At 69.6% G+C, this 56876-nt stretch carries 48 protein-coding genes and 3 pseudogenes (2 of these 51 only partly in view); 33 read left to right on the forward strand and 18 right to left on the reverse strand.

All coding sequences use genetic code 11. The features are described from left to right. Nucleotides 1-370: pseudogene (gene metG / locus ACPWT1_RS09505) on the reverse strand (methionine--tRNA ligase) (it extends 1704 nt beyond the left edge of the window). A gap of 76 nt (nt 371-446) precedes the next feature. Between metG and apbC the strand changes: the two are divergent. From apbC to ACPWT1_RS09565, 12 genes are all read left to right on the forward strand, one after another. Then, entirely contained in the window at nt 447-1535 is a 1089-nt protein-coding gene (gene apbC / locus ACPWT1_RS09510) for an iron-sulfur cluster carrier protein ApbC (protein ID WP_427915127.1), read from the forward strand. A 9-nt stretch (nt 1536-1544) separates the two neighbouring features. Next, a complete protein-coding gene (locus tag ACPWT1_RS09515) occupies nt 1545-2108 on the forward strand; it encodes a DUF3305 domain-containing protein (protein WP_427915128.1) in 564 nt (187 codons plus the stop codon). Nucleotides 2109-2267: 159 nt separating this feature from the next. Then, nucleotides 2268-2762, forward strand: coding sequence for a DUF3306 domain-containing protein (locus tag ACPWT1_RS09520; protein WP_427915532.1), 495 nt, complete (start codon nt 2268-2270; stop codon nt 2760-2762). Further along, nucleotides 2689-4761 carry a 4Fe-4S binding protein gene (locus ACPWT1_RS09525; RefSeq protein WP_427915129.1) on the forward strand — a complete coding sequence of 691 codons (2073 nt, stop codon included), beginning with the start codon at nt 2689-2691 and terminating at the stop codon, nt 4759-4761. Before ACPWT1_RS09520 ends, ACPWT1_RS09525 begins: the two co-directional genes overlap by 74 nt. Beyond that, nucleotides 4754-5371 (forward strand): TorD/DmsD family molecular chaperone, encoded by a 618-nt coding sequence (locus ACPWT1_RS09530; RefSeq protein ID WP_427915130.1) that lies wholly within the window; start codon nt 4754-4756, stop codon nt 5369-5371. Before ACPWT1_RS09525 ends, ACPWT1_RS09530 begins: the two co-directional genes overlap by 8 nt. A 147-nt stretch (nt 5372-5518) precedes the next feature. Continuing rightward, nucleotides 5519-5770 carry a formate dehydrogenase gene (locus ACPWT1_RS09535; protein WP_427915131.1) on the forward strand — a complete coding sequence of 84 codons (252 nt, stop codon included), beginning with the start codon at nt 5519-5521 and terminating at the stop codon, nt 5768-5770. A 21-nt stretch (nt 5771-5791) separates the two neighbouring features. Beyond that, nucleotides 5792-8776, forward strand: a complete 2985-nt coding sequence (locus tag ACPWT1_RS09540) for a formate dehydrogenase subunit alpha (protein ID WP_427915132.1) — start codon at nt 5792-5794, stop codon at nt 8774-8776. Between the two features lie 10 nt (nt 8777-8786). Then, the gene (gene fdh3B, locus ACPWT1_RS09545; protein WP_427915133.1) at nt 8787-9404 is read left to right on the forward strand and encodes a formate dehydrogenase FDH3 subunit beta; all 618 of its coding nucleotides are present in this window, start codon (nt 8787-8789) and stop codon (nt 9402-9404) included. Beyond that, nucleotides 9401-9622: a hypothetical protein gene (locus ACPWT1_RS09550; RefSeq protein WP_427915134.1), complete on the forward strand. Its 222-nt coding sequence runs from the start codon at nt 9401-9403 to the stop codon at nt 9620-9622. Before fdh3B ends, ACPWT1_RS09550 begins: the two co-directional genes overlap by 4 nt. After that, entirely contained in the window at nt 9606-10850 is a 1245-nt protein-coding gene (locus ACPWT1_RS09555) for a formate dehydrogenase subunit gamma (protein WP_427915135.1), read from the forward strand. Before ACPWT1_RS09550 ends, ACPWT1_RS09555 begins: the two co-directional genes overlap by 17 nt. A gap of 16 nt (nt 10851-10866) precedes the next feature. Next, nucleotides 10867-11400: a hypothetical protein gene (locus ACPWT1_RS09560; protein WP_427915136.1), complete on the forward strand. Its 534-nt coding sequence runs from the start codon at nt 10867-10869 to the stop codon at nt 11398-11400. Between the two features lie 46 nt (nt 11401-11446). After that, complete coding sequence (locus tag ACPWT1_RS09565; protein WP_427915137.1) at nt 11447-12298, forward strand: formate dehydrogenase accessory sulfurtransferase FdhD; 852 nt, start codon at nt 11447-11449, stop codon at nt 12296-12298. A gap of 9 nt (nt 12299-12307) precedes the next feature. On the opposite strand, the gene ACPWT1_RS09570 is transcribed toward ACPWT1_RS09565, so the two are convergent. Beyond that, nucleotides 12308-13153: a polysaccharide deacetylase family protein gene (locus ACPWT1_RS09570; RefSeq protein ID WP_427915138.1), complete on the reverse strand. Its 846-nt coding sequence runs from the start codon at nt 13151-13153 to the stop codon at nt 12308-12310. Between the two features lie 156 nt (nt 13154-13309). Here ACPWT1_RS09570 and ACPWT1_RS09575 point away from each other — a divergent pair, with 156 nt between their 5' ends. The 6 genes from ACPWT1_RS09575 (at nt 13310) to ACPWT1_RS09600 (ending at nt 27964) form a co-directional block, all read left to right on the forward strand. Next, nucleotides 13310-14119, forward strand: a complete 810-nt coding sequence (locus ACPWT1_RS09575) for a 4'-phosphopantetheinyl transferase family protein (RefSeq protein ID WP_427915139.1) — start codon at nt 13310-13312, stop codon at nt 14117-14119. A gap of 8 nt (nt 14120-14127) precedes the next feature. Next, nucleotides 14128-15435, forward strand: coding sequence for a formyltransferase family protein (locus ACPWT1_RS09580; RefSeq protein ID WP_427915140.1), 1308 nt, complete (start codon nt 14128-14130; stop codon nt 15433-15435). 325 nt (nt 15436-15760) lie between these two features. Beyond that, on the forward strand, nt 15761-18667 hold the full coding sequence (locus ACPWT1_RS09585; RefSeq protein WP_427915533.1) for a MupA/Atu3671 family FMN-dependent luciferase-like monooxygenase: 2907 nt from the start codon (nt 15761-15763) through the stop codon (nt 18665-18667). Next, nucleotides 18664-25005 (forward strand): type I polyketide synthase, encoded by a 6342-nt coding sequence (locus ACPWT1_RS09590; RefSeq protein WP_427915141.1) that lies wholly within the window; start codon nt 18664-18666, stop codon nt 25003-25005. Before ACPWT1_RS09585 ends, ACPWT1_RS09590 begins: the two co-directional genes overlap by 4 nt. A gap of 34 nt (nt 25006-25039) precedes the next feature. Next, nucleotides 25040-27559, forward strand: coding sequence for an ABC transporter permease (locus tag ACPWT1_RS09595; RefSeq protein WP_427915142.1), 2520 nt, complete (start codon nt 25040-25042; stop codon nt 27557-27559). Nucleotides 27560-27655: 96 nt separating this feature from the next. Beyond that, nucleotides 27656-27964 (forward strand): hypothetical protein, encoded by a 309-nt coding sequence (locus ACPWT1_RS09600; protein WP_427915143.1) that lies wholly within the window; start codon nt 27656-27658, stop codon nt 27962-27964. A gap of 28 nt (nt 27965-27992) precedes the next feature. Here the strand turns inward: ACPWT1_RS09600 and ACPWT1_RS09605 are convergent, their stop codons facing one another. Further along, entirely contained in the window at nt 27993-28328 is a 336-nt protein-coding gene (locus ACPWT1_RS09605; protein ID WP_427915144.1) for a hypothetical protein, read from the reverse strand. Between the two features lie 18 nt (nt 28329-28346). Next, nucleotides 28347-28679: a hypothetical protein gene (locus ACPWT1_RS09610; RefSeq protein ID WP_427915145.1), complete on the reverse strand. Its 333-nt coding sequence runs from the start codon at nt 28677-28679 to the stop codon at nt 28347-28349. Nucleotides 28680-28735: 56 nt separating this feature from the next. On the opposite strand from ACPWT1_RS09610, the gene ACPWT1_RS09615 reads away from it, so the two are divergent. Then, nucleotides 28736-29140, forward strand: a complete 405-nt coding sequence (locus ACPWT1_RS09615; protein ID WP_427915146.1) for a group II truncated hemoglobin — start codon at nt 28736-28738, stop codon at nt 29138-29140. A gap of 16 nt (nt 29141-29156) precedes the next feature. Here the strand turns inward: ACPWT1_RS09615 and ACPWT1_RS09620 are convergent, their stop codons facing one another. Together ACPWT1_RS09620 and radC are read right to left on the reverse strand one after the other, a co-directional pair. Further along, on the reverse strand, nt 29157-29804 hold the full coding sequence (locus ACPWT1_RS09620) for a Smr/MutS family protein (RefSeq protein WP_427915147.1): 648 nt from the start codon (nt 29802-29804) through the stop codon (nt 29157-29159). A 92-nt stretch (nt 29805-29896) separates the two neighbouring features. Next, nucleotides 29897-30574: a RadC family protein gene (gene radC / locus ACPWT1_RS09625; RefSeq protein WP_427915148.1), complete on the reverse strand. Its 678-nt coding sequence runs from the start codon at nt 30572-30574 to the stop codon at nt 29897-29899. A 75-nt stretch (nt 30575-30649) separates the two neighbouring features. Between radC and ACPWT1_RS09630 the strand changes: the two genes are divergently transcribed. Genes ACPWT1_RS09630 through ACPWT1_RS09640 form a run of 3 tightly spaced genes read left to right on the forward strand, consistent with a single transcriptional unit; the run spans nt 30650 to nt 32993 of the window. Continuing rightward, nucleotides 30650-31117, forward strand: a complete 468-nt coding sequence (locus tag ACPWT1_RS09630; RefSeq protein WP_427915149.1) for an FKBP-type peptidyl-prolyl cis-trans isomerase — start codon at nt 30650-30652, stop codon at nt 31115-31117. Between the two features lie 5 nt (nt 31118-31122). Then, nucleotides 31123-32058: a 4-hydroxy-3-methylbut-2-enyl diphosphate reductase gene (gene ispH / locus ACPWT1_RS09635; protein ID WP_427915150.1), complete on the forward strand. Its 936-nt coding sequence runs from the start codon at nt 31123-31125 to the stop codon at nt 32056-32058. After that, nucleotides 32055-32993: a threonine/serine dehydratase gene (locus tag ACPWT1_RS09640; RefSeq protein ID WP_427915151.1), complete on the forward strand. Its 939-nt coding sequence runs from the start codon at nt 32055-32057 to the stop codon at nt 32991-32993. The genes ispH and ACPWT1_RS09640 overlap by 4 nt, the downstream gene beginning before the upstream one ends. Nucleotides 32994-33107: 114 nt before the next feature. On the opposite strand, the pseudogene trxB reads toward ACPWT1_RS09640, so the two are convergent. Then, a pseudogene (gene trxB / locus ACPWT1_RS09645) lies at nt 33108-34057 on the reverse strand (thioredoxin-disulfide reductase). A gap of 154 nt (nt 34058-34211) precedes the next feature. Between trxB and ACPWT1_RS09650 the strand changes: the two are divergent. The 8 genes from ACPWT1_RS09650 (at nt 34212) to ACPWT1_RS09685 (ending at nt 43236) form a co-directional block, all read left to right on the forward strand. After that, on the forward strand, nt 34212-34886 hold the full coding sequence (locus tag ACPWT1_RS09650; protein WP_427915152.1) for a Crp/Fnr family transcriptional regulator: 675 nt from the start codon (nt 34212-34214) through the stop codon (nt 34884-34886). A gap of 100 nt (nt 34887-34986) precedes the next feature. Then, on the forward strand, nt 34987-37311 hold the full coding sequence (locus ACPWT1_RS09655) for a DNA translocase FtsK (protein WP_427915153.1): 2325 nt from the start codon (nt 34987-34989) through the stop codon (nt 37309-37311). Nucleotides 37312-37376: 65 nt separating this feature from the next. Beyond that, nucleotides 37377-38006 carry an outer membrane lipoprotein chaperone LolA gene (gene lolA / locus ACPWT1_RS09660; RefSeq protein ID WP_427915154.1) on the forward strand — a complete coding sequence of 210 codons (630 nt, stop codon included), beginning with the start codon at nt 37377-37379 and terminating at the stop codon, nt 38004-38006. Nucleotides 38007-38201: 195 nt separating this feature from the next. Then, a complete protein-coding gene (locus tag ACPWT1_RS09665; protein WP_427915155.1) occupies nt 38202-39503 on the forward strand; it encodes a replication-associated recombination protein A in 1302 nt (433 codons plus the stop codon). Nucleotides 39504-39671: 168 nt separating this feature from the next. After that, nucleotides 39672-40601 (forward strand): branched-chain amino acid ABC transporter permease, encoded by a 930-nt coding sequence (locus ACPWT1_RS09670; protein WP_427915156.1) that lies wholly within the window; start codon nt 39672-39674, stop codon nt 40599-40601. Nucleotides 40602-40611: 10 nt separating this feature from the next. After that, on the forward strand, nt 40612-41742 hold the full coding sequence (locus ACPWT1_RS09675) for a branched-chain amino acid ABC transporter permease (protein ID WP_427915157.1): 1131 nt from the start codon (nt 40612-40614) through the stop codon (nt 41740-41742). Between the two features lie 4 nt (nt 41743-41746). Then, nucleotides 41747-42517, forward strand: coding sequence for an ABC transporter ATP-binding protein (locus tag ACPWT1_RS09680; RefSeq protein WP_427915158.1), 771 nt, complete (start codon nt 41747-41749; stop codon nt 42515-42517). 2 nt (nt 42518-42519) lie between these two features. Further along, a complete protein-coding gene (locus ACPWT1_RS09685) occupies nt 42520-43236 on the forward strand; it encodes an ABC transporter ATP-binding protein (RefSeq protein WP_427915159.1) in 717 nt (238 codons plus the stop codon). Between the two features lie 30 nt (nt 43237-43266). Here the strand turns inward: ACPWT1_RS09685 and ACPWT1_RS09690 are convergent, their stop codons facing one another. The 6 genes from ACPWT1_RS09690 to ACPWT1_RS09715 all read right to left on the reverse strand — a co-directional run bounded on the left by ACPWT1_RS09690 (nt 43267) and on the right by ACPWT1_RS09715 (nt 50648). Then, nucleotides 43267-43884: a hypothetical protein gene (locus ACPWT1_RS09690; RefSeq protein ID WP_427915160.1), complete on the reverse strand. Its 618-nt coding sequence runs from the start codon at nt 43882-43884 to the stop codon at nt 43267-43269. A gap of 229 nt (nt 43885-44113) precedes the next feature. Beyond that, nucleotides 44114-45076: a Bug family tripartite tricarboxylate transporter substrate binding protein gene (locus tag ACPWT1_RS09695; protein WP_427915161.1), complete on the reverse strand. Its 963-nt coding sequence runs from the start codon at nt 45074-45076 to the stop codon at nt 44114-44116. 19 nt (nt 45077-45095) lie between these two features. Next, nucleotides 45096-47975, reverse strand: coding sequence for a valine--tRNA ligase (locus ACPWT1_RS09700; RefSeq protein ID WP_427915162.1), 2880 nt, complete (start codon nt 47973-47975; stop codon nt 45096-45098). Between the two features lie 63 nt (nt 47976-48038). Further along, a complete protein-coding gene (locus tag ACPWT1_RS09705) occupies nt 48039-48251 on the reverse strand; it encodes a DUF2783 domain-containing protein (protein WP_427915163.1) in 213 nt (70 codons plus the stop codon). Then, nucleotides 48248-49972: an FAD-dependent monooxygenase gene (locus tag ACPWT1_RS09710; RefSeq protein ID WP_427915164.1), complete on the reverse strand. Its 1725-nt coding sequence runs from the start codon at nt 49970-49972 to the stop codon at nt 48248-48250. Before ACPWT1_RS09710 ends, ACPWT1_RS09705 begins: the two co-directional genes overlap by 4 nt. 58 nt (nt 49973-50030) lie before the next feature. Beyond that, nucleotides 50031-50648 (reverse strand): VOC family protein, encoded by a 618-nt coding sequence (locus ACPWT1_RS09715; protein WP_427915165.1) that lies wholly within the window; start codon nt 50646-50648, stop codon nt 50031-50033. Nucleotides 50649-50801: 153 nt separating this feature from the next. Here ACPWT1_RS09715 and ACPWT1_RS09720 point away from each other — a divergent pair, with 153 nt between their 5' ends. From ACPWT1_RS09720 to ACPWT1_RS09730, 3 genes and pseudogenes are all read left to right on the forward strand, one after another. Further along, on the forward strand, nt 50802-51224 hold the full coding sequence (locus tag ACPWT1_RS09720) for a rubrerythrin family protein (protein ID WP_427915166.1): 423 nt from the start codon (nt 50802-50804) through the stop codon (nt 51222-51224). A gap of 10 nt (nt 51225-51234) precedes the next feature. Further along, a pseudogene (locus tag ACPWT1_RS09725) lies at nt 51235-52580 on the forward strand ((Fe-S)-binding protein). Continuing rightward, nucleotides 52580-53170 carry a DUF3501 family protein gene (locus ACPWT1_RS09730; RefSeq protein WP_427915167.1) on the forward strand — a complete coding sequence of 197 codons (591 nt, stop codon included), beginning with the start codon at nt 52580-52582 and terminating at the stop codon, nt 53168-53170. Before ACPWT1_RS09725 ends, ACPWT1_RS09730 begins: the two are co-directional and overlap by 1 nt. A 6-nt stretch (nt 53171-53176) precedes the next feature. Here the strand turns inward: ACPWT1_RS09730 and ugpQ are convergent, their stop codons facing one another. From ugpQ to ugpB, 5 genes are all read right to left on the reverse strand, one after another. Then, complete coding sequence (gene ugpQ, locus ACPWT1_RS09735) at nt 53177-53911, reverse strand: glycerophosphodiester phosphodiesterase (protein ID WP_427915168.1); 735 nt, start codon at nt 53909-53911, stop codon at nt 53177-53179. 2 nt (nt 53912-53913) lie between these two features. Next, entirely contained in the window at nt 53914-54921 is a 1008-nt protein-coding gene (gene ugpC, locus ACPWT1_RS09740) for a sn-glycerol-3-phosphate ABC transporter ATP-binding protein UgpC (RefSeq protein ID WP_427915169.1), read from the reverse strand. 4 nt (nt 54922-54925) lie between these two features. Then, complete coding sequence (ugpE, locus tag ACPWT1_RS09745) at nt 54926-55780, reverse strand: sn-glycerol-3-phosphate ABC transporter permease UgpE (RefSeq protein ID WP_427915170.1); 855 nt, start codon at nt 55778-55780, stop codon at nt 54926-54928. Next, the gene (gene ugpA / locus ACPWT1_RS09750; protein ID WP_427915171.1) at nt 55780-56661 is read right to left on the reverse strand and encodes a sn-glycerol-3-phosphate ABC transporter permease UgpA; all 882 of its coding nucleotides are present in this window, start codon (nt 56659-56661) and stop codon (nt 55780-55782) included. Before ugpA ends, ugpE begins: the two co-directional genes overlap by 1 nt. Before the next feature lie 171 nt (nt 56662-56832). Continuing rightward, a protein-coding gene (ugpB, locus tag ACPWT1_RS09755; RefSeq protein WP_427915172.1) for a sn-glycerol-3-phosphate ABC transporter substrate-binding protein UgpB crosses the window boundary here: on the reverse strand, nt 56833-56876 show its end. Its footprint extends 1261 nt past the window's final position; only the last 44 of its 1305 coding nucleotides appear in the window; its start codon lies off the right edge, out of view; it ends in the stop codon at nt 56833-56835.

Genomic DNA, 56876 nt, shown 5'->3' on the forward strand with positions numbered 1-56876 from the left:
CGATGGTGCGCGTGGTCACCATCCCGTTGGCCTTGAGCACCTTGTAGATGCCTTGCGCGAGCTCGGTGTTCTCGCGGCTGTCGGTCGAATGCCAGTTGTCGAACCGGATGTGGAAGCCGTCGAGGTACTCCTTGCGGCCCGCCGCGATGCCGGCCACGAACTGCTGCGGCGTCACGCCGGCCTTCTCGGCCGCGATCATGATCGGCGCGCCGTGCGCGTCGTCGGCACCCACGAAGTGCACCATGTGCCCGCCCATGCGCTGGTGGCGCACCCAGATGTCGGCCTGGATGTATTCCATGATGTGGCCGATGTGGAACTTGCCGTTGGCGTACGGCAGCGCGGTGGTGACGAATAGCTTGCGCTGGGGCATGGGGGTATCCGGAGGGAACCGCGCATTTTAGGGGGCCGCTACACTGACCGGTTCCTCTCCCGAAGAAGTCGCCGCCATGGCCACCCAAGATCAGTTGCTCGCCGCGCTCGCGGCCGTGAAGGACCCGAACACCGGGTCCGACTTCGTGTCCACCAAGGCCGTGAAGAACCTGCAGGTGAACGGCGGCGACGTCGCGTTCGACGTCGAGCTCGGCTACCCGGCGAAGTCGCAGGTGCCCGCGCTGCGCCAGGCGCTCGTGGCCGCCGCGCGCTCCGTGCCGGGCGTCACCAACGTCTCGGTGAACGTCACCACCAGGGTCATCGCCCATGCCGTGCAGCGCGGCGTGCAGCTGATGCCCAACGTGAAGAACATCATTGCCGTCGCGTCGGGCAAGGGTGGCGTGGGCAAGAGCACCACCGCCGTGAACCTCGCGCTGGCGCTGGCCGCCGAGGGCGCGTCGGTCGGCCTGCTCGATGCCGACATCTATGGGCCGAGCCAGCCGATGATGATGGGCATCGAGGGCCGTCCCGAGAGCGAGGACGGCAAGACGATGGAGCCGCTGGAGAACTACGGCGTGCAGGTCATGTCGATCGGCTTCCTGGTCAATCCCGACGAGGCCATGATCTGGCGCGGCCCGATGGCGACGCAGGCGCTCGAGCAGCTGCTGCGCCAGACCAACTGGCGCGACCTCGATTACCTCGTGGTCGACCTGCCGCCGGGCACCGGCGACATCCAGCTCACGCTGTCGCAGCGCGTGCCGATGACGGGCGCCGTGATCGTCACCACGCCGCAGGACATCGCGCTGCTCGACGCGCGCAAGGCGGTGGCGATGTTCGAGAAGGTGGGCGTGCCCATCCTGGGCCTGGTCGAGAACATGGCCGTGCACGTGTGCAGCAACTGCGGCCATGTGGAACACATCTTCGGCCAGGGCGGCGGCAAGCGCTACGCCGAGGAGCGCGGGCTGCCCTACCTGGGCGCGCTGCCGCTGGACATCGCGATCCGCGAGCAGGCCGACGGCGGCAAGCCCACGGTGGTGGCCGATCCCGACGGCAAGCTGGCCGGCCTGTACAAGGACGTCGCGCGCCAGGTGGCCGTGAAGGTCGCGGCCAAGGCGCGCGACTTCACCGCGAAGTTCCCGACCATCACGGTGTCCAAGGACACCTGAGGAGCTGCGGTGGCGCCGCGTCCCAGCCTCGAGGTCGCCGTGGTGATGCGCCGCGAGCGCATCGACAACCGCTGGCAGCCCTGGCGTTGGGTGCTGCACGACGTCGTGCAGCAGCAGCCGGCGTTCGGCACCGAGCCGCGGCGCATCTTTGCCGACGAGCGCGTGGAGCACTGGCTCCATCCGGGCTTCACGGTCGAACTGTTTCGCGACGACGCCGAGGGCTACTACCTCAATGCCACCACCGAAACGCCGGGCTGGTTCGTGCTGTGGCGCATGGAGGAAGAAGCCGGCATCGGCGACGAGCCGATCGCGCGGCCGCAGACGGTCACGCTGAGCTATTACGACGCGGGCCGCTGGCTCGATGCGCAGGAGACGGTGGAACAGGTGCCCGCGCCGGCCGAAGTGGTCGAGTGGCTGCGAGCCTTCGTCGAAGCCCATTACGTCCCCGAGCCGAAGAAGCGCAAGCGGCCCGAGAGCTTCCGGCCGCTGCAGGATCGCTTCGGCAATCCGGTGGCGGTGTCGACGGAGAAGAAGTTCGGCGGTGGTGCAGGCAACGGAGGTGGCCATGGCTGATGGATTCCTCGGGCGCTGGTCGCGGCGGAAGATCGATGCGAAGGAAGGGAAGGCGCTGGAGGAGCCGCAGGCGGAGATGCGGGCACCGGGGGGTCCCCAGCCGTTCCTTCCCCTCCTCCTCTGGGCGAGGGTCAGGGTCATGGCGCTCCCGCAACCGGGCTGGCACAGCCGCCAGCACAGCCCCCCGATCCACCGCCGACGCTCGCCGACGTCGCCGATCTCACGCCCGCCTCCGACTTCCGCCGCTTCATCGCGCGCGACGTGACGTCGGAGGTGAAGAACGCCGCGATGAAGAAGCTGTTCGCCGATCCGCACTTCAACGTCATGGACGGCCTGGACACCTACATCGACGACTACACGAAGGCCGACCCCATCCCCGAGTCCATGCTCCGGCAACTGGCCAGCGCGCAGTTCCTCGGGCTCTTCCGTGAGGAAGAACGCAAAGACGCGTCGCCGGCAGGTGCAAGGGAAGGCACGGACGGGTTGCCTGCCGATTCCGTGGCACAGTCGGCCGCACCGGAGGCCCTCGCCGGCACCGGTCCCGAATCCGCTTCCGATTCCGTTCCCGATCCCGCGCCCGATGCCCACGCTGATCTGCGACTGCAACAAGACGATGCCGCTGAAGGCGGCGAGCCTGGGCACGGCGCTGGGTGAGCCGCTCGCGCTGCACAGCACGCTGTGCCGGCGCGAGATCGGCGACTACCAGCAGGCCATCCGCGGCAACGAGCCGGTCGTCGTCGCCTGCACGCAGGAGCAGAAGCTGTTCGCGCAGGTCGGCACGCAGACCGAGGGCGCGGTCGCTCCCGTGCACTTCGTCAACATCCGTGAAACCGGCGGCTGGAGCCGCGACGCGTCGCAGGCGATGCCCAAGATCGCGGCGCTGCTGGCCGCGGCGCACCTGCCCGAGCCCGAACCCGTCCCCACCGTCACGTACACGAGCGCCGGCCGCCTGCTGGTGATCGGCCCGCTGGACGAGGCGGAGCGCGCGGCGGCCATGCTGTCGGACGTGCTGGACGTGACGCTGTTCGCGCAAGGCGGCGCGGTGTCGCAGGAGCGCAGGTACCCCGTCCTCGCGGACCGCATCGATGCCCTCACCGGCTGGCTGGGCGCGTTCACGCTGACGTGGACCGCCGACAACCCGATCGACCTGGACCTGTGCACGCGCTGCAATGCCTGCATCGCGGCCTGTCCCGAGCACGCGATCGGTCTGGACTACCAGATCGACCTGGCCCGTTGCACCGGCCACCGCGCCTGTGTGAAGGTGTGCGAGGCCGCCGGTGCGATCGACTTCAACCGGCCGATGCAGACCGAATCGCAGGCCTTCGATTTGGTGCTCGACCTGCGCGCCCAACCCGCCTTCGCGCAGCACGCGCCGCCCCAGGGCTACTTCCAGTGGGACAGCCGCGACCTGCCCACGCTGCTGAAGCTGCGCGACATGGTGGGCGAGTTCGACAAGCCCCGGTTCTTTGCCTACAAGCAGAAGCTGTGCGCGCACAGCCGCAACGACCAGGTGGGCTGCAACGCGTGCGTCGAGATCTGCTCCGCCGAGGCGATCAGCAGCCATCCGAAGCGGCAGCAGGTCGAGGTCAATCCCAACCTGTGCGTCGGTTGCGGCGCGTGCACCACCGTGTGCCCGACCGGCGCGCTCACGTTCCAGTACCCGCGCGCTCCGGAGCAGGGGCTCAGGCTGCGCACCTTGCTCGCCACGTACGCACACGCGGGCGGTCGCGATGCGACGCTGCTGTTCCACAGCCAGGAGCGTGGGGCGCAATTGGTCGAAGGGCTCGGACGCGCAGCGCGCCTGCAGCAAGCGCAGGGCGTTCCGGCGAACGTCATTCCGGTGGCCCTGTGGCACACGGCCAGCACCGGCCTCGATCTGTGGCTGTCGGCCATCGCGTTCGGCGCTTCGCAAGTGGTCGTGCTGGTCACCGGTGAAGAGGCGCCGCAGTACATCGACGGCCTCAAGGCGCAGATGGCGGTGGCGCAGGCCATCCTGCACGGCCTGGGCTACAGCGGCACCCACTTCGAGCTGCTGCGCGCCGACAGCGTGCCTGCGCTCGATGCGGGATTGCGTTCGCTGGGCGCGACTCGGCAGTCGGTGCCACGCGAGGCCGCACGCTTTGCCGTCGCGGCCGAGAAGCGCGCGACGCTGGAACTTGCGCTGGACCACCTGGTGGCCCAGGCGCCGATGCGGCCGGAAGCGATCGCGCTGCCGCCGCAAGGCGCGCCCTTCGGGACCATCGTCGTCGACAAGGACCGCTGCACGCTGTGCATGAGCTGCGTCAGCGCGTGTCCGGCCAGTGCGCTGCAGGACAACCCGCAATCGCCGCAACTGAAGTTCCTCGAGAAGAACTGCGTGCAATGCGGCCTGTGCGCCACCACCTGTCCCGAGGACGCGATCGTGCTGCAGCCGCGGCTGCTGCTCACGCCGCAGCGTCGCGAGGCGCGCGTGCTCAACGAGACCAGGCCGTACGGCTGCATCCGCTGCGGCAAGCCGTTCGGCACGCTGAAGGTGATCGAGGCGATGCTGGGCAAGCTGTCCGGCCACCCGATGTTCCAGGGCGCAGCGCTCGAGCGCCTGAAGATGTGCGGCGACTGCCGCGTGGTCGACATCTACACCGCGCGCGACGAAGCGAAGATCACCGATGCGTGAGTCCGTTCCCACGTCGTCGGCGCTGGACGAGGAAACGGCGCGCGCCGAGATCTACGGGCTGCTGGCGCAGCTCTTTTATGCGCCTCCCCCTCCGGAGCTGCTCGATGCGCTGCGGGTCGCGGTCACCGAAGCGCCGGCCGCGGGCGCCTATCTCGAGGAACCGTGGCGCGTGCTGGTCGGCACCGCGCGCGAGATGCAGGCCGCCGAGATCCGGTCCGAGTACAACGCGCTGTTCGGTGGCGTCGGCAAGCCCGACGTCTACCTGTTCGGCTCGCATTACCTCAGCGGCTTCCTCAACGAGCAGCCGCTGGCCAGGCTGCGCGGCGACCTGCGCGAGCTGGGCCTCACGCGAGACGAGGCCATGCCGGAGACCGAGGACCACATCGCGTACCTCAGCGAGGTGATGCGCTACCTCATCGCCGGTGACGACGTGGCCGTCGCCAACCTCGCGCGCCAGCGCGAGTTCTTCGCGGTCCACCTGCAGCCCTGGGTCTCGGCGATGTGCGAGGCGATCGTGGCCCATCCGCGGGCCCGCTTCTACGCGGCCCTGGCGCGCTTCACGCAGGCATTCATGAGCGTGGAGCAGCAGGGCTTCGACCTGCTGGCTTGAGCGGTCGCGTTGCGCGCTGACTTCTCGCTGACGGCTAGGGATTTCCCACCCCTTCGCACGTAGTTGCTGCAACCCCCGTGCGAGTGTTCGGGGCTATGCTCGTCCGTGCATGGGCCAAGCACGCGCAGCCCCATTCAAGGAGAGACCATGAGCCGCACGGTTTCGACCGAGGCAGGCGCCGGCGATCGATCGCCCGCCGCCACGTCCAGCAAGTTGTCACGCCGCACGCTCTTCGCGGGCGCCGGCACTGTCGGTGCCCTCGCGGCCGCCGCGAGCCTGGTGCCCGCCGCAGGCGAGGTCGCTCCCGAGCCCGTCGTCGCCCAGGACCCGCCCGAGCGGGGCGGCGGCTACTCGCTCAGCGAGCACGTCAAGCGGTACTACCGCACGACCCGTCTCTAACCCTCGCTTCCCGGGGCCACCATGTTGCTCACCAAGAAACCGCAGACCGGCGCGGCGACTCCGCGCGTGCACGACGAAGCCGCGCGTTCGCCCTTCGTCCACAGCCTGCAGCGCGGCCTCTCGCGTGCGCTGCCCACGATGGACCGGCGCGCGTTCCTGCGCCGCTCCGGCCTCGGTGTCGGCGTCGGCCTCGCCGCTTCGAGCCTCACGCTGGTGAAGAAGGCCCATGCGATCGAGGGCCGCGAGGCGCCGGTCGGCAAGGGCAAGGTCGAAGTGCGGCGCACGGTGTGCAGCCACTGCTCCGTGGGCTGCGCGGTCGATGCCGTCGTCGAGAACGGCGTGTGGGTGCGCCAGGAGCCGGTGTTCGATTCGCCGATCAACCTGGGGGCGCACTGCGCCAAGGGCGCGGCGCTGCGCGAGCACGGCCACGGCGAGTACCGCCTGCGCTATCCGATGAAGCTGGTGAACGGCAAGTACGAGCGCATCAGCTGGGACCAGGCGCTGAACGAGGTCAGCGCGAAGCTGCTGGAGCTGCGCAAGGCCAGCGGTCCCGATTCGGTGTTCTGGGTCGGCTCGTCCAAGCACAACAACGAGCAGTCGTACCTGCTGCGCAAGTTCGTCAGCTTCTGGGGCAGCAACAACGCGGACCACCAGGCACGCATCTGCCACTCGACCACCGTCGCCGGCGTCGCCAACACGTGGGGCTACGGCGCGATGACGAATTCGTACAACGACATGCAGAACAGCAAGCTGGCGTTGTACATCGGCTCGAATGCCGCCGAGGCGCACCCGGTCTCGATGATGCACATGCTCCACGCCAAGGAGTCGGGCTGCAAGATGATCGTGGTCGACCCGCGCTTCACGCGCACGGCGGCCAAGGCCGACCAGTACGTGCGCATCCGCTCGGGCTCGGACATCCCGTTCCTGTTCGGCCTGCTGCACCACATCTTCAAGAACGGCTGGGAAGACAAGAAGTACATTAACGACCGCGTCTACGGGATGGACAAGGTCCGCGAGGACGTCATGGCCAAGTGGACGCCCGACAAGGTCCAGGAAGCCTGCGGCGTCGACGAACAGACCATGTTCGGCATCGCCAAGCAGATGGCCGAGAACCGTCCCGGCACCATCGTGTGGTGCATGGGCCAGACCCAGCACAGCATCGGCAACGCGATCGTGCGCGCGTCCTGCATCGTGCAGCTGGCGCTGGGCAACATCGGCGTGTCGGGCGGCGGCGCCAACATCTTCCGCGGCCACGACAACGTGCAGGGCGCGACCGACGTGGGCCCGAACCCGGATTCGCTGCCCGGCTACTACGGCCTCACCGAGGGATCCTGGCGCCACTTCGCCAAGGGCTGGGGGGTCGAGTACGACTGGATCAAGGCGCGCTATGCCAGCCCCGCCCTGATGACCAAGCCCGGGATGACCGTCTCGCGCTGGATCGACGGCGTGCTGGAGAAGAACGAGAACCTGGACCAGGACCCGAACCTGCGCGCGCTGGTGTTCTGGGGCCATGCGCCCAACTCGCAGACGCGCGGCGTCGAGATGAAGCGGGCGATGGACAAGCTCGACCTGCTGGTGGTGATCGACCCGTACCCGTCGGCCACGGCGGCGATGGCGGCCATGCCCGGCAAGCCCGAGGACCTGAACCCGAATCGCGCGGTGTACCTGCTGCCGGCGGCCACGCAGTTCGAGACCAGCGGCTCCGTCACCGCCTCGAACCGCTCGCTGCAGTGGCGCGAGATGGTGATCGAGCCGCTGTGGGAAAGCCGCAGCGACCACATGCTGATGTACCAGCTGGCCGACAAGCTCGGATTCGGCAGGGAGCTGGTTAAGAACTACAAAATGCAGAAGGTCAAGGGCATGGACGAACCCGTGCCCGAGGACATCCTGCGCGAGATCAACAAGACCTGCTGGAGCATCGGCTACACCGGCCAGAGTCCCGAGCGGCTGAAGGCGCACATGCGCAACATGGCCGCCTTCGACGTCAGGACACTGCGCGCCAAGGGCGGCAAGGATGCGGCCAGCGGCTACGACCTCACGGGCGACTACTTCGGCCTGCCGTGGCCCTGCTACGGCACGCCGGAGCTCAAGCACCCCGGCACGCACGTCCTGTACAACACCGGCCTGCACGTGATGGACGGCGGCGGCAACTTCCGCGCCAACTTCGGCGTCGAGAAGGACGGCGTCAACCTGCTGGCCGAGGACGGCTCGTTCTCCAAGGGCGCCGACATCACCACGGGCTACCCCGAGTTCGACCACGTGCTGATGAAGAAGCTGGGCTGGTGGGACGAGCTCACCGACGCCGAGAAGGTGCTGGCCGAAGGCAAGAACTGGAAGACCGACAACTCGGGCGGGATCATCCGCGTGGTCATGAAGAACCATGGCTGCCACCCGTTCGGCAACGCGAAGGCGCGTGCGGTGGTGTGGAACTTCCCGGACGGCGTGCCGCAGCACCGCGAGCCGATCTACAGCACGCGGCCGGACCTCGTGGCCAAGTACCCGACGCACGACGACAAGAAGGCGTTCTGGCGCCTGCCCACGCTCTACAAGACGCTGCAGGACAAGAACATCGCCGACAACGTCGCGCAGAAGTTCCCGCTGATCCTCAGCTCGGGGCGCCTCGTCGAGTACGAAGGTGGTGGCGAGGAGACCCGCTCCAACCCGTGGCTGGCCGAGCTGCAGCAGGAGGCCTTCGTCGAGATCAACCCGAAGGCGGCCGCGGACCGTAGCATCAAGCAGGGCGACTACGTGTGGCTGCTCAGCCCGACGGGCGCGCGCATCAAGGTGCAGGCGCTGGTCACCGAGCGCGTTGGCCCCGACACGGTGTGGATGCCGTTCCACTTCTCGGGCCGCTGGCAGGGCGCGGACCTGCTGGCGTACTACCCGAACGGCGCGCATCCGATCGTGCGCGGCGAGGCGGTCAACACGGCCACGACCTACGGCTACGACAGCGTGACCATGATGCAAGAGACCAAGACCACCGTCTGCAACATCGAGCGGGCCTGAGGAGACAGCGATGGCACGAATGAAATTCATCTGTGACTCGGAGCGCTGCATCGAGTGCAATAGCTGCGTCACGGCCTGCAAGAACGAGCACGACATTCCGTGGGGGGTCAATCGCCGCCGGGTGGTGACCCTCAATGACGGCGTGCCGGGCGAGAAGTCGATCTCGGTGGCCTGCATGCACTGCTCCGACGCGCCCTGCATGGCGGTGTGCCCGGTCAATTGCTTCTACCGCACCGACGAAGGCGTGGTGCTGCACAACAAGGACACCTGCATCGGCTGCGGCTACTGCAGCTACGCCTGCCCGTTCGGCGCGCCGCAGTTCCCCGCGTCCGGCACCTTCGGCGTGCGCGGCAAGATGGACAAGTGCACCTTCTGCGCTGGCGGCCCGGAGGCCAACGGCTCGGAGGCCGAGTACGAGAAGTACGGCCGCAACCGCCTGGCCGAAGGCAAGCTGCCCGCCTGCGCCGAGATGTGCTCCACCAAGGCGCTGCTCGCCGGCGACGGGGACGTGGTCGCCGACATCTTCCGCACCCGCGTGCTCAAGCGCGGCAAGGGCGCCGAGGTCTGGGGCTGGGGCACTGCCTACGGTTCGCAGCAGGCCGGCCAGCCGACGGGGAGCAAGTCATGACGCGTGCCATCCTCCTCGCGATGGCTGCGCTGGCGCTGGCCGCCTGCACGGAGAAGCCGCAGACGCTCGGCCAGAACAGCGGCCGTGACACGCCGGCCTGGAGCGGCACCGGCACGGCGTTCCAGGTCCAGGGCTGGAAGGCCGGCGATCGCGCGGCCTGGGAGCAGCAGCTCAAGAACCGTTCGCAGACGCAGAACGACTATGTCAAGGTCAACTGATTCCAGCCGCTGGCTCGCTGCCGTCACGCTGGCGCTGGCGTGCTGCACCGGTGCATTCGCGCAGGACAAGGCCGCGGCACCGCAGCCCGGCGCGCCCGTGACCAACGCCCCCACTGCGGCGCCCACCCCCGCGCCGGGCGCCGGCGGAGCTCCTCAAGGCATCCAGGGCCAGAACATCTTCACCGTCAAGCCGGACGCGGACGCCGATCCCAACTACCTGAAGCAGAACAACGGCGAGCGCAACCGGGTCCAGCCGGGCAACAACGCGCCGATGTGGCGCCAGGTCAGCTCGGGCACCCAGGGCTACACGAGCCTGCCGAAGTCGGAGGCGCCCGAAGCGGGCGTGCTGGTGCAGCGCTTCGTCACCTACCCCGGCTCGCAGCACACCAACGCCGGCGAGGCCTGGCGCCAGGTGCGCAACCAGTGGCTGATCCCGTACGGCGGCGCGCTGCTGCTGATCGTGCTGGGCGCGCTGGCGATCTTCTACTTCGCCAAGGGGCCGATCGGCGAGCACGAGGCCGGCGACGGCGGCCGCCGCATCGAGCGCTTCACGCCGTTCGAGCGCTCGGCGCACTGGGCCAACGCCATCGCGTTCTGCACGCTGGCGATCTCGGGCATGGTGATGGCCTTCGGCCGCGCGCTGCTGCTGCCGGTGATCGGCGGCACGCTGTTCGGCTGGCTGACGTATGGCCTGAAGACGCTGCACAACTTCGTCGGTCCGCTGTTCCTGGTGTCGCTGGTCATCGTCTTCGTCACCTTCCTGCGCGACAACTTCCCGCAGAAGGGCGATCTGCGCTGGCTGCTCACGCTGGGCGGCATGTTGTCGAAGGACCATCGCGAACTGCCTTCGCACCGCTTCAACGCGGGCGAGAAGGTCGTGTTCTGGGGCGGCGTGTTCCTGCTCGGCATCGTGGTCACGGCGTCCGGCCTGGTGATGGACAAGCTGCTGCCGGGCATCGACTACGTGCGCCAGACCATGCAGGTCGCGCACATGGTGCACAACGTCGCCACCGTGCTGATGATCGCCATGTTCCTGGGCCACATCTACATCGGCACCATCGGCATGCGCGGCGCTTACAGCGCGATGCGCGAGGGCTGGGTGGGCGATGCCTGGGCCCGCGAGCACCATGCGTACTGGTACGACGAGATCGCGGCCGGCCGGATTCCGGCCGAACGCAGCACGCCCGCCGGCAGGCCCGTTCACGGCGGGCCGGCCCGCACCGCCTGAGAGAGCATCCATGACCATGCAGCGACTTCTTCCGGTCCTCGCCCTTGCCACGGTGGCCGCCGCCGTGCAGGCCAAGCTCCCGCCGCCCGATCCCGCCGCGAAGGCCAAGACCGAGGAGGCCGCGGCCAAGACAGCGTGGCAGGCCAAGGTCGACAGCTACCAGCTGTGCAAGGTGCAGGACAAGATCGCGGCCAAGTTCGGCCACAAGGGCGCGGCGGCCAAGTCGCCTGCGCCGGCGGCGAGCGAAAGCAAGACCGCGACCTCGACACCCGCGGGGGGCGCCGCACCATCGCCCACCTCGGGCTCCAACGCCGCAGTGGCGGCGGAGGCGAAGGCTTCGGCACCCGCCCCGGCAGCCGCCGACAAGACCACCCCGGTGTCCACCGCCGGCGCGCCGCCCGCACCTTGCGCTGACCCCGGCCCGTTCGCCTACAACCCGCCGCAGCAGACTCCTCTGGAGACCTCGGAAGCCCATTCGCCGGCCGGCACCGCGACCAAGCCGCCGAGCGTGCGGCCCGAGTCGGGCACCATGGTCCCGGGCAAGAAGTAATGCCCCCACGGGCGGCCCCTCGGCGGCCGTGCCCCATCATCGGCCGATGCTTCCCCGCCTGACCCAGGCCCGCGCGCCGCTCACCCGCGAGATCGAGGCCGTCGACGAGCACGGCCAGCCGCAGGCCGTGTCCATCCCGGCGGAGCGCGACCTCACCGTCTACGTCGACAAGCGCGAGCTCGTCACGCTGATGACCCTGGGCGCGCATCCCGAGTGGCTCGTGCTGGGATACCTCCGCAACCAGCGGCTCGTTGCGGGGCCGCAGGAGGTTGAATCCGTCACCGTCGACTGGGAAGTGGCCAGCGCCGCGGTGAAGACGCGCAGCGGCATCGATCGCATCGAGGAGCGCACCGCCCGCCGCGTGGTCACCACCGGCTGCGGCCAGGGCAGCGTGTTCGGCGCGCTGATGGACGACGTCTCATCGATCCGGCTGCCCGACGCCATGCTCGACCAGGCCACGCTCTACGGGATCCTCGAGGCGATCCGGCGCCAGGAGAGCACCTACAAGTCCGCGGGGTCGGTGCATGGCTGTGCGCTGTTCCGCGGCAGCGAGCTGCTGCTGTTCGTCGAGGACGTCGGCCGGCACAACGCCATCGACACCATCGCCGGCTGGATGTGGATGCAGCCGCAGCCGGTGGACACCGGCGCGCAGCCGCTGGTGTTCTACACGACAGGCCGGCTCACGAGCGAGATGGTCATCAAGTCGGCGCAGATGGGCGTGGCCATCGTGGTCTCGCGCAGCGGCATGACCGAGATGGGCCACGCCATTGCCTCGCAGCTGGGCCTGTGCACCATCGGCAGGGCGCTGAACCGGCGCTTCCTCTGCTACACGGGCGCGCAGCGCCTGCGGTGGCGGCCCGAGCTGGCCAAGGCCCCGCCGGCCGCAAGCGCGGCCTGAGGTCCCCGATCAGGGCGCGGCGACGCCGCCGCCCATGGCCGCCGCGGATGCCGGCTGCTGCGCTTTCGCGCGGCGACGGATGCGGCGCTGCCGCCAGTCCTCGTAGCTGGTGGTCACCTGGGCGAGGACACGCGGCAGGCGGTCGTACAGGTGGACCGAGATGCGCGGCAGGCACAAGGGATCGTCGCCGAGCCTGGCCCGCGTGCTGACGATGGTGGTCGCCGTGGCATAGCCGGCCTGGCGCACCATCTCGACGTGTTCCGCGCGGTGCTCGCCGTACGGGTACGAGAAGCTGCGCACCTCGATGCCCAGCAGCTCTTCCAGCTCGCGCTTGCTTCCAGCGATCTCCTCGCGCGCTGTGGTCTCGCTGCACTTGGTCAGGTCGACGTGGTTGCGCGTGTGGGCGCCCAGCTCCATGCCGGCGTCCAGCCAGGCGCGCAGCTGCGACTCGTCCATCAGCTGCACCGGCTCGGCGCCGTGGCCGTGGTCCCAGACGTTGCTGCCGCCAACCTGGCCCGTGACGATGAACGCCGTCGCGGTGAAGCCGAGCCTGCGAAGGATGGGTAGCGCGTGCTCGAAGTTGTTGGTGTAACCGTCATCGAGGGTGATGCCGAACACCTTGCCGCTCCGCTCGCCACGCAGGTAAGGTTCGAGATCGCGCATCGACAGCCCGGTCCAACCGAGTGCCTTGAGCATCCGCAGCTGCAGCGCGAAGCGCCAGGGAGGCAGCACGAGCGTGCGCACCGGAACGCCACGCGGCGGCGGGCGCCGGGTCTGGTGGTACGACAGGATCGCGATCGGACGTGCGCGCGCGGCTGCCGACGTGCTGTCCGTCGTGGTGCGGTCCTGTGGCATGTTGTCTCCTCCAGCTGCGGCCGTGGGTGTCCTGCTGATCTTCCGCGCGTGCCTCAGCGGTTCTGTCGGACAAGGCCTCGTCGCCCTGTCGTCCGCAGGGCGAGTAGCCCGTCCGGGCCACGGGCGCGCACGGGATGTTTTCCGCGTGCACCATCCATGAGCAGCAAGCAACAAGGGATCGTGATGGAGCATGGCGGCATCGAGGTGTGGACGGCGCGGCCGGAGAAGGTCGGCGCAGCCGCATGCAGCGCGCTCGCCGGCCTGCTGGATGCGCACGAGCGCGAGCGCGCCGAGGCCTTCCGGTTCGACGCCGACCGGCAGGCGTTCGTCATCGCGCACGCGCTGCGTCGCCTGGCCCTGGCCTGCGCGCTGGGTGCCGATCCCGGCGAGCTGCAGTTCACCACCGGTGCGCACGGCAAGCCGCTGCTGCTCGGTGCCGATGCGGCCACGCCCGCCTTCAGCCTCACGCGCAGCCGCGGGCTCGTGGCCTGCGCGGTGGGCCACCAGCGATTCCTCGGCGTGGATGTCGAGCCCGTGCGGCCCGGCCTCTCGCCCTCGCTGCTCGAATCGTTCGTGACCCCGGCCCACGGCGCGGCGTTCCTGGACGACACGCCCGACCTGTTCATGCAATGGACCGCGCTGGAGGCGTTCTGGAAGGCGCGCGGCACCGGCCTCTCGACGACGCAACCGCGCATCGGCCTGCATGCGCTGGAAGGCGAGGACTGCTACGAGATCGTCGACGGCGAGTCGCGCCTGCCCACCGGGGTGGTGGTGATGCGCCTGCCCGCGCCGGCAGGCCACGTGCTGGCGCTGGCTTGCGAGCAGATCGCCAGCGTGCAGCTGGTGGAACTGGACCGCCTCGCGCCGCGTCCCGCGGGCGCGGACGACGTGATTTCGATGTGCAACGAGGGCCTGTGCGAGGAGGCTTCGGCCTTCGGCACGGGCGGTTCGTCAACCTTGGTGTGAAGAGCGACATGACAACGACAAGTGCGGTGTTCATCGGGGATGGAAGCCTGCTGGTGCAGTGCGCGGACGTGTTCCGCCGCGCGGGCCACCGGATCGAGGCGGTGGTGTCGGCCAGCCAGGCCAACCTGGACTGGGCCGAGGCGCAGGGCATCGCGGCCGTGCGCATGGAAGGCGAGTGGGCGGCGCGACTGGATGGCCTGCGCTTCGACTACCTGTTCAGCGTGGCCAACCTGCGGATGCTGCCGCAGGCGGTGCTGGATCGCGCCGGCAAGCTCGCGATCAACTTCCACGACGCGCTGCTGCCGCGCTATGCGGGCCTGAATGCGACCTGCTGGGCGCTGATGGCCGGGGAGACCGTGCACGGCATCACCTGGCACGAGATGACGGCGCGGGCCGATGCCGGCCGCATCGTCCGCCAGGTCTCGTTCGAGGTCTCGCCCGAGGAGACGGCGCTCAGCCTGAACGCCAAGTGCTACGAGGCCGGCCTGGCGGCGTTCGGCGGCATCGCCGACGACCTCGCGCGCGGTGACCTTGCGCTGCACGCGCAGCACGGCGAGCGCGAGTACTTCGGCCGGCACAAGCGCCCCGAGCTCCTGGGCACGCTGGACTTCTCGCGCCCCGCCACCGAGCTCGCCGCGCTGGTGCGGGCGCTCGACTTCGGCCAGTACGGCAATCCGCTCGGCCGCGCCAAGCTGTGGACCGGCGAGCAGTTGCTGCTCGTGCACACCGCCAGCGTCGTGCCCACGCAGGGGTCCGGCGCGCCCGGCACCGTGCTGCAGGCGGAAGGCGGCACGCTTCGCATCGCCGGGACCGCCGGAGACCTGCTGCTCGCCGGCTGCACCGACCTGCAGGGCCGGCCGTCGCTGGGCGGCATCGCCGTCGGCGCCGTGCTGCCCGCAGTGCCGCACGCCGTGCAGGCGCAGCTTGGCGAACGCAGCGAGGCGATCGCGCGCGGCGAGCAGCACTGGACCGAGGCGCTGCACCACGTCGCGCCCGTCGAACTGCCGTATCCGCGCAAGTCGGGGACTGCCGCGGGCACGGAACCACTGCGCTTCCCGCTCGGCGTTGCCGCGCATGGCGCCAGCACGGTCGCTGCGTTCCAGGACCTGGCTGGCCGCGCTCACCGGCCAGGAGCGCGTGTCCGTCCTCTACACCGATGCAGCGCTCGCCGAGCAGGCGCAAGGACTGGGGTCCTGGCTCGATGCCTGGGTGCCGCTGACCACCGTGACGCGTGCGCAGGACAGCACGCTGCAACTCGCCGGCGCGACCGAGACCGAGATCGGGAAGGCGCGCACCGCGGGCCCGCTCACGCGTGACCTGCCGCTGCGCCTGGGCGAGCGCCAGTCGCCGCTGCCGGCCGTGTCGCGTGTGGCGCTGGCGCTCACGCCGCAGTCGCTGCCCGCCGGTTGCGAGCTGCTGCTGACCGCGCAGGGCAACGGCCTCGAGCTGGTGCTCGATGGTGGCGTGTTCAGTGCCGACACCGGCCTGGCGATCGCCACCCAGCTCACCGCGTACCTGCAGGCGTTCGCCAGCACCGACGCCCGCGTGGCGGACGTCGGCCTGCTGCCCGCGGCCGAGCGCGAGTCGCTGGCGCGGATCAATGCCACCGACACGCCGTTCGACGCCGACAGCTGCGTGCACGTGGCCATCGGCGCACAGGCGGCGCGCACGCCCGACCAACAGGCGGTGACCACCGGCGCCGCGTCGCTCACCTACCGCGAACTCGACGAGCAGTCCACCGCCCTCGCGCAGCGGCTCGCCGCACGCGGCGTGCGTGCCGGGGACGTGGTGGGCCTGTGCCTGCCGCGCACGCCGGACCTGCTGGTGGCCGTGCTCGCCGTGATGAAGGCGGGCGCCGCCTACCTGCCGCTCGACCCGGAGTACCCGTCCGAGCGGCTGCAGTTCATGGTCGAGGATTCGCAGGCGCCTCTGGTGCTGGTGAGCGCGGCGACCGACGGCGCGCTGTCGCTGCAGCCCTCGCAGGTGCTGCGCATCGATGCGGCGGCCGAGCCCGTCGCGCCGCAATCGCTGCCCGCGCCCGATGCGAGCCGTCCCGCGTACGTGATCTACACGTCCGGCTCCACCGGCAAGCCCAAGGGCGTGGTGGTCACGCAGCGCAACGTGATGAACTTCTTCGCGGGCATGGACCAGCGCGTGCCGCGTGAAGCCGGCTCGCGCTGGCTGGCCGTCACCAGCCTGTCGTTCGACATCTCGGTGCTGGAGCTGTACTGGACGCTGGCACGCGGCGTCACCGTGGTGCTGCATTCGGATGCGGCCGTGCAGGCCGCCAAGGCGCCCGAGTTCAGCCTGTTCTATTTCGCCAGCGACGACTCCAAGGATCCGCGCCAGCACTACGAGCTGCTGATGGAAGGCGCGAAGTTCGCCGATCGCGAGGGCTTCACCGCGGTGTGGACGCCCGAGCGCCACTTCCACGCGTTCGGCGGCCTCTATCCCAACCCGGTGGTCACCAGCGCCGCCGTCGCCGGCATCACCTCGCGCGTGCAGATCCGCGCGGGCAGCTGCGTGCTGCCGCTGCACCACCCGGTGCGCGTGGCCGAGGACTGGGCGTTCGTCGACAACATCTCCAACGGCCGCATCGGCGTGTCGTTCGCCTCCGGCTGGCAGCCCAACGACTTCATCCTGATGCCCGACGCGTTCGCGAAGCGCCAGGACGAACTGATCTCGCGCATGGAGACCGTGCGGCGCCTGTGGCGCGGCGAGGCGCTGCCCTTCCCGGGTCCGAACGGCAACATGGTCGAGACCCGCACGCTGCCGCGGCCGGTGCAGAAGGAGCTGCCGGTGTGGATCACGGCAGCGGGCAACCCGAAGACCTTCGAGCAGGCCGGCACGCTGGGCTGCCGCCTTCTGACCCACCTCTTGGGCCAGAAGGTCGAGGACGTGGCCGAGAAGCTGCAGATCTACCGCGCCGCGTGGTCCAGGGCCGGCCATCCCGGCAAGGGCCACGTCACGCTGATGCTGCACACCTTCATCGGCGCCGACGAGGAAGCCACGCGCGAGACCGCGCGCGAGCCGATGAAGAAGTACCTGCGCAGCTCGGTCGACCTGATCAAGAAGGCCTCGTGGAGCTTCCCGACCTTCGTGCAGCGCGCCGCCGAGAGCGGCAAGAGCCCGCAGGAGATCATGGAATCGGCGCCGCTGTCCGAGCAGGAGATGGACGCGCTGCTGGACCACGCCTTCAACCGCTACTACGGCACCAGCGCGCTGATCGGCACGCCCGATCGCTGCCTGGAGCTGGTCGACAAGGTGCAGGCCGCGGGCGTCGACGAGATCGCCTGCCTGATCGACTTCGGCATCGCCCCGAAGATGGTGCTGGAACACCTGCATGACCTGAAGGGCCTGATGGAGGCGGCCAAGGCGCCGCGCGCCACCGCCCGTCGCGTCTCCGTCGCCGAGAACGTGCTGCAGCACGAGGTGACGCACCTGCAATGCACGCCGTCGATGGCGGCGATGCTGCTGGCCGATGCACCGGGCCGCGCTGCGCTGTCGAAGCTGCAGGCGATGATGGTCGGCGGCGAGGCGCTGCCGCTGGAGATGGCCACGCAACTGCGGGCGCTGGTGCCCGGCGCGCTGCTCAACATGTACGGCCCGACCGAGACCACGGTGTGGTCCACCACGGCCAACCTGGCGCATCTGGTGGGCTCCGTGCCTTTGGGCCAGCCCATCGCCAACACGCAGCTGTCCATCCGCAGCGCCTGGGGCGCCGAGTGCCCGGCGCTCGTTCCGGGCGAGCTGTGGATCGGCGGCGACGGGGTCACCAACGGCTACCTGCACCGGCCCGAGCTGAATGCCGAGCGCTTCGTGAGCGAGGGCGCGCAGCGCTGGTACCGCACCGGCGACCTGGTGCGACGGTTGCCCGACGGTGCGCTGGAGTTCCTGGGCCGCATCGACCACCAGGTCAAGCTGCGCGGCCATCGCATCGAGCTGGGCGAGATCGAGAGCGTGCTGCTGCGCCAGGACGGCGTGAAGCAGGCCGTGGTGGTGGCGCGCGAAGACGGCGCGGGCCAGAAGTTCCTGGCCGGCTACGTCACCGCCAAGCCGGGTGCGTCGCTGCAGCCCGCCGCGCTGCGAGGCGCGGTCGCCCAGGCGCTGCCCGAGATCATGGTGCCGCAGGCGGTGCTGGTGCTGCCCGCGATGCCGATGACACCCAACGGCAAGATCGACCGCAAGGCGCTGCCCGATCCGCGCATCGCCGCGGCGCCGCGCACCGCGGCCGCGCCCGAAGCCGGCCTGGAGACCACCATCGCGGGCATCTGGCAGGAAGTGCTGGGCCTCGAGACGGTGGGCACCACCGAGAACTTCTTCGACCTGGGCGGCCACTCGCTGCTGGTCGTGCAGGTGCAGCGCCGGCTGCGCGAGGCCACGGGCCAGGAAGTTGCCATCACCGACATGTTCCGCCTGCCGACGATCCGCGGCCTGGCTGCCCACCTCTCGGGCGGCGCGGCCTCCACCGCGGTGTCGCAGGGCCAGAGCCGGGCACAGGCGCGCCGCATGCTGCGCTCACGCCTGCAGACCACGCCCACCGCATGAGCACGACGCACATGACCGATCCGAACCTGCAGGGCATCGAGCCCGGATGCGTGGCCGTCGTCGGCATTGCGGGCCGCTTCCCCGCGGCCCGCACGCCGGCCGAGCTGTGGAAGCTGCTGGCCGCCGGCCGCGAGGCCACGCAGTGGCTCACCGACGAGGAGCTGCGCGCCGCCGGCGTGCCCGAGACCGACCTCGCCGATCCGAACTACGTGCGGGCCAGCCTGGTGCTGCCCGACATGGAGATGTTCGACGCCGAGTTCTTCGGCTTCTCCAAGCGCGACGCCGCGATCCTGGATCCGCAGCACCGCCACTTCCTCGAGTCGGCCTGGGAGGCGCTGGAGGATGCGGGCCACATGCCCGAAAGCTTCGAGGGCGCCATCGGCGTCTTCGGCGGCTGCGGCATGCAGTCGTACCTGCCGTACAACCTGCTCACCAATCCCGAGCTGAAGAAGTCGGTCGGCCTGTTCCTGCTGCGGCACACCGGCAACGACAAGGACTTCCTCACCACGCGGGTGTCGTACCTGCTGGACCTGAAGGGCCCGAGCGTCGGCATCCAGACCGCGTGCTCCACTTCGCTGGTGGCCGTGCACGTCGCCGCGCAGAGCCTGCTCTCGGGCGAATGCGACATGGCGCTGGCCGGCGCGTCCAGCATCGAGCTGCCGCATCGCCATGGCTACCGCTTCGCCGAAGGCGAGATCCTGTCGCCCGACGGCCATTGCCGCGCGTTCGACGAGAGCGCCAGTGGCACGCTGTTCGGCAGCGGCGCCGCTGTCGTGGTGCTGCGCCGGCTGGAAGACGCGGTGCGCGATCGCGACAACATCTACGCGGTGATCCGCGGTTCGGCCGTCAACAACGACGGCTCGCAGAAGGCCGGCTACCTGGCCCCCAGCGTCGACGGCCAGGCGCGTGCCGCCGTCGAGGCGATCGGCATCGCCGGTGTCGAGCCGGCCAGCGTGAGCTACATCGAGGCACACGGCACCGGCACCGCGGTGGGCGATCCGATCGAGGTCGCGGCACTCACGCAGGCCTACGGCGAGGGCGGGCGCGGCTTCTGCGGCATCGGCTCGCTCAAGACCAACATCGGCCACCTCGACACCGCGGCTGGCGTCGCATCGCTGATCAAGGTGTCGCTGGCACTGCGCAACGAGCTGATCCCGCCGACGCTGAACTTCCGCCGCCCCAACAGCCGCTTCGACCTGGACAAGACGCCGTTCCGCGTGGTGAACGAGCCGCGGCCCTGGAAGCGCAACGGGCAGCCGCGCCGCGCCGCCGTCAACTCGCTGGGCGTGGGCGGTACCAACGCGCACGTGATCGTCGAGGAACCGCCGCTGCTGGCCAGCCAGGCGCCCTCGCAGCCATGGCAGGTGCTCACGCTGTCGGCACGCACGCCGTCCTCGCTGGAACGGCTGAAGGCCAAATGGAGCGACTTCCTCGCGCAGCCGCCGGCCGGCTTCCAGCTGCACGACGCCGCGTTCACCACGCAGGTGGGCCGCCGCGCATTCGCGCATCGCTGCGCGATCGTGGCAAAGGACGTGCAGGGATTGCAGGCCGCGCTGGAGACGCGCCAGTCGCCGCGTGCTGCGCTGGGCAAGTCCGGATCGACCCCGCCGCAGGTGGTGATGATGTTCCCGGGCGGTGGCGCCAGCTATCCCGGCGCCGGACGCGAGCTGCTCTCGCAGCCGGCGTTCGCCGCGGCGGTGAACGAGAGCTTCGCCAGCATGCCGGCGGACGCACCCGCCGATCTCCGCGCGGTGATGTTCGACCACGAGCCCGCTGACAAGGCCGCCGCGAAGACGCTGGAGCAGCCGCGCTACAACATCCCCGCGCTGTTCGTGCTCGAGTACGCCATCGCGCGCCTGTGGGAGAGCTGGGGTGTCAAGCCGACGGCCATGATCGGCCACAGCGCCGGCGAGTACGCGGCCGCCACCATCGCCGGCGTGATGTCGCTCGCCGACGCGCTGCGCATCGTGGTGCTGCGCGGCCAGCTGTTCGAGCAGGTGCCGGCCGGCGCGATGCTGGCGGTGGACCTGTCCGAGGCCGAGCTGCAGCCGCTGATGGGCGGGCTCGAGCTCGACATCGCCGTCGTCAACGCGCCCGACCTGTGCATCGCTTCGGGCGCCGTCTCCTCGATCGAGGAACTGGGCAAGCGCCTTGCGGCACAGGGCCGCGAGGGACGCCGGCTGCACATCAACGTCGCCGCCCATTCGCGGCTGCTCGATGGCGTGCTGGACCGCTTCCGCGAGGGCGTGTCGCGCATCCGCCTTTCGGCGCCCTCGGTGCCGTTCGTGTCCAACCTGAGCGGCGGCTGGGCCGATGCCACGCTGCTCGCCGATCCCGAGTACTGGGTGCGCCACCTGCGCCAGCCGGTGCGCTTCGGTGACGGCCTGGCCAAGCTGCTGGAGCTGGGGCCGGACACCGTGCTGCTCGAAGTCGGCCCGGGCCAAGGGCTCGGCGCGCTCGCGCGGCAGAACCTGCAGGGCCAGGCTCGCACCGTGCTCGCCTCGACCTGCAAGCCGAACGAACCCACCGGCGACCTGCCGCTGATGCTCACGTCGCTCGGTGCGCTGTGGGCCCGCGGCGCCACGCCGGCCTGGGACGTGGTGCGTGGCGGCGGTGCGCCGCGCCGCATCTCGCTGCCCACGTATGCGTTCGACCACCAGCGCCACTGGATCGAGCCCGGCAAGGTGACGCACGAGCAGGCGCCACAGCAGGACGTGGTGCCGGCCCGCGCGCTGAGCCGCCTGCCGCAGATGGACGACTGGTTCGGCGTGCCGCAATGGAGTCCCGCTCCGCTGCCGCATGCCGCGCCGGTGGAAGCCGGCCGCCAGTGGCTGGTGTTCGGCGGCAGCGATGCCACCACCGAGGGCGTGCTGCGCCGCATCGCCGAGGAGGGCGGCAAGGCCACGCTGGTGCGCCAGGGTCCGGAGTTCCAGTCGTCGACCAGCGACGGCAGCTTCACCGTCTCGCCCTCCGACGGCGCGCAGTGCGAGCAGCTGTTCGCCTCGCTCGAGAAGGCAGGGCGGCTGCCCGACCACATCGTGCACCTGTGGAGCCTGGACGCCGAGGCGTCGGCGAACCACGTGGCCGGTGAACTGGCCGGGCAGGCGCTGGCGTTCGACAGCCTGGTGCACATCGCGCAGGCCGTGCAGTCGCTGGACCTGCGCCAGGCGATGCGGCTGGCGGTGGTCACCGCCGGCAGCCAGGCCGTCGACGGCGGCCGCGTGACGCATCCGGCGCGCAGCTTGGCGCTCGGGCCGTGCCGCGTGATTCCGCGCGAAGTGCCCACGCTGTCCACGGTGCTGATCGATCTCGATCCGCAGGACACCGCCTCCGCCGGCATGTGCCGCGCCATCGTGGCCGAGATGCATGCCGCCGCCGGCACCGACCTGGTCGGCTGGCGCCATGGCTCGCGCTTCGTCGCGCAGCTGGTCAAGCCCGCGCGCGGCGCGGCCTCGCAGCCGCTGGTGCGCGAGCACGGCGTCTACCTGGTGACCGGCGGCCTCGGCGACATCGCGCTCGAGCTGTCCGATTTCCTGGCGCATCGCTACCGCGCCCGCCTCGCGCTGGTGAGCCGCCGCGCGCTGCCGCCGAAGTCCGAGTGGGCCGCGATTGCTGCCGGTGCCGACCAGGGCGAGGTCGCGCGGCTGGTGCGCCGGCTGCTGGCCTTCGACGCCGCGGGTGCCGAGGTCGAGCCCTATGCGGCCGACGTGGGCGATGCGGTCGCGATGTCGCGCGTGATCGCCGACGTGCGGGCGCGCTGGGGCAAGCTGCACGGCGTGTTCCATGCGGCCGGCACGCTGCAGGACGCGCCCATCGCGGCCAAGACGCCCGAGGCGATCCGGCAGGTGCTGGCGCCCAAGGCGCTGGGCGCGCAGGTGCTGCACGAGCTGCTGCCGCCGGGCGAGCTGGAAGTGTTCGCGCTGTTCTCCTCGACCAGCGTCTTCCTCGGCCCGCCAGGCCAGGTCGATTACGTCGCGGCCAACGCCTTCCTCGATGCGCTGGCGGCGGCACGGCCGGACGGGCTGACGATCCACTGGGGCATCTGGGGCGATCGCGGCATGGCCGCACGCGCCTACGGCAAGGCGCCGCTGCCCGCCGTGGGCAGCGAGCGCCATCCGCTCCTGGGCACGCGCGTGGATGCCGACAGCGGTCCTGCGTTCGAGGCGACCTACGACGCGGAGCACCTGTGGGTGCTGCGCGAGCACTCGGTCGCGGGCCGTCCCGTGCTGCCGGGCACCGCGTACATCGAGATCGCGCGCGCCGCGATGGCCCAGCTTCATCCGGGCAGCGGCGTCGAGATCCGCTCGCTGTCGTTCGAGGAAGCGATGGTGTTCGAGCCGAACGGCCGGCGCCAGGTGCGCGTCGACCTGCGCCGCAGCGGCGACGGCTACGAGTTCCTGGTGCGCAGCCGCGCCGATGCCAACGAGCACTGGCTGCAGCACGCGCGCGCCAGCGTCTCGCGCCTGAAGGGATCGCTGCCGCCCAATGCGCAGCGGTCGTCGGGCGCCTGGCGCGAGGGCCAGCTGCCGCAGCAGGGCGTGGACTTCGGGCCACGCTGGCACAACATCGCCCGCATGCAGCTGGAAGGCCGCCGTGGCACCGCCGAGATGGCGCTGCCCGAGCGCTTCGCCGCCGACCTGCAGCCCTATGCGCTGCATCCGGCGGTGACCGACATCGCCTGCACCTTTGGCCTGCACCTGCTGGACGCGAAGCAGCGCGCCGACAGCCTGTTCGTGCCGCTGTCGATCGAGCGCATCCGCATCGTCGCCGCACTGCCGCTGCGCAGCATCAGCCGCGTGGAGCTCAAGGGACCGGCGCAGGACCGCTTCGCCGCCTTCGACGTCACGCTGCACACGCCCGAGGGCGCCCCGGTGGCCACGTTCGAAGGCTTCAGCCTGTGCGGCATCGACCCGACGCTGATGTCGCGCCATGCCGCCGCGCATGCCAGGCGCGAGCCCAGCCTGGCCGAGGCGATGCTGGCCTGCGGCCTCCGCACCGAGGACGCGCCGGCGCTGTTCGAGCGGGTGCTCGGCGGCGCCGCGCGCGACGTGGTCGTCTCCTCCATCGCGCTGTCGGCGATCCGGCGCGCGATGGCCGACGCCGCGCCCAAGCCGCTGCCGCCGGTGGCGTCCAGCCGCGCGCCGGCCGCATCGGCCGTGCAGCTCAATCCGGTCGAGACGGTGATCGCCGAAGCCTGGCGCGAGCTGCTGGGTGTCGACGAGATCGGGCGCGACGACGACTTCTTCGCGCTCGGCGGCCACTCGCTGGCGGCGGTGCGCCTGTTCGCGCGCATCCGCAAGCAGTGGAACGTCGACCTGCCGCTGGCCACGCTGTTCCAGGGCTCCACGCTCGCCGGGCTGTCCGCGCTGGTCGCGCATGCGGGCAACCTGGACACGACGATGCCCGACGCGCCGCCCACGGCCGCGCCGCCATCGAACGTGATCCCGCTGCCGCGCGCCTGGTCGCCGCTGGTGCCGATCTGCCGTGGCGAACCGGGCCGCCGCCCGCTGTTCTGCGTGCATGGCGCGGGCGGCAACGTGCTGAACTTCAAGGTGATCTCCGACCGGCTCGGGCCGCAGCTGCCGTTCTATGGCCTGCAGGCGCAGGGCGTGGACGGCCGCCTGCCGCCGCTGACCAGCGTGGAAGCGATGGCCTCGCAGTACGTGGAGGCGATCCGCACCGTCGATCCGACCGGCCCGTACCGGCTGGCCGGGTACTCGGGCGGCGGCGTCATCGCGTACGAGATGGCGCAGCAGCTGCGGCGCGCCGGTGCCGAGGTCGAAGCGATCCTGATGATCGACACGCTGGCCCCCGAGGCCGCCAAGCGTCGCGTGCCGCTGCTGCAGAAGCTCTGGCTCAAGCGCCACTGGACCCTGGACTTCGCGCTCGACCTGCCGGCCCGCCGCCGCCGGGCACGCGAGGTGCAGCAGAACTACCAGGTGGCCCTGGAGAAGCTGGCGCGCGGCGAGCCGCTGCCGCCGGAGCTGGTGGACTTCCACCTGTTCCGCAACTTCACCGACGCGCAGGCCCAGTACAAGCCGCAGCCGTACGACGGCAAGGTGGTGCTGTTCAAGGCCCAGCTGGCCGAGACGCTGTACCTGTATGCCGGCCCGAAGCTGGGATGGGACGAGCACGTGAGCGGCGAGATCCGCGTCACCGAGATCGGCGGTTCGCACTTCACGATGATGTCCGAGCCCGGCGTGTCCGAGTTGATCGAGGCGGTCCGCCTCGAACTCCTGCGGCTCGACGATGGCCTGGCGCCGGTGCCGGGCACGACCGAGCCGCGCAGCGGCACGGTGCGGCCGGTGGGGCCGCGCGGACTGAGCCCGGTGTCCTGAGCGGCGGGCAGCGCGCGGATGCTAAGGTCCGCGCATGCAAACCTCCGCGTGGCGCCTGGGCTGGCGCACCCTGTGGCGTGACCTGCGTGCCGGCGAGCTGCGGCTGTTGCTGGTCGCGGTGACGCTGGCGGTGGCCGCGCTCACCGCGGTCGGCTTCTTCGCCGATCGCCTCAAGGGCGGTCTCGCGCGCGACGCGCGGCAACTGCTCGGCGGTGACGTCGTGGTGGTCAGCGACAACCCGACGCCGCCGGCCGTGTTGCAGCAGGCCCGCGCGCACGGGCTGCAGGCGGCCACCAGCATCCAGTTCCCCACCATGGCCCGCGCCACCGACGCGCGCGGCGGCGGCACGCGGCTGGTCGCGTTGAAGACCGTGGAGCCGGGCTATCCGCTGCGAGGCAGGCTGATGGTGGCTGCGCGTCCCGACCAGCCCGGCATCCACACACGCGAGATCCCGCAGACGGGTGAAGCCTGGGTGGATCGTGCGTTGCTCGAAGCCCTGGGCCTCGCACCCGGCGACCAGCTGCTGCTGGGCGACGCCGCGCTGCGCATCGCGCGCGTGATCCTGCTGGAGCCGGATCGCGGCACCGGGTTTTCTGCCTTCGCGCCGCGCGTGATGATCGCGGCCTCGGATCTCGCGGCGACGCGGCTGGTGCAGCCTGCCAGCCGGCTCACCTATCGCTTCGCCGTCGCGGGAAGCGATGCACAGGTCAAGGCGTTCCGTGCCTGGGCCGAGGCGCAGGCCGGCAAGCCGGAGATGCGCGGCGTGCGCGTCGAATCGCTCGACAGCGGCCGCCCCGAGATGCGCCAGACGCTGGACCGGGCCGAGAAGTTCCTCAATCTCGTCGCGCTGCTCTCCGCCTTGCTCAGCGCGGTCGCGGTGGCGCTCGCGGCCCGCGGGTTCGCGGCAGCGCACCTGGACGACTGCGCCATGCTGCGCGTGCTGGGCCAGCCGCAGCGGACGATCGCCTGGGGCTACACGGTGGAATTCGGCGCGGTCGGCGCCGCGGCCAGCCTGCTGGGCGTGCTGCTCGGCTATGCGGTGCACTTCGTGTTCGTGGCGATGCTGGCGGGCCTCGTGGAGGCCACGCTGCCCGCGCCGGGCTGGTGGCCGGTGGCACTGGGCATCGGCATGGGGCTCACGCTGCTGTTCGCATTCGGCCTGCCGCCCGTGCTGCAGCTGGCGCAGGTGCCGCCGCTGCGCGTGATCCGGCGCGACGTCGGCAACCTCAAGCCGACGTCGCTGGCCGTGCTGGGCATCGGCGTCATCGGTTTCGCGGTGCTGCTGCTGGCGGCCAGCAGCGACCTGAAGCTCGGTGGCATCGCGGTGGGCGGATTCGCCGGTGCGGTGCTGCTGTTCGCCGCGCTCAGCTGGATTGCCGTGAAGCTGCTGCGCGTGGCGGTCAACGAGCAGACCGCGCCGCGCTGGCTGGTGCTGGCGACGCGCCAGCTTTCCGCGCGCCCTGTCTATGCCGTGGTGCAGGTGAGTTCGCTCGCGGTGGGATTGCTGGCGCTGGCGTTGCTGGTGCTGCTGCGCACGGACCTGGTCGCGAGCTGGCGCCGCGCCACGCCGCCCGATGCACCCAATCGGTTCGTGATCAATGTGATGCCCGAGCAGGCCGACGCGTTCCAGCAGGCGCTGCGCGAGGGAGGCGTGAAGCGCTACGACTGGTTCCCCATGATCCGCGGCCGGCTGGTGGCGGTGAACGGGCGGCCCGTGGGGCCGGACGACTACGACGACGATCGCGCCAAGCGCCTGGTCGATCGCGAGTTCAACCTGTCGCACAGCGCCGAGCGGCCGGCGCACAACGAGATCGTGGCCGGCGCGTGGAAGCCCGAGGAGACCGGCGCGGTGAGCGTGGAGGAGGGCATCGCGAAGACGCTGGGCCTGAAGCTGGGCGACATGCTGCGGTTCGACGTCGGCGGCCTGGAGAACGAGGTCCGCGTCACGTCGCTGCGCAAGGTGGACTGGGGCTCCATGCGCGCCAACTTCTTCGTCATGTACCCCGTGAGCCGCATGCCGGACGTGCCCGAGACCTTCATGACGGCCTTCCGCGCGCCGGGCAAGCCGGGCTTCGACAATTCGCTGGTGCGGCGCTTCCCCAACATCACCAGCGTCGACATGACCAGCACGCTGGACCAGGTGCAGGCGGTGCTGGACAAGGTGATCCGCGCGGTGGAATTCCTGTTCGGCTTCACGCTGGCCGCCGGGCTGGTGGTGCTGTTCGCCGCCGTCACGGCCACGCGCGAGGAGCGGGCGCGCGAGTTCGCGATCATGCGCGCCGTCGGTGCGCGCGGCTCGTTGCTGCGACAGGTGCAGCGGGCCGAACTGGTCGGCGTGGGATTGCTCGCGGGCTTCCTGGCCAGCTCGGTGGCTGCGCTGGTGGGCTGGGGGCTGGCGCGCTACGTGTTCGACTTCCAGTGGACCGCGTCGCCCCTGGTGCCCGTCGTGGGCGCGCTTGCCGGCGCCGCGCTGGCACTCGGCGCAGGGTGGTGGGGCTTGCGCGAGGTGCTGCGCCGGCCCGTGGTGGAGACGTTGCGGCGGGCTGCGGAATGAGTCGTAGGCACTTCGTCCTCAGTACTTTCGACAGGTGACGGGCGCTTGGGTTCTGCGCACGATGGGCGAACTCGACAACAAGCGTGAGGGGACACCATGTCAGGGCAGCAGCATCCGGGGGAACGTCTCTCGGCGGAACTGAAGGACTGGGCCGAAGCGAACCAGGTGCGATTCCAGTGGGTGGACGGCACCGGCAGGATCGTGGGCCCCGACTCGGTCGCGCGTGCGGCCCTGTGCTTTGCGCCTGGCTTCTGGGACCGGTTTTCGTCGGTCTCCGCGTACCGCCAGGAAGAGGCCGTCGCGGCGATCGTGAGTGACGTCTTCTGCCAGTTCGATGCGGCCTGGGCCGGTGCCCAGCCGAAGGCGATCGAAGTGCCCCTGAGTTACCTGGAAGCGGACAACTGAGGAGCAGAGGGCAGGGCCGCATCGGCCGCTACCTGAACTCCTCGCATTTCGTCTGCGTGTCTGCCGACCTGCGCAGCTTGCCGTTGGCGCAGGCGGCCCGGGCGGCCTCCACGCATGCTGCTGCGGCGGCGTCCTGCTCCGGCATGGTCTGCCGGCGCAGGCCGGGAATCACGAACGGGCGGAAGGTCCTGCCGCATTCGCCGCTGAGGGTGCGATCGTTGTTGGTCCGCGCAAGATCAGTGACGGCGTCCCAGGCCCGGTAAGCGACGTCGAACGGCGGCGCCGGCGCTGCGGACCATGCGTCCGTGGCGAGCAGCAGGATCGCTGCGGCGCCAGCGGCAGCGCTGTAGCGCCGGGCTTTCATGGCAACGCCGGGCGGCCTTCAGGCCTGCGGCACAGACCCGGTCGGCCTGGTCCGCGCCGCGTTGATCGCATCCAGGGCCATCTGCTCGGCGCGCACGCTGGCGTCCAGCGGCGAGCGGCACAGGCCGGCGTGGGCGTAGTTCAGGTTCTCGTACAGCTCGGCGAGTTCGGGCACGGCGGCGAGCAGCGCCTCCAGGCTGGCGTCCCTGGGATGGTTCTCCAGCTCGGTGGCGATCTGCGCGACGAGGGCGCGGTACTGGTCGGCATTCACGGGCACGCGGCTGTGCTCCAGCTTGCGGAGCACCTGCACCAGCGTGACCAGGTTGCGGTGGGTGGTCAGCGGGGTGGTCATGCACGCTAGCTGGGGCTCGCGCCGGGCATTGCAAGCGGGGCGGCGACAATCGGGGGATGCAGAGCGACGAGAAGCCGCCCTTCGACACGCCCTACGCGTGGATCGGCGGCGAAGAGAAAGTGAAGGCGCTGGTGGAGCGCTTCTACGACCTGATGGACCTGGAGCCGCGCTACGCGGAGCTGCGCGCGGCCCACGGCACGACGCTGGAGCAGGCGCGGCAGAAGCTGTTCTGGTTCCTGAGTGGCTGGCTGGGCGGACCACAGCACTACACCGACCGCTTCGGCCATCCGCGCCTGCGCATGCGGCACATGCCGTTCCAGATCGGCATCCGCGAGCGTGACCAGTGGCTGGCCTGCATGGACCAGGCGATGGGCGAGGTGGGCATCGACGAGACGCTGCGCGCACGCCTGCGCGATTCGTTCTTCCAGACCGCGGACTGGATGCGCAACGTCGGCGCGTGACGGCGCCGAGGCTTGGCTAGGTCGCGGGCCCGAGCGGCTTGAGCAGCACCACGAGGGCGCCGGCGCCGCCTTCGTCGCCGCGGGCCTGCACGAAGGCCAGCACCTCCTGCTTCTGCACCAGCCAGCTCTGCACGCGGCCCTTCAGCACTGGCGTCTTGCCCGGCGAGCCCAGGCCCTTGCCATGCACCACGCGCACGCAGCGCACGCCCTTGCGGTGCGACTCGCGGATGAAGTCGGCCAGCGCCTCGCGCGCGTCGTCGCGGCGCAGGCCGTGCAGGTCGATCTCGCGCTGGATGCTCCAGTGGCCCTTGCGCAGCTTGCGCGTGACGTCCAGGCCGACGCCGGGGCGCCGGAAGCTCAGCGCGTCGTCGACGTCCAGCAGCGTGCTGGCATCGAACTCGTCGCTCAGTGATTCGAGCAGCACCCGCTGTTCGTCGAGCTGCGCCTGGACCGGAATCGGCAGCGGCGGCTCGGGCACGTGATGCACGCGCGGCGCGTGGCGCAGCGGGCTGACGTTGCCGGCCGCGCGCACGAAGAGGTTCTTTTCCGCCTCGGCCTTGCGGTGGGCCGCGGCGCGCGCAGCCTCCTGCACGGCCGCGCTTTCGCGCTGCTCGGCCAGCCGGCGCTGGATCTGCTGCAGGTCCTTCAGGGATTTGGCTTTCACGGCACGACCGCGCGGGGCGCGGCGGATCGGGAGGCGGACGGCCCATTAGACAACATCGGGCGATGGCACGGGCCCAGGCTGGGCCGTGGTCGCTACAGCAATCCGCGCTCGGCCATCGACAGCGACGCGCCGGGCGCGACGACCACGTGGTCGAGCACGCGCACGTCCACCAGCGCCAGCGCGGCCTTGAGCGTCTGCGTGAGTGCCTCGTCGGCGCGCGAGGGCTGCACCGTGCCGCTGGGATGGTTGTGGGCAAGCACGACGGATGCCGACTGGAGCTGCAGCGCGCGCACCACGATCTCGCGCGGGTACACCGAGGTCTGCGTGAGCGTGCCCCGGAACAGCGTCTCCAGCGCGATGAGCCGGTTCTGCGCGTCCAGGAACATGACCGCGAACACCTCGTGCGGTTGGCGCGCCAGGTGCAGCTGCAGGTATTGCTTGACGGCGTCGGGCGAGGTGAACACCGCGCGCTCGCGCAACTGCTCGGCCATCGCGCGGCGCGCAAGCTCCAGCACCGCGAGCAGCTCGGCCCGCTTGGCCGGGCCGCCCAGCCCTTTGGTGCGGCGCAGGTCGTCGGCCTGCGCATGCAGCAGTCCGGCGAGCCCCCCGAACGCCTCGAGCAGTTCCTGCGACAACGCGAACACGTCCTTGCCCGCCATGCCGGTGCGCAGCAGCAGGGCCAGCAATTCCGGATCGGACAGGGACGCGGGGCCGCGCGCGAGCAGCTTCTCGCGTGGGCGGGCATCGGTGGGCAGGTCGAGGAGGGCCAAGGACGAGGGGCTTGCGGCGCCCGCCAGGGCGGACTGGCACGCTCCACCTAAAATCGGGGATTCACCGAGAGTGCCATGGCCACCCCCCAACCGCCACGGGTCCAGCCGGGCTCCTTCCTCACCTTGCATTACCGCCTGGCCGGTCCCGGCGGCGACATCATCAACACGTTCGCGGACAAGCCCGCCACGCTGACGCTGGGCAGCGGCGAGCTGTCGCCCGCCGTCGAGCAGCGCCTGCTGGGCCTGGAGGAGGGCGCGCGCGCCACCTTTTCCATCCCCTCTGGCGAAGCGTTCGGCGAGCGCAACCCGGAGATGCTGCAGTGGGTGGCGCGCAAGCTGCTGCGCCAGCTGGGCGACCCGGACGAGCAGTACCACGTCGGCGACGTGGTGCAGTTCCCCACGCCCGACGGCATGGGCAGCTATGCCGGCGCCGTGCAGCAGGTCGGCCGCCACGACGGCGACGAGGCCGTGCTGTTCGACTTCAACCACCCGCTCGCGGGGCAGCCTGTCACCTTCGAGGTGCAGGTGATCGGGGTTCTATGAGCGCAATGACCGGACCGCAGGAGATCATCCTGGCCGAGCCGCGCGGCTTCTGCGCCGGCGTCGACCGCGCCATCGAGATCGTCGAACGCGCGCTGGCCCGCTTCGGCGCGCCGATCTACGTGCGCCACGAGATCGTGCACAACACCTATGTCGTCAACGACCTGAAGGCCAAGGGCGCGATCTTCATCGAGGAGCTGGCCGACGTGCCGCCCGGCGCGACGCTGGTGTTCTCGGCCCACGGCGTGAGCCGCGCGGTGCAGGACGAGGCGCGTGCGCGCGGCTTCCAGATCTTCGACGCCACCTGCCCCCTGGTGAGCAAGGTGCACATGGAAGTGGCCAAGCTCTCGCGCGAGGGCTACGAGTTCATCATGATCGGCCACAAGGGCCATCCCGAGGTGGAAGGCACGATGGGCCAGCTCGATGCGGGCATCCACCTGGTCGAGGACGTCGAGGACGTCGCACGCGTGCAGCCCGCGCAGAGCGACAAGCTGGCCATCGTCACGCAGACCACGCTGTCGGTCGACGACGCCGCAGAGATCAAGGCGGCGGTGCGCGCACGGTTTCCCAAGAGCCGCGAGCCCAAGCAGCAGGACATCTGCTACGCCACCCAGAACCGGCAGGACGCGGTGAAGGTGATGTCGCGCAACGTCGACGTCGTCATCGTGGTCGGCAGTCCCACCAGCAGCAACAGCAACCGGCTGGCCGAGCTGGCGCGCAAGCTGGGCGTGCCCAGCTACATGATCGATCGCGCGGACGAACTCAGGCCCGAGTGGCTGGAAGGCAAGTCGCGCGTGGGCCTCACCGCCGGCGCGTCGGCGCCCGAGATCCTGGTCACCGAGGTGATCGATCGCGTGAAGGCGCTCGGCGCCACGGCCGTGCGCCGCATGGAAGGCGTCGAGGAGCACATGAAGTTCCCGCTGCCCAAGGGCCTCAAGGCGTGAACCGCGCCGCCATCGAACGGGCGGCGCACCTGGCGGCCACACGGCCGCACTTCCTGCGGCGCACGCCCTTGTGGCAGCTGGCGGGCAGCGCGCTTGGCCTGCCCTGCGCCGAGGTGTGGCTCAAGCTCGAACACCTGCAGGTCAGCGGCAGCTTCAAGGCGCGCGGGATGCTGCATCGGCTGCTGTCGCATCCGATTCCGCCCGCTGGCGTCATCGTCGCCTCGGGCGGCAATGCGGGCATCGCCACCGCAGCCGCGGCACGCGAACTCGGCGTGCGCTGCGAGGTGTTCGTGCCGACCGTGTGCAGCGCGGCCAAGCAGGCGAAGCTGCGCGAACTGGGCGCCGACGTCGTCGTCACCGGTGCGGTCTACGCCGAAGCCCTGCAGGCCTGCCTGGCGCGGCAGGCGCAGACGGGCGCGCTGCTCACGCACGCGTATGACCAGCCCGAGGTGGTCGCCGGTGCCGGCACGCTGGCGCGCGAGATCGAGGCGCAGGGTGGCGGGGTGCCCGACTCAGTGCTGGTGAGCGTCGGAGGCGGCGGCCTGATTGCCGGCATCACCGCGTGGCTCGAGGACCGCAGCCGCGTGGTCGCGCTCGAGCCGGAGCTCGCGCCGACCCTGCATCGGGCCCGCGAAGCCGGCGTGCCGGTCGATGTGGACGTGAGCGGCGTCGCCGCGGATTCACTCGGGGCGAGGCGCATCGGTGCGATCGCATGGGACGTCACGCAACGCTGGGTGGAGCAGTCGATCCTGCTGCCTGATGCGGCGATCCGGGATGCGCAGCTGTGGCTGTGGAAGGAGATGAAGCTGGCGGTCGAGCCCGCGGCCGCGCTGGGGCTGGCGGCTTTGCAGTCCGGCGCGTACGTGCCGCGCAGCGACGAACGCGTGTGCCTCGTGGTGTGCGGGGCGAACGTGGATCCGGCGACGCTGGGCTGAGACTGGTCGCGTGCGCCTGTCATCCCGGGCTTGACCCGGGATCCAGCGACCCGGCGTGATCGGCTGCGGGACTGGATTGCGGGTCAAGCCCGCAATGACATTCCAAGGGACGCTTTACTCTTCCTGCTCCAGGAACCGCTGCGCATCCAGCGCCGCCATGCATCCCGTGCCCGCGCTGGTGATGGCCTGGCGGTACACGTGGTCCTGCACGTCACCGGCGGCGAACACGCCCGGGACGCTGGTCATCGTCGCGAAGCCGTTCAGGCCGGACTTCGTGAGGATGTAGCCGTCCTTCATCTCCAGCTGGCCCTTGAAGATGTCCGTGTTCGGGTGGTGGCCGATGGCGACGAAGAAGCCCTGGGTCTTCACGTCCTCGGTGGCGCCGGTCTGCGTGTCCTTCAGCCGCACGCCGGTGACGCCGCTGTCGTCGCCCAGCACCTCGGCCACTTCCTTGTACAGCTTCAGCTCGATCTTGCCGGCGGCGACCTTCTCCATCAGCTTGTCCACCAGGATCGGCTCGGCGCGGAACTTGTCGCGGCGGTGGATCAGGATGACCTTGGCCGCGATGTTGGACAGGTACAGCGCTTCCTCGACGGCGGTGTTGCCGCCGCCGACGACGCAGGTCACCTGCTCGCGGTAGAAGAAGCCGTCGCACGTCGCGCACGCGCTCACGCCCTTGCCCATGAAGTGCTGCTCGGACGGGATGCCGAGGTACTTGGCCGAGGCGCCGGTGGCGACGATCAGCGCGTCGCAGGTGTAGGTGCCGCTGTCGCCCCTGAGCGTGAACGGCCGCTTGCTGAAGTCGACCGCGTTGATGTGGTCGAACACGATCTCGGTCTTGAAGCGTTCCGCATGCTCCAGGAAGCGCTGCATCAGCTCGGGGCCCTGCACGCCGTGCACGTCGGCGGGCCAGTTGTCGACCTCGGTCGTGGTCATGAGCTGCCCGCCTTGCGCGATGCCGGTGATGAGCAGCGGCTTCAGGTTGGCGCGCGCGGCGTAGACGGCGGCGGTGTAGCCGGCGGATCGGAGCCGAGGATCAGGACTGTGGCGTGTCTGTTGGTCATACTGGGGAATCCTGTGTCTGAAATGCCACAGGCCGTGTACAGTTCAGGGCGACGGGACAAGTATCAAGCGCGTTGCAGCGCAATGATCCTTGGCGTATTCAATGCCGACGATTGTATGGACCCGATCGCGCGGCACCTTGCGGGAGGGATGTGGATGTCGATGCTGTCCAACCTGGAGCTGATTCGCCGGGTGCCGTTGTTCGCCTTGCTGACAGCCAACCAGGCGGAGTCCGTGGCGGACGCGGTGCTCAAGCGCCGCTTCAAGCGCGGCGAGGTGGTGGTCGAGCAGGGGGAGAAATCGAACACGCTGTTCATCATCCTCACCGGCCGCGTGCGCGTCGTCACCTCCGACAAGCGCGGCCGTGAAGTGATCCTGGCCACGCTCAATCCCGGCGACTACATCGGCGAGATGAGCCTCATCGACAACGAGCCGCACTCGGCCACGGTGCGTGCCGAGGTGCAGACCGACATGCTGGCCCTGGGCCGCGCCGAGTTCGCGCGCTGCCTGCCGGAGAACAGCTCGATGGCCTACGCCATCATGAAGGGCCTGGTGCAGCGCCTGCGCAGCGCCGACCGCAAGATCGAATCCCTCGCGCTGATGGACGTCTACGGCCGCGTGGCGCGCGCGCTGCTCGAGTTCGCCATCCCCGATCGCGACGGCAATTCGACGATCCGCGAGCGCATCTCGCGCCAGGACATCGCCAAGATGGTCGGCGCCTCGCGCGAGATGGTCAGCCGGGTCATGAAGGACCTGGAGGACCGGGGCTTCATCGAGACGCGCGAAGACGGCTCGATGCTGGTGAAGGACCGGCTCTCCACGCTGGGCTGAGACCCGCCGCGCCATCGGCAGCGCGGGTGCGTGAGGAAAACCACACCTGCGCGTCGCGTCGCTGCCGCGCTGCTGGGCCGGCAGGTATCCTTCCCGGCGGATGACGTATTCGCTCAACACCCTCACGCGGTCCTCCGGTGCGTCCGCGCCGCGGCCGGCCGCGCTGCGCTTCGCGCACGAACTGGCGCTGATCGCGGGCGCCGCCGCCCTCCTGTTCTGGCTGCTCGCCATGGCCACCTGGTCGGCGCAGGACCCCGCGTTCTCCACCTCGGGCAGCGGCCAGGCCCTCGCCAACTGGGGCGGCAAACTGGGTGCGTGGCTGGCCGACGGCAGCTACTTCCTGCTCGGGTATTCGTCCTGGTGGTGCTTCGCCGTCGCGGTTCGCGGCTGGCTCGCCACGCTGGCGCGCTGGATGCGGGGCGGCGACACGCGCCAACCCGGCTGGATCCATGGCCGCGCGGCGTTCTGGATCGCGCTTGCGCTGCTGCTGTGCGCAAGCACGGCGCTGGAGTGGTCGCGCCTGTACCGGTTCGAAGGCCACCTGCCCGACCATGCGGGCGGCGCGCTCGGCTTCCTCGTTGGACCGGCCGCGGTCAACTGGCTCGGCTTCGAGGGCTCGGGCCTCGTCGCGGTGGCGCTGCTCGTGCTGAGCGCGGCGGTGGTGTTCCGGTTCTCCTGGGCCCACGTGGCCGAACGCATCGGCGCGCGCATCGAGGCGCTGGTGCAGAAGCGGCGCGAGAAGCGCGAGATCGCCGAAGACGTCGCGCTGGGCCAGCAGGCGGCGCGTGAACGCGAGGAGACGGTCCAGGTCGAGCGCGTGGAGATCGAGGAGCACCACCCGACGCCGGTGCTGATCGAGCCGGTCGTGGCGGCGGTGCCCAAGAGCGAGCGCGTGGTCAAGGAGCGGCAGAAGCCGCTGTTCACCGAGCTGCCCGACAGCAAGCTGCCGCAGGTCGACCTGCTCGACGGCGCCCAGGCCCGCCAGGAGACCGTCTCGGCCGAGACGCTGGAGATGACCTCGCGCCTGATCGAGAAGAAGCTCAAGGACTTCGGCGTCGAGGTGCGCGTGGTGCTGGCGCAGCCCGGCCCGGTGATCACGCGCTACGAGATCGAGCCGGCGACCGGCGTGAAGGGCTCGCAGATCGTTAACCTGGCCAAGGACCTGGCGCGCTCGCTCTCGCTGGTGTCCATCCGCGTGATCGAGACCATTCCCGGCAAGAACTACATGGCCCTGGAACTGCCCAACGCCAAGCGGCAGTCGATCAAGCTGTCGGAGATCCTGGGCTCGCAGGTCTACAACGAAGCCAGGTCGATGCTCACCATCGGCCTGGGCAAGGACATCGTCGGCAACCCCGTGGTGGCCGACCTGGGCAAGATGCCGCACGTCCTGGTGGCCGGCACGACAGGTTCGGGCAAGTCGGTGGGCATCAACGCGATGATCCTGTCGCTGCTCTACAAGGCCGAGGCGCGCGATGTGCGCCTGCTGATGATCGACCCGAAGATGCTGGAGATGTCGGTCTACGAAGGCATCCCGCACCTGCTCGCGCCGGTGGTCACCGACATGCGCCAGGCCGCCCACGGCCTGAACTGGTGCGTGGCCGAGATGGAGCGCCGCTACAAGCTGATGAGCAAGCTGGGCGTGCGCAACCTGGCGGGCTACAACGTCAAGATCGACGACGCCAAGAGCCGCGAGGAGCTGATCCCCAATCCGTTCAGCCTCACCCCCGACAGCCCCGAGCCGCTGGAGCGCCTGCCGCACATCGTGGTCGTGATCGACGAACTGGCCGACCTGATGATGGTGGTGGGCAAGAAGATCGAGGAGCTGATCGCCCGCCTCGCGCAGAAGGCGCGCGCCGCCGGCATCCACCTGATCCTGGCCACGCAGCGGCCCAGCGTCGACGTCATCACCGGCCTGATCAAGGCCAACATCCCGACGCGCATCGCGTTCTCGGTCGGCTCCAAGATCGACAGCCGCACCATCCTCGACCAGATGGGCGCGGAGGCCCTGCTCGGCATGGGCGACATGCTCTACATGGCCAGCGGCACCGGCCTGCCGATCCGCGTGCACGGCGCCTTCGTCAGCGACGAAGAAGTGCACCGCGTTGTGGCGTACCTGAAGGAACAGGGCGGCGAGCCCAACTACGTCGAGGGCGTGCTGGAAGGCGGCACGGTCGATGACGACGGCGCGGGCGGCGACCTGCTCGGGGACGGCGGCGGTGGCGGCGAGAAGGACCCGATGTACGACCAGGCGGTGGAGGTCGTGCTCAAGAACCGCAAGGCCAGCATCTCGCTGGTGCAGCGGCACCTGAAGATCGGCTACAACCGCGCGGCGCGCCTGGTCGAGGACATGGAAAAGGCAGGCCTCGTCAGCGCCATGAACGGCCAGGGCCAGCGCGAGATCCTCGTGCCCAGCCGCGCCGAGTAACCCCTCGTTGCCAACTTCGCCCGGCAGCGCGCTGCACGCCGGGCAGCCATGACAGACTTCGACGCATGAAGAAGCTCATCGCCGCCGCGCTTGCCTCGATCGCCCTCTGCGCCCACGCCGATGGGTTGCAGGCGCTGGAGACGTTCGTCAAGACAGCACGCACGGGGCGGGCGGACTTCACGCAGGTGGTCACGGCGCCGGCGCGGCAGGGGCAGCAGGCTCGCACGCGCACGTCCACCGGCAGCTTCGAGTTCTCGCGTCCCAACCGCTTCCGCTTCGACTACCGCAAGCCGTTCGCGCAGACCATCGTGGCCGACGGCCGCACGCTCTGGCTGCACGACATGGACCTGAACCAGGTCACCGCTCGGCCGCAGTCGCAGGTGCTCGGGTCCACGCCCGCAGCCATCATCGCGGCGGCGCCGGATCTCTCCAGCCTTCGCAAGGACTTCGACCTGGCCAACGCCCCCGACCGCGACGGGCTGCAGTGGGTGCAGGCCACGCCCAGGGTGAAAGAAGGCCAGCTCACCAGTGTGAAGGTGGGCTTCCGCGGCAACGACCTCTCGGTGCTAGAGATCCTGGACAGCTTCGGGCAGCTCTCGGTGATGAAGTTCGACCACCTGCAGCTGAACGTGCCGGTGCCCGGCGGCGCTTTCGACTTCAAGCCGCCGCAGGGGGCGGACGTGGTGCGGCAGTAGCCGTGCGCGGCGCGTTCGCGCCGCTTCGTGAACTTCCAAACGCAGAGGTCGCAGAAGAGCGCAGAGGTCGCAGAAGAATCCAGGAAGATCTTTTTGTCTTTCTTTTCTGCGTCCTCTGCGCTCTTCTGCGTCTTCTGCGTTGAGCCGCGCGCAGCGCCTCCGGTGCTGGACGGTCGAGCCGCCTAAACTCCCCCCGTGCCCCGCAAGCCTTCCACGCCTCCCCACGCCCCCCTTGCCGAACGCCTGCGTCCGCACTCGCTCGCGGAAGTCGTCGGCCAGCAGCACCTGCTGGGCGAGGGCATGCCGCTTCGCATCGCGTTCGAGTCCGGCCAGCCGCACAGCTGCATCCTCTGGGGACCGCCCGGGACAGGGAAGACGACCATCGCGCGGCTGATGGCCGATGCCTTCGACGCCCAGTTCATCAGCATCAGCGCGGTGCTCGGTGGCGTGAAGGACATCCGCGATGCGGTGGAAGCCGCCACGCGGGCCCGCGACGGCCTGGAGCAGCGCCGCACCACCGTGTTCGTCGACGAGGTGCACCGGTTCAACAAGAGCCAGCAGGACGCCTTCCTGCCGCACGTGGAGTCGGGCCTCTTCACCTTCATCGGCGCGACCACCGAGAACCCGTCGTTCGAGGTCAACTCGGCGCTGCTGTCGCGTGCCGCGGTGTACGTGCTGCAGCCGCTGTCGGAGGACGACCTGGCCACCATCATCGGCAAGGCGCAGGCGATCGGGGCGGTGCCGCCGCTGGAGCAGGCCGCGCGCGACCGGCTCGTGGCCTATGCGGATGGCGATGCCCGCCGGCTGCTCAACACGCTGGAGACGCTGGCGGTGGCGGCAGCCAGCGAGCAGCTGGGCGAGGTCACCGATGCCTGGCTGCTCAAGGTGCTGGGCGAGCGCATGCGGCGCTACGACAAGGGCGGCGAGCAGTTCTACGACACGATCAGCGCGCTGCACAAGTCGGTGCGCGGCTCCGACCCCGATGCGTCGCTCTACTGGTTCGTGCGCATGCTCGATGGCGGCGCCGATCCGCGCTACATGGCGCGCCGGCTGGTGCGCATGGCCAGCGAGGACATCGGGCTGGCCGACCCGCGGGCGCTGCGTCTCGCGCTGGACGCGGCCGAAACCTACGAGCGGCTCGGCTCGCCCGAAGGCGAGCTGGCGCTGGCCGAATGCGTGGTCTACCTGGCCATGGCGCCGAAGTCGAACGCGGTCTACACCGCCTTCAACGAGGCGAAGGCGTTCGTGAAGAGGGACGGCACCCGTCCCGTGCCGATGCACCTGCGCAACGCGCCGACGAAGTTGATGAAGGACCTCGACTACGGCAAGGGCTACCGCTACGCGCACGACGAGGAGGGGGGCTTCGCGGCCGGCGAGACCTACTTCCCCGACGGCATGCAGGCGCCTGCGTTCTACCGGCCGGTGGACCGCGGGCTGGAGCTGCGCATCGGCGAGAAGCTGCGCGAGCTGAAGGCGCGCAACGACGGGGAACGCTGACAGGGACCCCCGCGTTTGCCCGGGGTCCGCGCGGCTCCCAGTGCGGGGAGACTGCCGGGGTGGATGGCTAGAATCCCGCCGGATCGAACCCGTCCTGCATGCATGGCGGGTTTTTTGCTAGATGGAGCAGCCGGCCTTCGCGCCATCCCGCCAACGGAGAACCCTCAGATGGAAATCCTGCTGCAGCAGATCATCAACGGTCTGGTCCTGGGCAGCATGTATGCGCTGGTGGCCCTCGGCTACACCATGGTGTACGGCATCATCAACCTCATCAACTTCGCCCATGGCGAGGTGCTGATGGTGGGAGCCCTCACCAGCTGGGCGATCATCGTGAAGATGCAGGAGGCCATGCCCGGGATGCCGGGGTGGCTGATGCTGCTGGTGTCGATGGTGCTCGCGTGCGTGGTGGCCGCGGCCCTGAACTTCGTCATCGAGAAGGTGGCCTACCGGCCGCTGCGCAACAGCCCGAAGCTGGCGCCCCTGATCACCGCAATCGGGATGTCGATCCTGCTGCAGACGCTGGCGATGATCATCTTCAAGCCGAACTACAAGCCGTATCCGACGCTGCTGCCCTCGGTGCCCATCTTCATCGGCGGCGCCGTGATCACGCCGACGCAGATCATGGCGCTGGTGCTCACCGCGGTGTCGCTCGCCGTGCTGACCTGGCTGGTGAACTACACCCGGCTCGGACGCGCGATGCGCGCGACGTCCGAGAACCCGCGGGTGGCGGCCCTGATGGGCGTGCGCCCCGACAACGTGATCTCGGCCACCTTCATCATCGGCGCGGTGCTGGCCACCATCGCCGGCGTCATGTACGCGTCCAACTACGGCAGCGTGCAGCACACCATGGGCTTCCTGCCCGGCCTGAAGGCGTTCACGGCCGCGGTGTTCGGCGGCATCGGCAACCTGGCCGGCGCGGTGGTGGGCGGCATCCTGCTCGGGCTGATCGAGTCCATCGGCTCGGGCTACATCGGCGCGCTCACCGGCGGCGTGCTGGGCAGCCAGTACAGCGACATCTTCGCCTTCATCGTGCTGATCTTCGTGCTCACGCTGCGGCCGTCGGGCCTGCTGGGCGAGCGGGTGGCCGACCGGGCCTGAGGAGCGAGCCATGACCACCGCCGCCAACGACCGCCGCGACCGCACCCTGATTCTGGTGTTCGGCGCCCTCGCGCTGCTGATCCTGCCGTTCATCCTGCAGTCGGCGGGCAACTTCTGGGTCCGCATCGCCGACTTCGCACTGCTGTACGTGCTTCTGGCGCTGGGGCTGAACATCGTGGTTGGCTACGCCGGCCTGCTGGACCTGGGCTTCGTCGCCTTCTTCGCGATCGGCGCGTACCTCTACGGGCTGATGGCCTCGCCGCACATGTCGGAGGAGTTCGCCTGGTTCGCGAAGATGTTCCCGAACGGGCTGCACACCTCGATCTGGCTGGTGATCCCGCTCAGTGCCGGGCTCGCGGGCATCTTCGGCATCCTGCTCGGCGCGCCCACGCTCAAGCTGCGCGGCGACTACCTGGCCATCGTGACGCTCGGCTTCGGCGAGATCATCCGCGTGTTCATGAACAACCTCGACCGGCCGGTGAACATCACCAACGGCCCCAAGGGCCTGGGTGAGATCGACCCGATCACGATCTTCAGCTTCAAGCCGCTGGGCGTGCAGGGCATCAACCTCGGCAAGTCGCACGACGTGTTCGGCTACACGATCTCGGCCGTCACCAACTACTACTTCCTCTTCCTCGTCCTGGTGGTCGCGTCGGTGATCATCTGCCACCGCCTGGAGACCTCGCGCATCGGCCGCGCCTGGATGGCGATCCGCGAGGACGAGATCGCGGCCAAGGCGATGGGCATCAACACCCGCAACATGAAGCTGCTGGCGTTCGGCATGGGCGCCACCTTCGGCGGCGTGTCGGGCGCGATGTTCGCGGCGTTCCAGAACTTCGTCTCGCCCGAGTCGTTCAGCCTCACCGAGTCGGTGATGATCGTCGCGATGGTGGTGCTGGGCGGCCTGGGCCACCTGCCGGGCGTGATCCTCGGCGCGGTGCTGCTGTCGTCACTGCCCGAAGTGCTGCGCTGGGTGTCCGGCATCTGGGACCTGCAGCGCATCACCGACGGCCGCCTCGACGCGTCCATCCTGCGGCAGCTGCTGATCGCCCTGGCGATGATCATCGTGATGCTGATGCGGCCGCGCGGACTGTGGCCCTCGCCCGAACACGGCAAGTCCCTGCCGACTCCCGCGAAGTAGGCCCATGGCAGACACCGTCCTCCACGTCGCGGGCATCTCCAAGCGTTTCGGCGGGCTGCAGGCCCTGACGGACGTGGGCCTCACCATCCGGCGGGGCCAGATCTACGGCCTGATCGGCCCCAACGGCGCCGGCAAGACCACCTTCTTCAACGTCATCACCGGCCTGTACGCGCCCGATAGCGGCTTGTTCGAGCTCGGTGGCAAGCCCTACAAACCCAGCGCCGTGCACGAGGTCGCCAAGGCCGGCATCGCGCGCACGTTCCAGAACATCCGCCTGTTCGCCGACATGACCGCGCTGGAGAACGTCATGGTCGGCCGCCACATCCGCACCGGCTCGGGCCTGCTGGGCGCGATCTTCCGCACGCGCAAGTTCGTGGCCGAGGAGAAGGCGATCGCCCAGCGCGCGCGCGAGCTGCTCGACTACGTGGGCATCGCGCGCTACGCCGACTACAAGGCGCGCACGCTGTCGTATGGCGACCAGCGCCGGCTGGAGATCGCGCGCGCCCTGGCCACCGATCCGCAGCTGATCGCGCTGGATGAGCCCGCGGCCGGCATGAACGCCACCGAGAAGGTGCAGCTGCGCGAGCTGATTGACCGCATCCGGCGCGACGACCGCACGATCCTGCTGATCGAGCACGACGTGAAGCTGGTGATGGGCCTGTGCGACCGCGTGACGGTGCTCGATTACGGCAAGCAGATCGCCGAGGGCTCGCCGGCGGAAGTGCAGAAGAACGAGAAGGTGATCGAGGCCTACCTCGGCACCGGGGGGCATTGACGATGGCCGACACACTGCTGAAGGTCAGCGGCCTGAAGGTCGCCTACGGCGGCATCCAGGCCGTCAAGGGCGTGGACTTCGAGGTGCAAGAGGGCGAGCTCGTCTCGCTGATCGGCTCCAACGGCGCCGGCAAGACCACGACGATGAAGGCCATCACCGGCCTGCTGTCCATCCATGGCGGCGACATCCAGTACCTGGGTCGCAGCATCCGTGGGCGCGGGCCCTGGGACCTGGTGAAAGAGGGCCTGGCCATGGTGCCGGAGGGCCGCGGTGTGTTCACGCGCATGACCATCACCGAGAACCTGCAGATGGGCGCGCACATCCGGAAGGATACGGCGGAGATCGCCAGCGACCTGGAGAAGGTGTTCGGGATCTTCCCGCGCCTGAAGGAGCGGCGCACGCAGCTGGCCGGCACCATGTCGGGCGGCGAGCAGCAGATGCTGGCCATGGGCCGCGCGCTCATGAGCCGTCCCAAGGTGCTGCTGCTGGACGAGCCGTCGATGGGCCTGTCGCCCATCATGGTCGACAAGATCTTCGAGGTGGTGCGCGAGGTGCACGCGCAGGGCGTGACGGTGCTGCTGGTGGAGCAGAACGCCAGCCGCGCGCTGCAGATCGCCGACCGCGGCTACGTCATGGAGTCGGGCGCCATCACGATGACGGGCAACGCCCGCCAGATGCTGGACGACCCGAAGGTGCGCGCCGCCTACCTGGGCGAGTGAGGCCGGCCCGCCGTGCGGCCGTGAACAGGCCTAGTAGCGGTATTGCAGGCCCAGGCTGGTCGACCGCACCGGGTCGCGCGGGCCGCTGTTGCCAAGGCGCAGTTCGTGGCTGTCGAAGCCGAACGAGGCCGACAGGCGCGGCGTGACGGTCATGCTCAGGCCAGCTCCGTACGACAGGCCGTAGCCGCCCTCGGCCGCCGTGGTGCCCGTCGCGGCCGCCAGCGCCGGGTCGCCGGCAGCGTAGGTCGTCCCCAGCTTGCCGTAGACAGCGAAGCTGCTGCCGAACAGCGGCTTGCGGCCGACGAGGCTGAGATTCAGGCCCTGGCGCGGGCCGGGGGTCGCGCGGGTGGCCAACGAGGTGCCGCCCAGCGTCTCCGCTTCGACACTCCAGCGCAGGCTGTCCGGCAGGGTGCTGCTGGCCAGCGAAGGCGTGGCGGTGTCGCTGCAGGGCAGCAGCGAGGCGCCGCAGCCGATGTTGAACTGAACCTTGGCCGGGTCGAGGCCCAGGCGCGCGCCCGGCGGACGCCAGTCCAGCGAGGCGCCATCCGCGGCCGAGGCCGGCTGCGCCATTGCCGCGCCGCCGCTGGCTAGCGCGAAGGCTCCCAGCGTGGTGCCGATCCATGCCCGCAACGTGTTCCGAGTGCCCATGGTGCCGCTCCTTGGTCCGTGTCCCTCGCGGCCCAATGTACGCCTGGCTCAGCCACGAATTTGTCGGACAAGTCGCACAAGAGTGTGAGTGAACGTGAGAGGTGGGCGATCGCTCACGCCGCAAGTGCGTGTCGGCGTGAGCCGCCCCAGCGCGGGGCATTCACGAGCTTGGGGAAAACGAGGGATTTGTCACGGCGCGCCGGCCACAGCCGGCCGCCGGACGGCACCGTCAGTCGACCTTGGCGCCCGAGGCCTTGACGACCTTCTCGTACTTGGCCAGCTCGGCGTGCATGAAGGCAGCGAACGCCTCGGGCATGGTGGGCACCGGCTCGGCCAGGAGCGAGGCGAACCGGGTCTTCACCTCGGGCGAGCGCAGCGCGGCGACGAAGGCCTGGTTCATGCGCTGCACCACGTCGTGCTGCATGCCCGCCGGCCCGACCAGGCCCCACCACGTGTCGATGGAGAAGCCCTTGAGGGTGTCGGCCACCGGCGGCACGTCGGGCAGCATTGGGGAGCGCTGCAGCGTCGTCACGGCCAGCGCCTTGAGCTTGCCGGCGCGGATGTTCGGCGCCGCGGTCGCGAGGTTGTCGAAGTTGAAGTCGACCTGCCCCGAAAGCAGCGCGAGCTGCGCCGGATTGCCGCCGTTGTACGGAATGTGCACCGCGAAGATGCCGGCATCGCGCTTGAACATCTCGCCGGCCAGGTGGCCCGCGCTGCCGTTGCCGCCGCTGCCGTAATTCAGCTTGCCGGGATTGGCTTTCGCGTACGCGATCAGGTCGGCCAGCGTGTTGATCTTCAGGCGCGCCGCGGTCTCCGCGTTGACCACCAGCACGTTGGGCACGCGGACCATCTGCGTGATGGCCGTGAAGTCGCGCGCAGCGTCGTACGGCATCTTCGTGAACAGCCACGGATTGATTGCGTGCGTCGCTGTCGCGGCGATGCCGATCGTCATCCCGTCCGGCGCTGCCTTGGCCACCGCGTCGGCGCCGATGTTGCCGCCACCACCAGGCTTGTTGTCGATGATGATGGTGCCGAGCGACTCCTTCACGCGCTCGGCGAGCAGGCGCGCCGTGACGTCGATCGGGCCGCCGGGTGCGTAGGGGACGATCAGGCGGATCGGGCGCTGCTGCGCGAAGGAGGGCATCGCGGCCGCGGCGGCGATGCCGGAGAGGAGAAGCTGTCTGCGTTGCATGGGGACGTTGCCTGTGTGATCAGCCCAGCCGCGCGAGCTGCTCGCGCACCTTGGCCAGCGTGGCGCCGAAGTCGGCGATGCGCTTGCGTTCCTGGTCGATGACGGCGGGCGGCGCCTTGGCCACGAAAGCCTGGTTCGACAGCTTGGCGTTGGCCTTGGCGATCTCGCCGTCCAGGCGCGCCGCTTCCTTGGAGAGGCGCGCCTTTTCAGCGGCCACGTCGATCTCCATGAACAGGCACAGGCGCGACTCGCCGACGACCGCGACCGGTGCGGCCTGCGCAGCCGCCGCCCACGACGCCTCGTCGTCGAACACCTTCACCTCGCTCAGCCGCGCCAGCGCCTGCAGCACCGGTGCTGCGTCACGCAGGAACGCGGCATCGCCCACTGCATACAGCGGCAAGCGCGTGCTGGGCGACACGTTCATTTCGCCGCGCAGCTGGCGGCAGCTGTCGACCATGGCCTTGAGGCGGTCGACATGCGCGATCGCCGCCTCGCCGATCTTCTCGGGCTGCGCCTGCGGGTACTTCGCGACGGCCACCGACTCCCCGGCGATGCCGGCCACGGGCGCCACCTTCTGCCACAGCTCCTCGGTGATGAACGGGATCACGGGATGTGCCAGGCGCAGGATCGCCTCCAGCGTGCGAATGAGCGTGCGGCGCGTGGCGCGCTGGCGGCTGGCATCGCCGTCCCTGGTGGCCTCGCGCAACTGCACCTTCGCGATCTCGAGATACCAGTCGCAGTACTGGTTCCAGACGAAGTCGTAGATCGCGTTGGCGACGTTGTCGAGGCGGTAGTCGGCGAAGCCTTGCGCGACCTCGGCCTCGACCTTCTGCAGCGCGGACGCGATCCAGCGGTCGGCCTGCGAGAACGTCATGTAGCCATGCGCCGGGCCACCGGGCTGGCATTCGGCCTTGGTGTGTTCCTTCAGGCCGCAGTCCTGGCCTTCGCAGTTCATCAGCACGAACAGCGACGCGTTCCAGAGCTTGTTGCAGAAGTTGCGGTAGCCCTCGCAGCGCTTGGTGTCGAAGTTGATGTTGCGGCCCAGCGTGGCGTAGCTGGCCATCGTGAAGCGCAGCGCGTCGGCGCCGAAGGCGGGGATGCCTTCCGGGAATTCCTTCTCGGTGGCCTTGCGCACCTGCGGGGCCGTCTCGGGCTTGCGCAGGCCGGTGGTGCGCTTCTCCAGCAGCGGCGGCAGCGAGATGCCGTCGATCAGGTCCACCGGGTCGAGCACGTTGCCCTCGGACTTGCTCATCTTGTGGCCGTGCGAGTCGCGCACCAGGCCGTGGATGTAGACGTCGCGGAACGGCACCTGGCCGGTGAAGTGCGTCGTCATCATGATCATCCGGGCGACCCAGAAGAAGATGATGTCGTAGCCGGTCACCAGCACGGTGGACGGCAGGTACAGCTCGAGGTCCTTGGTCTTGTCCGGCCAGCCCAGGGTGGAGAAGGGAACCAGCGCCGAGGAATACCAGGTGTCCAGCACGTCCTCGTCGCGGCGCAGTTGCTTGCCCGGCGCCTGCTTCTGCGCTTCCTCCTCGCTGCGGGCGACGTACACCTCGCCCTGCTCGTCGTACCACGCGGGGATCTGGTGGCCCCACCAGAGCTGGCGCGAGATGCACCAGTCCTGGATGTTGTTCATCCACTGGTTGTACGTGTTGACCCAGTTCTCGGGCACGAAGCGCACCTGGCCGGATTGAACCGCGTCGATGGCTTTCTGCGCGATCGACTTGCCTGACGGATCCTTGTCGCTGACCTTCGTCATGGCGACGAACCACTGGTCGGTCAGCATCGGCTCGACCACCTGCCCCGTGCGCGCGCAGCGCGGGACCATCAGCTTGTGCTTCTTCGTCTCGTCGAGGAGGCCCAGCGCCTCGAGGTCGGCGACGACCTTCTTGCGCGCGGCGAAGCGGTCCAGCCCGCGGTAGGCCGCCGGCGCGTTGTCGTTGATCTTCGCGTCCAGCGTCAGCACGCCGATGATGGGCAACTGGTGGCGGTGGCCGACGGCGTAGTCGTTCTGGTCGTGCGCGGGCGTGACCTTGACGACGCCGGTGCCGAAGGCGCGGTCGACGTAGTCGTCGGCGATGACGGGGATCTCGCGGTCGCACAGCGGCAGGCGCACGGTCTTGCCGACCAGGTGCCGGTAGCGCTCGTCCTCGGGGTGCACCATCACGGCCACGTCGCCGAGCATGGTCTCGGGGCGGGTGGTGGCCACCGTCAGGTGCCCGGAGCCGTCGGACAGCTCGTAGCGGATGTGCCAGAGGAAGCCGTCCTCCTCCTCGCTCTCCACCTCGAGGTCGCTCACCGCGGTCTTGAGCTCGGGATCCCAGTTCACCAGCCGCTTGCCGCGGTAGATGAGGCCCTGCTCGTACAGGCGCACGAAGGTCTCGGTCACGACGCGCGACAGGCCTTCGTCCATCGTGAAGTACTCGCGCGACCAGTCCACGGTGTCGCCCATGCGGCGCATCTGCGTGGTGATGGTGTTGCCCGACTTCTCCTTCCACTCCCACACGCGGGCGACGAAGTTCTTGCGCCCGAGGTCGTGGCGCGACTGGCCCTGCTCCTGCAGCTGGCGCTCCACCACGATCTGTGTGGCGATGCCCGCGTGGTCGGTGCCCGGCACCCAGGCCGTGTTGAAGCCGCGCATCCGGTGGTAGCGCGTCAGGCTGTCCATGATCGTCTGGTTGAACGCATGGCCCATGTGCAGCGTGCCGGTCACGTTGGGCGGCGGCAGCTGGATCGCGAACGAGGGCTCGCCGTCCTTGGGCGCACCGGTGCCGCGGTAGCCCGCGCGCCCATAGCCGCGCTGCTCCCAGACCGGCCCCCAGCGCTGCTCGATGGCCAACGGCTCGAAGGACTTGGACAGGCTGCTCAGGCCGGGTTGTGCTGGGGTGTCGCTCATGGCGGGCTCGGAAAACGAAAGCGGCACCCGAGGGTGCCGCCCTGGACAAAGGATGGCCCGATTCTATGCAGGGGTGGCCGCGGACCCGGCCGCGGGCCGCTGGGCCGCCGCGGCCACGCACTCGCGCAGCACCCGGGCGTCGCCCACCTGGTTGGCCAGCAGCAGGACCAGGCGCGCATTGAGCAGCTCGGATTCCTCGCGGCTGAGCCCGACATGGGCGTCGAGCAGCTGCTCGTAGAAACCGTCGGCGTCCTGGAAGTTCAGGGTGGTCTTCATGCGTCCTCTCCTTCGGCGCCCAGCGCGCGGGCCACGGCTTCGACGACCACCGCATCGATGCTCTCGCCCGTCGCGGCGACATAGGCATCCGGCCGCACCAGCGCCCACGCGTGGCCGAACACATGGCACGCGCCCTGCAGGTGGCCTTCGGGGTCGCGGACGTGCTCCAGCGCACCCGGACGGTCGCTGGTGCCCAGCACCTGCACGCAGCGCAGCGGTGCCTCCTGCACCAGCGCCCGCAGGCGCGCGAGGCCCGTGCGGCCGGGGTCGCCGAACACCAGCAGCAGCAGTCGGCCGTCCGCCCACAGCAGCAGGTCGTTGACCACGCCCTGGCTGCCATCGGGCCACTCGAAGCGCACGTTCTGCACCGACTGGCCGCCGGTGCTGTCGCAGACGCTGGAGCGCGTGTATGGATTGGCGATGGCCATCCGCCCGGTGTTGACCAGCTGGCGCGCGAACGGGTACTGGCGCGCGAGGCCCAGCGCCGCGGTGCGGAACAGGCGCTCGGCGCCGTCGGCCGGACGCAGGAAGCGGGCCGTGCGATTGGTGACCTGCACGTTCTGCTGCGCGGCCTCGTGCCGCTCCTCGTGGAAGCTGTCCAGCAGCCGGGCCGGTGCGCGGCCCTGGAGCACGGCCGCCAGCTTCCAGGCCAGGTTGTCGGCGTCGGCGATGCCCGTGTTGCCGCCGCGCGCACCGAACGGGCTCACCACCTTGGCGGCGTCGCCGATGAAGAACAGGCGGCCGTGGCGCATGGCATCGACGCATTCGCTGCGGTACGCATACGGCCCGACCCAGACGATCTCCACCTGGCAGTCCGGGCCGAACTGGCGCGCGAGGCGTTCGCGCACGACCTCCTCGCGGCTGACCTCCTCCGGGTCGGCGTTCGGCGCCATCTGGTAGTCGATGCGCCAGACGTCGTCGCCCATCAGGTGCTGCCACACCGCGCGGTTCTCGTTGAACGGCGCCTCGATCCAGGTGTGGCGCTCGACGGGCGGATGCTGCGAGAAGCGCACGTCGGCGATGCACCAGCGGTCGTCGCCCTTCTTCGCCGTGACCGTGGCGCCGGCCCAGCGCCGAAACGGCGAGTGGCAGCCGGTCGCGTCGATCACGTGGTCGGCGGTGAGCTGGTAGTCGCCGGCCGGGGTGGTGACGGACAGCGTGGCGCGCTGTCCGTCCTGCTCGAACGCGGTGACGCGGTTGTTCCAGCGCAGTTCGATGCCGCCGAGTTCGTGGATGCGCTCGACCAGGAAGCCCTCGATGTAGAACTGCTGGATGTTGATGAAGGGTGGCTGGCTCGACAGCTGGTAGGCGCTCTGCTGCCGCAGGTCGAACGAGTACACCTCGTCGCGGCCGGCGAAGGTGCGGCCGACGCTCCACTGGATGCCCTTGCGCGCGATGCGCTCGTAGATGCCCAGCCGGTGGAAGATCTCCAGCGACTTCTGCGTGTAGCAGATGCCGCGCGAGGAAGCGCCCTTGACCCCGACGGTGTTGTCTTCGTCGAGCACCACCGCCGGCACGCCGTAGCGCGCCAGCGCGCAGGCCAGCGTCAGGCCTGCCAGGCCGGCGCCGACGATTGCGACTGCATGGTGGCCGGGCCGGCCCTCGCGCAGCTCGGCCGGCTCGACGAAGGGGTACTCGGGCAGCTGGTAGCCGCCGCCCTGGGTGAATTCGTAGCCGTTGGTGAACGTGCTGTCGGCGTAGCCGGTGCGCGACTCGTCCATGGTTGTCTCCTCGTGGGGCAGCGGCCGGCTTGTGGACGCCGGCTCGGCCGCGAGCCGGTCAGCGCTTCACGAACTCGGGCCGGTCATTCTGCTGCGGCTTCAGCGGCTGCGCCGCCTTGCCGGCAGCGCGGTCCTTGCGCCACTGCTCCTTGCGTGCGGTCCACTCGGCCAGCCGCTGGTGCGCCGTCTTGCTCTCCTGCAGCATCTGGAACTCGTCCGCGAGCTGGGCCGACAGCTCCAGCCGGATGCCGTTGGGATCGAAGAAGTAGATGCTGTGGAAGATGTGGTGGTCGGTGATGCCCAGCACCTCGACGCCATGCGCCTCCAGCCGCGCCTTCATGTCGCGCAGGTCCTGGTCGGTGTCGACGCGGAACGCGATGTGGTTGACCCACGCCGGCGTGTTGGGCGACGGCTCGGCCGCGACGTCGTCGCCGAGGTCGAAGAAGGCGATGAACGAGCCGTCCTGCAGGCGGAAGAAGAAGTGCGTGTACGGGCAGTACTCGCCCGTGCTGGGCACGACGTCGCTCTGGATGATGTGGTAGAGCGGCAGCCCCAGGATGTCCTCGTAGAAGTGCCGCGTCTCCTCGGCGTCGCGGGCGCGGTACGCGTAGTGGTGCAGCTGCTGCACGGGGGCGGGCGCGGGCAGCGCGTTCGGGGCTCGGAGGACGGCGGCCATGGGATCTCCGGAATTCAACATTGCGTAACGCATTCACTATACCGTAATGGGTGATGCGGCCTCCACAGCCAGCGGAAACCCCCGTTGCGGTGCGTTCGAACGGGCCGCTACAGTGGTCCTTCCTCGTCATTCCACCCAGCAAGGAGCAATGCCATGCCGACACTCAAGGGTTCCAGGACGGAAGACAACCTGAAGGCCGCATTCGCGGGCGAATCGCAGGCCAACCGGCGCTACCTGTACTTCGCCAGCAAGGCCGACGTGGAGGGCTACAACGACGTCGCCGCCCTGTTCCGCTCGACGGCCGAAGGCGAGACCGGCCATGCGCACGGCCACCTCGAATGGCTGGAGCAATGCGGCGACCCGGCCACCGGCCTGCCGATCGGCCCCACCCGTGACAACCTGAAGGCCGCGGTGGCGGGCGAGACGCACGAGTACACCGACATGTACCCCGGCATGGCCAAGACCGCGCGCGAGGAAGGCCACGACGAGGTGGCGGACTGGTTCGAGACCCTGGCGAAGGCCGAGCGCTCGCATGCCAACCGCTACCAGAAGGCGCTGAACGAGCTCGTCGACTGACAGGCCGCGCATGCGCGAAGGCAGCCTCGAGGCGCCCACGCGCCATCCCATCGCGTGGAAGGACCCGGCCTTCCACGACGAGGGCGCCGCATTCCGCGAGCTGGAGCGCATCTTCGGGATCTGCCACGGCTGCCGCCGATGCGTCAGCCTGTGCGGCGCGTTTCCGACGCTGTTCGACCTGGTGGACGAAGGCAAGACCGGCGAAGTGGACGGCGTCGAGAAGCGGGACTACTGGAAGGTGGTCGACCAGTGCTACCTGTGCGACCTGTGCTACATGACGAAGTGCCCGTACGTGCCGCCGCACGAATGGAACCTGGACTTCCCGCACACCATGCTGCGCGCCAAGGCCATCAAGTTCCGCAAGGGCGAAGTCGGCAAGGGCGAGCAGTTCCTCGCCTCCACCGACACCCATGGCAAGTTCGCCGGCATCCCGGTGGTGGTGCAGGCCGTGAACGCGCTCAATCACACCGAAGCCGCACGAGGCGCGATGGAGAAGGTGCTGCACGTGGATCGCCACGCGTGGCTGCCCGACCTGGCCACGCGCAAGTTCCGCAGCGCAGCGCCGAAGTCCCCATCGCATCCGGTGCGCGACGGCGAGCGCTCGCCCGGCAAGGTCGCCGTCTATGCCACCTGCTACGTCAACTACAACGAGCCCGGCATCGGACATGACCTGCTGAAGGTGCTGGACCACAACGCGGTGCCGTACCTGCTGGTGGAGAAGGAGCGCTGCTGCGGCATGCCCAAGCTCGAACTGGGCGACCTCGCCGGCGTCGATGCGCTCAAGCGCGCCAACATCCCGGTGCTGGCGCGCTACGCGCGCGAGGGCTACGCGATCCTGTCGGCGGTGCCCAGCTGCACGCTGATGTTCAAGCAGGAACTCCCGTTGATGTACCCCGACGACGCCGACGTGCAGTTGGTGAAGGAGGCGATGTGGGACCCGTTCGAGTACCTGGGCGCGCGGCGGCGTGACGGCCTGCTGCGCACCGAGTTCACGCAGCCGCTGGGCAAGGTGAGCTACCACACGCCATGCCACGGCCGCGTGCAGAACATCGGCAAGCGCACCGAGGAGATCCTCAAGCTCGTGCCCGGCACCGACGTCGCGACGCACGAGCGCTGCTCGGGCCACGCGGGCACCTACGGCGTGAAGACCAGCGGCCATGCGATGGCGATGAAGATCGGCAAGCCGCTGTTTCGCAAGATGGCCGAGCACCCCAAGGGCGGCCGCCCGACATCATCAGCTCCGATTGCCCGCTGGGTGGCCACCACATCGCCCAGGGCTTCGAGGTCAACCAGCTGGGATCGCCGAAGCTGGAACATCCCCTCACGCTGGTGCGCCGCGCCTACGGACTCGACTGATGCAGCTCACCGGCAAGGTCACGCCCGACAGCCTGATGACGCTGGAGGCCTATGCGCGCTGGCGCAAGGCCCACCAGCGCGAGGTGATCGCGCACCGCAAGCTGCGCACCGTGCACCTGGGCGAGCACATGACGCTGCAGTTCGAGAGCGAGACCAGCGTGCGCTACCAGATCCAGGAGATGCTGCGCATCGAGAAGATCTTCGAGGAGGAAGGCATCGCACAGGAAGTCGAGGCCTATGCGCCGCTGGTGCCCGACGGCGCCAACTGGAAGGCCACGCTGCTGCTCGAATATCCCGACGTCAGCGAACGTCAGCGCGAGCTGGTGCGGCTGATCGGCGTGGAAGACCGCATGTTTGTCGAGGTCGAAGGCCACGATCGCGTGTATGCGATTGCCGACGAGGACCTGGACCGCGAGAACGACGAGAAGACGTCGGCCGTGCACTTCCTCCGGTTCGAGTTCCCGCCGGTGCAGGTGCAGGCGATCCACGCGGGGGCCGGCGTGAAGGTGGGTTGCGACCACCGCAACTACCCGGCGCACGTGGCCATCGGGGCCGAGACGCTGGCGTCGCTCGCCGGCGACCTGCGCTGAGCGGCGTCAGTCCGGCGCGAACAGGTCCACGCGGTCGGTGATGATGCCGTCGGTGCCCAGCGCCAGCAGGCGCTGCGCGGCCCAGTCGTCGTTCACCGTGTAGCTCAGGCAGCGCATGCCCGCGCCGTGCACCTGCGCCACGGTGGCAGCGTCCCAGAGCGCGTGGTTCGCGACCACGGCCACGCACTGCAGCTGGCGCGCGATGTCGAACCAGCCGTCCCACAAGGTGTCCACCAGCAGGCCGCGCGGCAGCTCGGGCGCAGCCTGCATCGCGCCTTGCAGCGCCTCGGGACGGAATGACGTGAGCAACGGCGGCACGTCGGCACCGGCCCACAGCCTGCGGGCCTCGCGTGCGACCACCTCGCCGGTGGGCTGCTCCACGCCCGGCGTCGGCTTGATCTCGATGTTCAGCAGGCACGCATTGGCTCGGCAGTAGCGGGCCAGGTTCTCCAGCGTGGCGAGTGGCTCACCGGCGTAGGCGCGCGAATGCCAGTCGCCCGCATCGAGCTGCGACAGCTCATGCCACGGCCGCTCGCCGCCAACGCCGCTTCCGTTGGTGGTGCGGTCCAGCGTGGCGTCGTGCATCAGGAACACCACGCCGTCGGACGACAGCTTGGCGTCGCACTCGAACATGCGATAGCCGTGCGACGCACCGAGGCGGAAGGCCGCCAGCGTGTTCTCGGGTGCCAGCTTGCCGGCGCCGCGGTGGGCGATCCAGCGCGGGTAGTTCCAGGCCTGCATGCTCACAGCCTCTTGCCGCTGGCGGCGTCGAAACGGTGCAGGCGGTCCTCGTGCGGGCGCACGCGGATCGTCTCGTCGGGGCGCGGCGGGGCGAGGCGCCCCTCCTCGACGCGCACGATGATCTGCTCGGCACCCAGCCGCCCGTAGATCAGGCGCTCGGCACCCAGCAGTTCCACGGTCTCGACCTTCACGTCCCAGCCGTCGCTGCCCACCTGCAGGTGTTCGGGACGGATGCCTGTGATGGTGCCGGCGCGCCCGCCGGGGGCTTCCTTCAAGAGGTTCATGGGCGGCGAGCCGATGAAGCTGGCCACGAAGGTGGAGGCCGGGCGGTGGTAGACCTCCTCGGGCGTGCCGAACTGCTCCATCACGCCGGCGTTCATCACCAGCATGCGTTGCGCGAGCGTCATCGCCTCGACCTGGTCGTGGGTGACGAACAGGGACGTGATGCCCAGTTCGCGGTGCAGCTTCTGGATCTCGATGCGCGTCTGGGCGCGCAGCTTGGCGTCGAGGTTGGACAGCGGCTCGTCGAACAGGAACACCTGCGGCTGGCGCACGATGGCGCGGCCCATGGCCACGCGTTGGCGCTGGCCGCCCGAGAGCTGGCGCGGCGTGCGTTCCAGCAGGTGCCCGAGCTCGAGGATCTTCGCCGCCTTGTCGACACGCGTCCTGATCTCGTCGACAGGCATCTTGCGGATGCGCAGGCCATACGCCATGTTGTCGAACACGGACATGTGCGGGTACAGCGCGTAGTTCTGGAACACCATCGCGATGTCGCGATCGGCCGGCTCCAGTTCGTTGACCACGCGGCCCCCGATCGCGATCTCGCCGCCGGAGATCTCCTCCAGGCCGGCCACCATGCGCAACAGGGTCGACTTGCCGCAGCCCGAAGGCCCGACGATGACGACGAACTCGCCGTCGCCCACCTCGGCGTCCACGCCGTGGATCACCTGCAGTTCCTGCTTGCCCTTGCCGTACCGCTTGCTGACGCGGCGAAGTGAAATGGCTGCCATGTCTTTATTTCTCTGTGTCCACCAGGCCCTTGACGAACCACTTCTGCATCAGCGTGACCACCAGTGCCGGCGGCAGCATCGCGAGCATCGCGGTGGCCATGACCACGTTCCATTCGATCTGTGCGTCGCCGCCGGTGGGCATCATCTGCTTGATGCCCAGCACCACCGGGTACATGCTTTCGTTGGTCGTCACCAGCAGCGGCCAGAGGTACTGGTTCCAGCCGTAGATGAACTGGATCACGAACAGGGCCGCGGTGCTGGTGGCCGACAGGGGCAGCAGCACGTCCTTGAAGAACCGCATCGGGCCGGCGCCGTCCATGCGCGCGGCTTCGGCCAGTTCGTCGGGCACCGTGAGGAAGAACTGCCGGTACAGGAACGTGGCGGTAGCGGACGCGATCAGCGGAATGGTCAATCCCGCGTAGGAGTTCAGCAGCCCGAGGTCCGACACCACCTTGTAGGTGGGCAGGATGCGCACCTCCACCGGCAGCATCAGCGTGATGAAGATCGCCCAGAAGAACGCCATGCGCATCGGAAACCGGAAGTACACGATGGCGAAGGCGGAGAGCAGGGAGATGGCGATCTTGCCGACCGCGATGGCCAGCGCCATCACCAGGCTGACGGTCAGCATGTGCGCCACCGGGGCGTGGGAGCCCGCGCCGCTGCGCTCGCCGGACAGGGCGGCCCGGTAGTTGTCGACCATGCTGCCGCCCGGCACCAGCGGCATCGGGACCTGCACGACTTCCTGCGCCGTGTGCGTCGACGCGACGAAGGTCAGGTAGAGCGGAAATGCCACCACCAGGATGCCGGCGATCAGCACGACATGCGTGAGGATGGAGAGGAAGCGGTTGCGCTCGACCATCAGTAATTGACTTTCTTCTCGACGAACCGGAACTGGATGACGGTCAGCGCGATGACGATGGCCATCAGCACCGCCGACTGCGCCGCGGAACTGCCCAGGTCCAGCGCCTTGAAGCCGTCGAAGTAGACCTTGTAGACCAGGATGGCCGTGTCCTTGCCGGGGCCGCCGTGCGTGGCCGCATCGATGATGCCGAAGGTGTCGAAGAACGCGTACACCACGTTGATCACCAGCAGGAAGAAGGTCGTCGGCGACAGCAGCGGGAACTGGATGGTCCAGAAGCGCCGCCAGGCCCCCGCGCCGTCAATGGCCGCGGCTTCGATCAGCGACTTGGGCACGCTCTGCAGGCCGGCCACGAAGAACAGGAAGTTGTACGACAGCTGCTTCCACACCGCGGCCATGATCACCAGCGCCATCGCATGGTTGCCATTGAGCAGCGGATCCCAGGGCAGGCCGGCGCTGTGCAGCCAGTAGGCGATCACGCCGATGCTGCCCGAGAACATGAACAGCCACACGACGCCGGCCACCGCGGGGGCGACCGCGTAAGGCCAGATCAGGAGCGTGCGGTAGAAGAGGGCGCTGCGCACGGCGCGGTCGGCGAAGTAGGCCAGCACCAGCGACAGCACGATGCCGATGAAGGCCACCAGCAGCGAGAAGACGGCGGTGGTCTCGAAGGATTCCAGGTAGCTGGCATCGTTGACCAGGTTGCGGAAGTTCTCCAGGCCGACCCATTCGACCGAGGTGCCGAACGCGTCCTGCTGCTGGAACGACTGCACCAGCGCCTGGCCGGCCGGCCAGAAGAAGAACACCGCGATGACGGCGACCTGCGGCGCCAGCAGCACCCACGGCAGCCAAGCCGACTTGAACGTGACCCTCTTCTCCATGGCCCGATTGTCGCCTCAACAGGTGCGCCTCCAGCGGGTCTCCCGGTCCGTAGTTCCCCCACGGCGCTCCAGACGAAGAAAACCCTCCGCCCGCTTGGCGGGGAGGGCTGGGGAGGGGGTGCCGTCAGGACGCCAGCGGCGGCGACGGCGGAGCGATGGCGAGCCGGTCGCTCAACCCTTGTGGGCCTTCTGGAAGCGTTCGAGCAACTCGTTGC

Source organism: Ramlibacter sp. MMS24-I3-19 (genome assembly GCF_050320135.1).
Taxonomy (GTDB): domain Bacteria; phylum Pseudomonadota; class Gammaproteobacteria; order Burkholderiales; family Burkholderiaceae_C; genus Ramlibacter.

Coding starts and splice junctions, on each gene's coding strand:
- apbC (WP_427915127.1), top strand. CDS start 447: ATGGCCACCCAAGATCAGTTGCTCGCCGCGCTCGCGGCCGTGAAGGAC.
- ACPWT1_RS09525 (WP_427915129.1), top strand. CDS start 2,689: ATGCCCACGCTGATCTGCGACTGCAACAAGACGATGCCGCTGAAGGCG.
- ACPWT1_RS09530 (WP_427915130.1), top strand. CDS start 4,754: ATGCGTGAGTCCGTTCCCACGTCGTCGGCGCTGGACGAGGAAACGGCG.
- ACPWT1_RS09535 (WP_427915131.1), top strand. CDS start 5,519: ATGAGCCGCACGGTTTCGACCGAGGCAGGCGCCGGCGATCGATCGCCC.
- ACPWT1_RS09540 (WP_427915132.1), top strand. CDS start 5,792: ATGTTGCTCACCAAGAAACCGCAGACCGGCGCGGCGACTCCGCGCGTG.
- fdh3B (WP_427915133.1), top strand. CDS start 8,787: ATGGCACGAATGAAATTCATCTGTGACTCGGAGCGCTGCATCGAGTGC.
- ACPWT1_RS09550 (WP_427915134.1), top strand. CDS start 9,401: ATGACGCGTGCCATCCTCCTCGCGATGGCTGCGCTGGCGCTGGCCGCC.
- ACPWT1_RS09555 (WP_427915135.1), top strand. CDS start 9,606: ATGTCAAGGTCAACTGATTCCAGCCGCTGGCTCGCTGCCGTCACGCTG.
- ACPWT1_RS09560 (WP_427915136.1), top strand. CDS start 10,867: ATGCAGCGACTTCTTCCGGTCCTCGCCCTTGCCACGGTGGCCGCCGCC.
- ACPWT1_RS09565 (WP_427915137.1), top strand. CDS start 11,447: ATGCTTCCCCGCCTGACCCAGGCCCGCGCGCCGCTCACCCGCGAGATC.
- ACPWT1_RS09570 (WP_427915138.1), bottom strand. CDS start 13,153: ATGCCACAGGACCGCACCACGACGGACAGCACGTCGGCAGCCGCGCGC.
- ACPWT1_RS09575 (WP_427915139.1), top strand. CDS start 13,310: ATGAGCAGCAAGCAACAAGGGATCGTGATGGAGCATGGCGGCATCGAG.
- ACPWT1_RS09580 (WP_427915140.1), top strand. CDS start 14,128: ATGACAACGACAAGTGCGGTGTTCATCGGGGATGGAAGCCTGCTGGTG.
- ACPWT1_RS09590 (WP_427915141.1), top strand. CDS start 18,664: ATGAGCACGACGCACATGACCGATCCGAACCTGCAGGGCATCGAGCCC.
- ACPWT1_RS09595 (WP_427915142.1), top strand. CDS start 25,040: ATGCAAACCTCCGCGTGGCGCCTGGGCTGGCGCACCCTGTGGCGTGAC.
- ACPWT1_RS09600 (WP_427915143.1), top strand. CDS start 27,656: ATGTCAGGGCAGCAGCATCCGGGGGAACGTCTCTCGGCGGAACTGAAG.
- ACPWT1_RS09605 (WP_427915144.1), bottom strand. CDS start 28,328: ATGAAAGCCCGGCGCTACAGCGCTGCCGCTGGCGCCGCAGCGATCCTG.
- ACPWT1_RS09610 (WP_427915145.1), bottom strand. CDS start 28,679: ATGACCACCCCGCTGACCACCCACCGCAACCTGGTCACGCTGGTGCAG.
- ACPWT1_RS09615 (WP_427915146.1), top strand. CDS start 28,736: ATGCAGAGCGACGAGAAGCCGCCCTTCGACACGCCCTACGCGTGGATC.
- ACPWT1_RS09630 (WP_427915149.1), top strand. CDS start 30,650: ATGGCCACCCCCCAACCGCCACGGGTCCAGCCGGGCTCCTTCCTCACC.
- ispH (WP_427915150.1), top strand. CDS start 31,123: ATGACCGGACCGCAGGAGATCATCCTGGCCGAGCCGCGCGGCTTCTGC.
- ACPWT1_RS09650 (WP_427915152.1), top strand. CDS start 34,212: ATGTCGATGCTGTCCAACCTGGAGCTGATTCGCCGGGTGCCGTTGTTC.
- ACPWT1_RS09655 (WP_427915153.1), top strand. CDS start 34,987: ATGACGTATTCGCTCAACACCCTCACGCGGTCCTCCGGTGCGTCCGCG.
- lolA (WP_427915154.1), top strand. CDS start 37,377: ATGAAGAAGCTCATCGCCGCCGCGCTTGCCTCGATCGCCCTCTGCGCC.
- ACPWT1_RS09670 (WP_427915156.1), top strand. CDS start 39,672: ATGGAAATCCTGCTGCAGCAGATCATCAACGGTCTGGTCCTGGGCAGC.
- ACPWT1_RS09675 (WP_427915157.1), top strand. CDS start 40,612: ATGACCACCGCCGCCAACGACCGCCGCGACCGCACCCTGATTCTGGTG.
- ACPWT1_RS09680 (WP_427915158.1), top strand. CDS start 41,747: ATGGCAGACACCGTCCTCCACGTCGCGGGCATCTCCAAGCGTTTCGGC.
- ACPWT1_RS09685 (WP_427915159.1), top strand. CDS start 42,520: ATGGCCGACACACTGCTGAAGGTCAGCGGCCTGAAGGTCGCCTACGGC.
- ACPWT1_RS09690 (WP_427915160.1), bottom strand. CDS start 43,884: ATGGGCACTCGGAACACGTTGCGGGCATGGATCGGCACCACGCTGGGA.
- ACPWT1_RS09695 (WP_427915161.1), bottom strand. CDS start 45,076: ATGCAACGCAGACAGCTTCTCCTCTCCGGCATCGCCGCCGCGGCCGCG.
- ACPWT1_RS09700 (WP_427915162.1), bottom strand. CDS start 47,975: ATGAGCGACACCCCAGCACAACCCGGCCTGAGCAGCCTGTCCAAGTCC.
- ACPWT1_RS09705 (WP_427915163.1), bottom strand. CDS start 48,251: ATGAAGACCACCCTGAACTTCCAGGACGCCGACGGTTTCTACGAGCAG.
- ACPWT1_RS09710 (WP_427915164.1), bottom strand. CDS start 49,972: ATGGACGAGTCGCGCACCGGCTACGCCGACAGCACGTTCACCAACGGC.
- ACPWT1_RS09715 (WP_427915165.1), bottom strand. CDS start 50,648: ATGGCCGCCGTCCTCCGAGCCCCGAACGCGCTGCCCGCGCCCGCCCCC.
- ACPWT1_RS09720 (WP_427915166.1), top strand. CDS start 50,802: ATGCCGACACTCAAGGGTTCCAGGACGGAAGACAACCTGAAGGCCGCA.
- ACPWT1_RS09730 (WP_427915167.1), top strand. CDS start 52,580: ATGCAGCTCACCGGCAAGGTCACGCCCGACAGCCTGATGACGCTGGAG.
- ugpQ (WP_427915168.1), bottom strand. CDS start 53,911: ATGCAGGCCTGGAACTACCCGCGCTGGATCGCCCACCGCGGCGCCGGC.
- ugpC (WP_427915169.1), bottom strand. CDS start 54,921: ATGGCAGCCATTTCACTTCGCCGCGTCAGCAAGCGGTACGGCAAGGGC.
- ugpE (WP_427915170.1), bottom strand. CDS start 55,780: ATGGTCGAGCGCAACCGCTTCCTCTCCATCCTCACGCATGTCGTGCTG.
- ugpA (WP_427915171.1), bottom strand. CDS start 56,661: ATGGAGAAGAGGGTCACGTTCAAGTCGGCTTGGCTGCCGTGGGTGCTG.